The organism is Mycolicibacterium nivoides, from assembly GCF_003855255.1.
Classification (GTDB): Bacteria; Actinomycetota; Actinomycetes; order Mycobacteriales; family Mycobacteriaceae; genus Mycobacterium; species Mycobacterium nivoides.
Window position 1 is genome coordinate 6,276,503 of the sequence record NZ_CP034072.1, and the last position, 57,671, is coordinate 6,334,173.

A 57,671-nucleotide genomic window follows, 5' to 3' on the forward strand; every position below is an offset into this window, starting at 1 on the left:
TGCTCGAACCCGGCACCCATCTTGTGGACACTCACGACGCACACGTCCGCACCGGCGTTCATCGCCCAGGTCGGCAGATCCTCATGGAAGGGCAGGTGCGCGCCCCACGCCTCGTCGACGATCAGGGGCTTACCCCGGGTATGGCAGACCTCGGCGATGCCTTTGATGTCGGCGCAGGTGCCGTACGGACTCGGGCTGACGATCAACGCCGCGGCAGCGTCCGGGTAACGCTGCCAGGCCTGCTCGACCTGCTGAGGTGACGGCGGGTGGGAGAGGTGACGTTCGGCATCCCACTGCGGGGTGATCCAGCGCGGCGCCAGACCTGAGAAGATCAGCCCGGCCACCACCGACTTGTGGCTGTCCCGGCTGAGCAGCAGACTGCCGTCGCACCCGGCGACGGCCATCATCGCAGCCTTGACCGACAGCGAACTGCCGCATGTCGAGAACCAGGCGGACCTCGCCCCCACCGCCTCGGCCATCAGCTCTTCGGCCCGCTTGAGGTAGCCGTTGCTCATCCGCCGATCATCGAGCCCACCGCTGGCCAGGACGTCACTGAAGAACGGCTCACGCCCCAGAACGCGCAGCACCCGCTGGTCGACACCGCGGCCCTGGCGATGCCCCGGCGGCGAGAACCCGTACCGATTTGAAGTGTGGTAATCGTGCAGCGCGTCAAGCAGCGGTGCCGCGTCCTGATTGCCCGTCATGGCGGGTGAGTACCCACATCAAACCGACCCCCACACACGCCGCCGTCATCACGGCGAACGCCGTCGGGAACGAGAACGACGTGGCCAACGCACCGACGGCCAGAGATCCCAGCCCCGTGCCCGCGTCGAAGCCCACGTTCCAGGCGACGCTGACCGCACCGCGGGCATGCTCGCCGGTCGCGGCGAAGGCCTGCACCAGGGTGAGATTCTGCAGCCCGCCGTAGGCGGTGCCGAGCAGCGCGCAACCGAGAATCACCAACCCTCCGCCGACGCCGATACCGACGGCGATCACCGCCAGACCGACCGCGCCGACACCGAGCATCGGGGCGATGAATCCGGCGGGGCCATGGCGATCGGCGACCCCGCCGACCAACCACCGGGCCAACGCGGCCATGCCCGTCATGGCCAACAACGCGCCGAGCGCGGTTGTCGCACCACCCAATAGCGGTGCGAACGTGAGGATCGCCCCGCCCGCCGCTGTGATCACCACGAGTGCGGCGATCGGGCTGACCAGCGGCCCGAAGCTGTCGAGTCGGTTCGAACGCGGTTCGTCCACCAGGGTCGGCGCCGGGCGGGCGAACGCCAGCGGCACCGCCAGCAGAGGAATCGCGGCCAGCACGAACACCGGCCGATACCCGACGTTCTCGGCCAGCCACGGTGCCAGCGGGGTCAACACGAACTGCGGTGCCGCAATGGACAGACCGTAGGCGCCGATCGCCCGGCCGCGGCGCTCCTGCGGGATCAACGCGGCGATGCCCCTGACGCTGCAGACCGTCAGGATGCCGAAGCCCAATCCCCGCAACGCCGCCAGAAGCAGTACCTGCCACAGGGAACCGGTCAGCGAGTGCAGCACGGCCGGTATCCCCAGCAGCACGAGCCCGAGTGCCTGCGTGACACCCCAGCCGGCCCTGCGCAACAGCCGGCCGACCAACAGTTGCGCGATGACCGTGAACAGCATCAGCACGCTGTTGACCGCCCCGGCACCCAGGCTGTCGGCACCGATATGTACCGCCCACATGGGGGCGACCGGCAGCAGCAGGGAGAACCCCGCGAATCCCAATGCGGCACACGCCAGCAACGCGGGCATGCCCGCCACCCGCCACACACTCACCGCTCGAACACCACCACACCGCCGACGACGGTGGCGGCCACCAGATCGGCATCGAGCGCGTCGACCACCCGCTGCGGGGAGCCCGTCAGCAGGCACAGGTCACCGGGCTCGCCGGTCGCGATACGCCGCGGCCGGGCCGGATTCTCCGCGCTGCCCAGAAACAGCGCCAACGCGCGCCGCCCCGATATCCGTTCGACCGGGTTGAGCACCACACCGTACGGGGTGCGACGGTGTACGGCCGCGCGCATCGCGGCCCACGGATCAGGGGCGCCGAACGGCGCATCGGTGGACAATGCCACCGGCACGCCCGCAGACAGCAGAGTTGCCAGCCGCCACAGCTGATCCTGTTCTGCGGCAGGCACATCCAGATGGTACTGATCGCCCCGCTCGGCCACGAAGTTGGGCTGGGTCACCACGGTGATCCCGAGGGCGACGAGGTCGGCGATGCAATCCTGCGGCACCATCGCGGCGTGCTCGATCCGGTCGGCGGGATGACTACCCGCGGCGTGCAGGGCGGCGATCGTGACGACGAGTTGGGCCGAGGTCACGCAATGCACCGCCACCGGTTCACCGGACTGGTGCCGCTGCGAGATCCAGGCCGTCAACGCATCCAGGTCGAGCCCGTCATCGTGCAGGATGCGCTTGCCCGGAGCCAGGTAGTGCGCACGTTGGCACATGGCCGTCGGGCGATCACGGGGCTGCAGGTCGGGCGTCGCATCGGTGACACCGGTGACGCCGTAACCCGCCAGCCGGGCGCTCAATTCCGCGACGGCCGCAGGTCTGCGTTCCAGCGCCTCCGACCAGGTGCGGTCCGCGCTGCGCAGACGCCCGTCGGGATGATCGTCCAGACCCAGCGCTGCGAGGCCGGGAGAATTCACCGTCCACAACACGCCACTGCGGTGTTGCACGCGCACCGGGACATCGGGGGCCAACCGGTCCAGGGCGTCCCGGTCGAGTGGGCCGGCCACCGCCTCGTGGTAACCGACGGCACGGACCCAACCGTCACCGCCCACCACCGCGGAGCTCAATGCCCTGGCCAGCGCGTTCTCATCGGCCACCTCGGCGGGCCCGACGCGGACCGAATCCCCCTCGGCCGCAGCCGAGTACACGTGCAGATGATGATCGTGCAGTCCGGGAATCACGGTGCCGAACGCGGCGTCGAGCACCTGTTCACCGGGCTCGGCGGGCAGTGATTCCGCGACCGCTTCGATGGTGTCGCCGACGCGGATGTCGGCCACCGCGCCGTCCAGCAGGGTCGCGCGACGAATCAGCATGGGGCATCGGTCCGTTCCGCCACCAATCGGCGCACCGCGTCGTTGTCGGATCCGAGTTCCGGGCCGGGCGGCCCGGCAGCGGGCCGTACCGGGGTCACCTCGGTATCTCCGCCGTCGCGGGAGCTGTATCGGGCAGCCACGGCGGCCATCGAGAATTCGATCAGCTCGCCGCCACCGCGTACCCGCGATGCCGCCACGGCAGCCGCGGCATCGAGTCCGGTGAGCGGGTCGGCGATGGCGTCGCCGCTGAATACCGGTGCGCCCTCACGGTATCCGACAAGGCCGCCTGACACCGCGGCGTCGTCGCCGAAAGCCACCCAGCCGGCCTTCTCCCCCGCGGTACCGTGCCCGGCGATGCGCAGCCAGATCCGGCCGGGCCGGGCTGCGACGGTGTCGGGACCCAGCCCGCGCCGGCTCAGCGCGGCGGGTCGTGAGGCCTCGATGACCACATCGGAGACCTGGATCAGCGCGGCCAGGTCCCGGGGATCATCGAAATCGACGGCGTAGGAGAGCTTTCCGCCGTTCATCCAGTCGAAGAACTCCGGCGCTCCGGCCCGGGTCCCGTCCGCACGGCTTCGGCTCTCCACCTTGACCACGGCGGCCCCGGCTCGGGCCAGCAGCTGTCCGCACAGGGGCCCGGCCCACATCGAGGACAGGTCGGCCACCAGCACGCCGGCCATCGAACCGGTCCGGCCAGGCCCGAGAGAGCTCACCACCGGCGGTGCGGGTGCGGTTTCACCCAGCACGGCGACCGGCAATCCCAGCAGGCGACCCCGCTCAGCCACCTCCGCAGCGGAGGTCACCGCCGCCCACGCCTCGATGGCCGGCCAGGGGTCGGGTTCTGCCGAATCGTCCTGCAACAGTGCGGGAACAGCGGCCACATCGTCGGGGCGCGACAACGTCAGCGCGCACCATCCGTCGCCGGTGGCCAGCAGTCGCGTCGCCCCGCCCGCCGAGACCTGCCCCCGGGGCGCGATGTCCAACAGGGCGGCGCGGCCGGTCAGCAGTTCGGTGGCGTCGACCCGCACGCCCGTGAGCGCTGTGAAGTCGTCGGCGACCGTCTGGGCCTGCCGCAGCAGGGCCCTCGGAATCGCCAGCGGTGTCATCAGAACTGCAACGCGCTGAACCGCCAGTCCAGCACCTGGCGGTCGTCGCCACCGTCGGGTCCACCGGCCGCGTACACCAGCGAGCGCAGTTTGAGCACTCCGGCGTCGGCCGATTCCACATGCAGCTCACTGAACAGTGTGTCGCCCTCGTGCACCGGACCGGTGTGATCGCAGGACTCCCAGCCCAGCACGGTGACCAGGTTCGGGAGCAACCGGCCGGCCTGAGCCAGGGCCAGCCCGATGGTGTGCCCGCCGTACACCAGGCGCTGGCCACCGGCGCGCCAATCATGATGGGTGGCAGCGATGTTCAGGGTCAACCGGGCCAGTTCCGGGGCGCTGCTGACCACATCGGCGGTGCTGTGCAGCACCGCGCCGGCCAGCGCCGGGTCGAAATGTGGTCCGGGCACCCGGGTCCGGAAAGCGTCCGCGTCCCAGCCGGCGGTGGGGTTCGGCGCGGTGGCGCCGGCCCCGATCGCCGACAGATCGTCGGCATGCCCGGTGTCGACGTCGTCGCCGGACAGCGGCAGCATCGCGCAGCGGTAGAAGTCGAGAACCTTGCGATCCAACTGGTCGACGGTGGTCATCCGCAGCGCTGCCAGGCCGGTGGCCGCCCGTCCGGGCTTCGTCGAATTCTGTTTGAGACCAACCACTTCGGTCCGGGTGTACAAGGTGTCCCCGATTACCGGGCAGCGGTGGAACGCCAGACCCCGGTAGAACAGGTTTGCCTTGACCCGTTGGGTGACCAATGTGCTCTGGCCGATCGCGACGTCGCACACCAGCGCGGGGTGCGCCAGCGGGCCCGGCTCGCCGGTCACCGCGGTGGCCAGCTCGGCGTCGAGTGCCAGCCGCAACCGGTCACCGAGGATCGCCTGGTGCGTCGCGGCCGCACCGGCGGTCAAGGTCATCGACGGCGCGGTGTCGAATACCTGACCGACCTGCAGGTCATCGAAGTACGGGCCACCAGTCACAACTGGCACTGTAGACCAGCCACCAGAATCCGTTGCGAGCTAAAGCAGTAGATCAGGCGCCTGGCAGGTGCAGCCTGGTGAGTTCGACCAGATGCCGACCGACGTCGTCGAGCGCATCGGTCTTCTGAGCCGCGATCGCCATGATGATCGCACCCTCGACAGCCGCTATCGACATGGTCGCCAGGGAACGGGCTGTGTCCGCATCCACACCCGAGCGAACCAGCCGCTCGGCCAGGATCGCGTGCCAGTCCTGGATCGTTTCGGCGGCGACCTCAGCCGCCTTGGGCGCCTCGCAGCGACCGAAGACCGCCGCGACGATCGGGCAACCGGCCTGCAGCTCCGTCTCCGCCAGTTGCAGTTTCCACTGGTCGATGAATTCCTGCACCGCTTCGGCGGGGTCGCGCCCGTCGTCGGTCGCGCGGATCAACGTCGTCAGCGTCTGCCCGGCCACCCGGGTCGCCTCCGCGACGAGTTCCTCCTTGCCGCCCGGGAAGTTCAGGTAGATGGTCCGCCGGGAGACGCCACTGTCCTCGAGCAGTGCGTTCACGCCGGTGCCGGCGACACCTCTGCGCCGCAACAACCCGGTCACGCTCGTGATCAAGGTGTCTCGTGCTGACATCGCGCTCGCCGCCTCCGTAGTCTTCAGCGCCCCCATCACGTACTAAACCAATCAGTCTACCCGCGTCGGTCAGCGACGACCGCTTCATTGCACTATACCGATCGGTGTACTACCGTCGCGAAAAGCATCCCCCGACGCCATTTCGAGGAGACCGCCATGCCAGACATTCACGACCCGCTGCCGCTTGCCAGTGGCCAGGTCCTGCGCAACCGGCTGATGAAGTCGGCGCTCAGCGAAGGCCTGGGCGACGCCGGCCACGGTCCGGACCATCGGCTGATCGAGCTCTACCGGCGCTGGGGAACGGGCGGTTACGGGCTCGTGATCACCGGAAACGTGATGGTCGACCACGATCATCTGGGCGAACCGGGCAACGTCGTCATCGAAGACGACCGGCACCTCGACGGGCTGTCCCGATGGGCCAAGGCCACCAAGGACGGTGGAGGCCTCATCTGGATGCAGGTGAACCATCCTGGAAGACAAGCCAATCCGCTGGCCACCCGGTCTCAGCCGGTGGCACCGTCACCGATCCGGATGAGCGTTCCCGGATGGCAGGCGCCCCGCGCCCTCACCGACGACGAGATCGAGGCCACCGTCGACCGGTACGCGCGGACAGCGGCGATCGCCGACGCAGCCGGCTTCGACGGAGTCCAGATACACGGTGCGCACGGGTATCTCGTCGCCCAGTTCCTGTCGCCACGGACCAATCAGCGGACCGACCGCTGGGGCGGCGATGCAGAGCGCCGGATGCGCTTCGTGCTCGAGGTGGTGCGGCGGACGCGCGCGGCCGTCAGTCCTGGCTTTGCCGTTGCCATCAAACTCAATTCCGCGGACTTCCAGCGCGGCGGTTTCACCGAGGCAGAGTCGCGCGGCGTCATCGCCGCGCTGAGTGCCGAAGATGTCGACCTGATCGAAATCAGCGGTGGCACCTACGAATCCCCCGCGATGGAAGGCAGGCCCGCTGTCCAATCGGCCTCCACAAAGGCGCGTGAGGCGTACTTCATCGAGTACGCGCTGGCCGCCCGGGAGGTTGCCGGGGACGTTCCGCTGGCCGTGACCGGAGGTTTCCGCACCGAGGGGGCGATGAGTGAGGCCGTCCGGTCGGGAGCCACCGACGTGATCGGGCTGGGCAGACCCACCACCGTCAACCCGGCGGCCGCCGACAGCCTCCTGGTGGCCCGACAGGAGCGTCTCCGAGTTCCGGACATCTCGCCCCGGCTGCCCGCCCGGCTCGCGAACACCGCTCGCGCCAAGACCTTTCTCAGCGCGCTGGAACTGCAGTGGCATGCCACCCAGTTGCACCGGCTGGGCGCGGGCCACGAGCCCGATCCGACGATCGGGCCATTGATCACCGCACTGCGGCTGCTGAAGAGCAATGGACTCGACGCGTTCCGCGCAAGGAGGAGCTCATGACCGGCACTCAACCCGACAAGACCCTGAGCAAGTTCCGCAGGGAGCGGGCGCTCGGACGCTATCTGCTGAACCCCACCATCGCCCTGTTGAGCAAGCTGGGCGTGCGCACCGCCCTGGCTTCCGAATTGGAGACCACCGGCCGCAAGACCGGGCAGTTGCGGAGGGTGCCCGTCTCCGCCCAATTCGACGCCACCGGCGCCTGGGTGATCTGCCAGCACGGAACCCGATCGGGCTGGGGCAGCAATATCGCGGCGAACCCGAACGTCCGTCTGCGCCAAGGGAACCGGTGGCGCACCGGCATCGCACAGTTCCGGCCCGATGACGATGTCGTCGCACGCGGTCGCAAGTTCGGGGCGATCGGCGCGCGTGTCGTCAAGGCCCTGGAGACCACGCCGGTCTCGGTGCGCATCGACTTCAGCGACTGACCACGACCTCGTCCACCAGGCCCCACGTGAGCGCCGTCGCGGCGTCGACAGTGCGCCCGGAGAGCACGAGATAGGCGGTGCGCCAGCGGCCGATGCGACGCGTGATGCTCACCGTGCCGCCCGCCCCGGGAATCAACCCCAGGGCCAACTCCGGCAGGCCGATCGTGGCATCTGGATGGCAGCTGACCCACCCGCAGTAACAGGCCATCTCCAGACCGCTGCCCAGCACCTGGCCGTGCACCTCGGCGCGGCAGCGTCGCCCCAACCGTTCGGTGATCTCAGCGAGCACCAGGGCCGGGCTGTGCCTGGTACGCGCCAGGTGGGCGCTCGCCGGGTCGGCGAACGAGCCGAATTCGGCCAGATCGCCACCGCTGCAGAATGATCGGCCGTTCCCGCCGAGCACCACCTCGTCGACCGACGGATCCAGCCGGGCCACCTCAAGTGCCTCCAGCAACGCGCCCCGGGCATCGGTGGAGAACGCGTTGTGCCGCTGCGGCCGGTTGAACCGGACGTGCAGGGTGTTCCCCTCGCGATGCGCCTGCACCGGCTCGGGTAGCAGCGGCGCGGTCGCCGGACCCCGTTCGGCCAGCCACCGGCCGAACTCGGGTCCCGACTGCAACGTCGAATACGCCAGCGACTCGGTGACCAGCCCGGCCCGGGTCGGCCAGGCCGGATCGAGGGAACGCAGCACATCATCACAGACCGCGGCGGCCTGCGGCCACGTCCGACATCGCTCGGTGAGCTCGTCCAGAGCCTGCTCGACCGAATCCACGGTGACCACCCGCCGGTCCTCGGCGGGACGCTCGGTCAGCGTGAACGTCGCGGCATCCGTCGGGATGTCGACCCCGACACGGATTCCCGCGGGCAGCTCCAGAACGGTCACGAGTACTTGTTTATCAGCCCCTGCTTGTACAGCTTGCCGGTGTCGGTGCGGGGCAACTCGGCCTCGAACGAGATCGTCCGCGGGCACTTGTAGTGCGTCAGTCGCTCACGCAGCCAGCCGAGGAGTTCTTCGGCGAACTCCGGAGTGGCGTCGGCCGGGTCCACGGTCTGCACCACACCCTTGACGCTCTGCCCCATCTCGTCGTCCGGGATGCCGAACACCGCGGCGTCCATCACCTTCGGGTGGACGACGAGCATGTTCTCGGCTTCCTGCGGGTAGATGTTCACCCCGCCCGAGATGATCATGTGGTGGCGCCGGTCGGTGAGGTACAGGTAGCCGTCCTCGTCGACATACCCGATGTCCCCCACCGTCTTCCAACCGTGCGAGTCCCGCGAGGATGCCGTCTTCTCGGCGTCGTTGAGGTACTCGAAATCGGCGCCGCCCTCGAAGAAGATCTCGCCGGCCTGACCGGGTGGGACTTCGTTGCCGTCCTCGTCGAGGATGTGGACGAGACCGTTCATCGGCTTGCCGACCGAACCCGGGTGGGTCAACCAGTCCTCGGCGAAGATCACCGTCGCCCCGATGGCCTCTGAGGAGGCGTAGTACTCGTCGACGATCGGGCCCCACCAGTCGATCATCTGCTTCTTGATCTCGACCGGGCACGGGGCGGCGGCGTGCATCACGCGCCGCAGGCTGGACATATCGTACGAATTCCGCACGTCCTCAGGGAGTTTCAGCATCCGGGTGAACATCACCGGAACGAACTGGCCCTGGGTTACGCCGTACTTCTGGATCGCGTCGAGCGCGCCTTCGGCGTCGAATTTCTCCAGTACCACCGTGGTGATACCGGCGGCGTGGGTCTGCATGGACCACACTGACGGCGCGGTGTGATACAGCGGCGCGGGACTGAGATACACCGAGTCCGGCTGCATCCAGAAACCCACCAACGCCGACATCATGCCAGGGGTCTCCGACGGCGGCACGTGCGGCAGTTCCCGCTTGATGCCCTTGGGCCGACCGGTCGTGCCCGAGGAGTACTGCAGCAGATCCCCGTCCAGCTCGTCGTCGATCGGGGTGGCGGGCAGGTCCGCGACGGCTTCCGGGTAACGCTGCCAGCCGTCGAGCTCACCGTCGGCGATCAGCAGGACCTCCGGCAGGCCGTCGGGGAGTTCCTTGTCCAGACCGCTCAGGATGTCCTTGAGGACGGCGGAGCCGACGATGGCCTTGGCCCCGCTGTTGTCGATGATGTACGCCGCCTCGGCCGCGGTCAGATGCGTGTTGATCGGCACGTAGTACAGGCCACTGCGGCGCGCCGCCCACATCACGGTGTGGATGTGCTCGTTGTTCTCCATGAGGATCGCGACCACGTCGCCCTCTTCCAGACCGTGTCGGCGGAAGTGATGGGCCAGGCGATTCGCGCGAGCTTCGAGCTCACCGAAGGTGACGACGGTGCCCGACGGATGGAGGATGATCGCCGGCTTCTCGGGGTTGGCCTCGGCATGCTCGCGGATCTGCATGAGGGCACTGTAACCGCCGCCACTTGACAGGTGTCAAGTGGCGGGTGCCGCGGGCATTCGAGCAGATCGGCCGGGCCCGGTCCGAATTGGGCACCGCGGGGTAACCCCCCCAGTCAGTCCGCACCGATCCCACGCAGCAGCAACATCAGGCTGGTGCAGGCGTCGTCGAGGGGCTGCAGCGACTTCGCGCTGCGGCACTGGATGATGGCACCCTCCAGCGAGCTGACGATGAAGCTGCCGAGTGAGGCTGCAGTGGCGGCGTCAATACCCTTGGATTCGATCGACTCCGCGATCACCCCGGACCAATCAGCAAACACCGCGGCCGAGGCCTCCCGCACCGTGAGCGCATCCGGCCCGGCTTGGGCGGCCGCCATGATGGGACAGCCCGCGGCGAAAGAGCTGTCGGCGAGGTTCTGCTTCCACCCGGCGACAAAGGCGCCGATGACGTCCTCGGCGGGCAAAGTCTGCGTCAGCTCTTGGATCCTGGCGGTGATGATTCGCCCGGCTGCGAGCGTCGCCTGCTCCATCAGTTCGGTCTTCCCTCCGGGAAAGTGCTGGTAAATCGATCCCCGAGCGGTGTTGCTGCGTTCCAGCAGATCGCTCAGACCCGTGGCGTGCACCCCGTACTCACGCATCAGCTCGATGGCGCTCTGAATGAGACGCTCGCGCGGGCCTGCCACCGCCGCCACCCTCTCCATCACCGAAATAGACCAGTTGGTCCATCCTAGTCGACCATCCATAGACCGATTGGTCTACGATGCCCAAATGCACAATCTGGCGGTCTTCGGCAAACTCAGCAGGGTCTGCGCGAAGCATGCGTGGTTGATTCTCGGGGCGTGGCTGGCCCTGGCCGGCGTACTCAACCTGGCCATCCCCCAGCTGGAACGCACGGTGGCCGAGCACTCCGCGCCGTTCACTCCGGAAAGCCCGACCACCGAGACCCTGCGGCAGATGTCGCGCGACTTCGGCGTCCCCGATACCACCGCAATCGGCAGCATCGTGGTGTCCAGTGACCGAGTCCTCAACCCGGCCGACACCGCGTACTACCGCGACCTGGTGTCGCGATTGGTGGCAGACAAGGACGACGTCGCCTACGTGCTCGATACGTACGGCACGCCGGGGCTCGAGGGAATCGGCCTGAGCCCCGACGGGAAAGCCATCCATCTGATCGTCGCCACCACCGGCGACGTCGGCTCCACCCGCGCGCACCGGTCCACCGAGAACGTCCGCGCCGCGGTCGAGGCGCTCCCCCGGCCATCCGGGCTCGACGTGCATTTCACCGGGGCCGCACCGACCCTGTCGGATCTGTTCTCCGCCATCGACACCTCGCTGGCCATCATCACCGCGGTCTCGGTGGTGCTGATCACGCTGCTGCTGCTCGCTGTCTACCGGTCGCTGATCACCTCGATGATTCCTCTTCTCACCGTGGGTATTTCGCTGGCCGTCGCGCGCCCGGTGATATCCCTGCTGGGCGGTCATGATCTGCTGACCGTCTCGAACTTCACCATCGCCCTGGTCACCGCGATGGTGCTGGGCGCGGGGACCGACTACGGCATCTTCCTACTGGCCAACTATCACGAGGGCAGACGCCGCGGGCTGGTCGTCGACGACGCGGTTGCCCGCTCCGGTGCGCACACCGCAGGTATCGTCATCGCCTCCGCACTGACCATCGCCGGTGCCGGAATGGCGATGATCTTCACCAAGATCGGGATGTTCCGCACCGCGGGACCCCCGATCGCACTGTCGATCGCGATAACCATGGCCGTCAGCCTGACGCTGACCCCCGCGATCATGGCGCTCTGGGGCCGACGCGGATACGCCGAACCCCGCCCCCTCGACGAACGGCGATGGCGCAAGCGCGGCGCCGCCATCATCCGTCGCGCCCCGGCGCTCGTCGCGGCATCCTTGGCGTTCCTCATCGCCATGAGCTCAGTGCTGTTTACCTTCAAACCCAACATCGACGAGAACGCCATGCAACTGCGTGCCACCGACAGCAAGCGCGGATACGAGGCCGTCTACCGCCATTGGGGTGTCAACGAGGCGGCTCCGGAGTTCATCACCATCCGGACCGACCACGACATGCGCAACACCAACGACCTCGCCGCCCTTGACCTGATCGCCATGTCCATCGGCAACGTTCCCGAGGTCGCCTACGTCCGATCGATCACCCGGCCCGAGGGAAAACCTTTGCCCGAGACGGCCATCGGCTCCCAAACCGCGCAGGTCGGCGCCGGTCTGGCCGATGCCCACGAACGGGTCGAAGAGGCCATCCCGCAGCTGAAGCGTCTTGCCTCCGGCGTGACCCAGCTGCACGACGGCTCAGCGGATGCGGCCGCCCGGCTCCCCGAACTCACCGACGGCGCGCGGTCCCTCGTCGATTTGGCGCGCAACCTGCTCGGCACGCTGGAATCGGCCGATCGGGTGGTCGGCAACCTCTCCGGCGGGTCACTGGACGTGGTGACGGCAGTGCGCAGCATCGCCAACGCCACCGATTCCCTGGACCGGGTGGTCGACGACATCGATTCCGCCCGAGAGCGATTGGCGGCTCCCACCGCCGCACTACATGCCGTTTTCGATCCGCTCACCGGACCGGCACCGTCGGCGGCCTGCGCGGCGGACAGCTCATGCCTGCGCGCCAGGCAGGCCTTCGCCGACCTCAACGCGGCCACCGGAGGGCGCGCACAGCTGGCAATCGACGGATTGACGCTCGCCGCGCCACTGGTCCCCGAAGGACCGGTGACCACAGCACTGGACACGCTGCCCGACCTGCGCGCGGCCATCAAGAAACTGCGGGCCATGCTCGATCAACTCGGTACCCGCACCCCCGAACAGACCCGTCAGGAACTGAGCCGGCTGCTGTCCGGAATCAATGAACTCACAACAGGACTGGGCCGTCTCACCTCAGGGCTGGGTCAGGTCAAGACCGGTACCGACACCATGGTCACGCTGACCACCGAACTCAGCGCGGGGCTCTCACGCGCCTCGGACTTCCTGCACCGGATGTCCGCCGACACCAGCACCGGCGCAGGGCGGGGGTTCTATCTTCCCGAGGAGGGCCGTTCCGACCGCCGCCTCACCGCCGGCGAGCAATTGCTGATCTCTCCGGATGGTCGCAGCGCCCGCATGATGGTGGTCTGGGCGGTGAACCCGTACGGTGCCGAGGCGATGGGCGCGGTGCCCGACGTCATCGCCGCGGCGAACAATGCCGCGACGGGAACCGTGCTGGAGCACGCCCAGATCGAGTCAACCGGTCTGGCCTCGCTGTCCCAACGGCATGTCGACCAAACCTGGCGTGATTTCGCACTTTTCGGTGTCGTCGCGGTCGCGGCCGTGCTGCTGGTGCTGATCGTGATGCTGCGCAGCCTGGTGGCCCCGGTCCTGATGATCGCCGCGGTGGTGCTGTCCTTCGGGGCAGCGGCGGGGATGTCCACCCTGATCTGGCAGCATCTGATAGGCATCAGCCTGGACTGGTCGGTGTTCCCGGTGTCGTTCATGGCACTGGTCGCGGTCGGCGCGGACTACAGCATGCTGTTCGCCGCTCGCATCCGCGAGGAATCCCACAGCGGGGTGATCAGCGGCATCATCCGGGGATTCGGTAGCACCGGCAGCGTGATCACCACCGCCGGAGTGGTTTTCGCGATCACCATGTTCGCGTTGACCAGTGGGACGGTGCTCAACCTGGTGCAGATCGGGTCCACGGTCGGCATCGGGCTGCTGCTCGACATCACCGTGGTGCGGACCTACCTGGTTCCCGCCGCGATGAGCCTGCTGGGCGATCGCATGTGGTGGCCGTCCCGCGAAATGGCGCGCACGTAAAGGGTTGCCCTCCAACGCAAACGCGCACCCTCGTGAATCACGAGGGTGCGCGTGATGCTGACGCGTCGCGGCCGCTCAGGACTCTTCGGCCAGGCGGTGCTTGAGGGCGTCGAACTCGTCCTTGATGCCGGTGGGCAGCTTCTCACCGACGAACTCGAACCACTCCTCGATCAGCGGGAGCTCGGCCCGCCACTCCTCGGCGTTGACGGCCAGGGCCTCGTCCACGTCGGCGACGTCGACATCGAGCCCGGACAGGTCCAGGTCGGCGGCGGTCGGGACGATGCCGATCGGGGTGCTCTTGCCGTCGGCCTTGTGCTCGATGCGCTCGATGGCCCACTTCAGCACGCGGCTGTTCTCACCGAAGCCCGGCCACAGGAAACGGCCGTCATCGCCGCGGCGGAACCAGTTGACGAAGAACACCGCGGGCAGCTTCGACTCGTCCGCGTTCTTGCCGACGTCGATCCAATGCTGGAAGTAGTCACCGACGTTGTAGCCCAGGAACGGCAGCATGGCCATCGGGTCGCGGCGCACGGTGCCGACCTTGCCCTCGGCGGCGGCTGTCTGCTCGGAACCAAGGGTGGCGCCGATGAACACACCGTGCTGCCAGTCGCGGGCCTGGGTCACCAGCGGGACCGTGGTCTTGCGGCGGCCGCCGAACAGGATCGCCGAGATCGGCACACCCTGCGGGTCGTCCCACTCCGGCGCCAGTGTCGGGCACTGCGAGATCGGGGTGCAGTAACGCGAGTTCGGGTGCGCGGCCTTGGATTCCGTCTCGCGCAGGAACCAGTCGTTGCCCTTCCAGTCGATCAGATGGTCGGGCTCGCCCTCCAGGCCTTCCCACCACACGTCGTTGTCGTCGGTCTTGGCCACGTTGGTGAAGACGGTGTTGCCGGCGGCGATGGTCTTCATCGCGTTGGGGTTGGAATCCCAGTTGGTGCCGGGCGCGACGCCGAAGAATCCGAACTCGGGGTTGACGGCGTAGAGGCGGCCGTCCTTGCCGAACCGCATCCAGGCGATGTCGTCACCGACGGTTTCGGCCCGCCAGCCGGGGATGGTGGGCTGCAGCATCGCGAGGTTGGTCTTGCCACAGGCCGACGGGAACGCCGCGGCGACGAAGTAGGCCTTGTTCTCCGGGGAGATCAGCTTGACGATCAGCATGTGCTCGGCGAGCCAGCCCTCGTCGTGGGCCATCGCCGAGGCGATGCGAAGCGAGTAGCACTTCTTGCCCAGCAGCGCGTTACCGCCGTAGCCCGAGCCGAAGCTCCAGATCTCGCGGGTCTCCGGGAAGTGGGTGATGTACTTGGTGTCGTTGCACGGCCACGGCACGTCCTTCTGGCCGGGCTCCAGCGGTGCACCGATCGAGTGCAGCGCCTTGACGAAGAAGCCGTCGTCGCCGATCTTGTCGAGCGCGGCCTGACCCATCCGGGTCATGGTGCGCATCGAGACCACGACGTACTCGGAGTCGGTGATCTCCACACCGAGCTTGGGGTCCTCGGCGTCGAGCGGACCCATGCAGAACGGCACCACCCACATGGTGCGGCCGCGCATCGAGCCGCGGTACAGGTCGGTCATGATCCCGCGCATCTTGGCGGGTTCCATCCAGTTGTTCGTGGGGCCGGCGTCGATCTCACGCTCGGAGCAGATGTAGGTGCGCGATTCCACCCGCGCGACGTCCGAGGGGTCCGACAGGGCCAGGTACGAGTTCGGCTGCTTCTCTTCGTTGAGCTTCTGGAAGGTGCCCGCCTCGACCAGGTGAGCGGCCAAGCGGTCGTACTCCTCGGCAGACCCGTCGGCGAAAACCACCCGATCGGGTTGAGTCAGCTCTGCGACCTCCTGGACCCAGGCCAGCAGACCCTGATGTTTCGTCGGTGCGGTGTCCAGACCCGGAATGGTCGCTGAGGTCATCAAAATTCTCCTGCGTAGGTTTGTGGAACCCAAGCCACGTCACGACGCGGTCACGGCTACCCCTTGGGTAGAGGTTAACGCGGGTGACATACCCACGGTGAACCAGTGGTATGTCCGATCACTCACAGGAACGATTCAGATCAACGTTATCAGGTGGTTACTCGCCAGTAGCATCGCTGTTGCCGTACAGATCGGCGCGAACAGCGTTCAACGCCCGCTGTAACGGCGGGATTCGCCGGTCCCTCTGGGCCGCCGCCCGCGCGGTCGCGACGGCATGTTCACGCAGTTCGGCATCCATCGCGGCGGTCTTCTCGGCCGCCGCGGCCGCCTCGGTTTCCTCACGGGCCGCCAGCTCCGCGGTGAGCGCGGACTCCGCGGCCAGCACCCGCGTCGCGACCAGCTCCTCGACCGCCGAACGCAGCGTGGTGGTGATGTCACCGACCCAGCGATCCAGCACCGCCCGGTCGTGCAACAGCCCCCGGGTGCCGACCACCCAGACCGCCAGCAGCAGACCCACCACCGCGCCGACCACCAATCCGGCCACGGCCAGTCGCGGCGCCGCACCCGCCAACACCCTGCTCACCGCCACCGCGACACCCAGCCCGAAGCCCGCCCCCAGAACCAGCATCAGCCGGGTCTCGAGGGTCCGGGATTTCAGTGGCGGTGACGGCAGATCGGGAACCACCGCCGGCTGAGCCGGCAATCGAGCCCCGGCCGGGGCCGAGGGCTCGAGGATCGGCAGCTCGAGTTCCGCCGCGACGCCACGCAGATGCGCGGTGACGCCTTCGTCGACATCGCCGACGACCTCGTGGGCGCGCTGCCGGACGTACTCCTCGAACGTCTCGATCCGGCGCCGGCTCATGCCCGCGACGTCCTCCTGCAGTTCGGTGCGCACCGAATTGCACCGGTTGCGGGCGAAATAGCCCAGCTGGACCCGGGCCTGCTGCAGCTGACTACGCAATGCGATGCTGCGCTCGGTGCGGGTCAGCCTGCGTGCCCTGGCCACCTCGGCGCGACGCTCCCGCAACACGTCCACCCGGGCCTGACGGTCGGCGCCGGACCCGTCGGCCTCATACCGGAGGATGACCGCTTCCAGTCGAGTTTCCCAGGCGCGCAGCCTATTCCGGCGAGCCACGTCGGGATCGGCCAGCTGACCGGTGAGCAGTTCGACGAGCTCGTCGAGCTGAGGCTCGCCGAGGTCGGGCGCGGCCGCCACCCCCACCCAGGGCATGCGTGCGTAGCGCGCGTCGCGCTCACTGAGGATCTCCGCATCGGCGTCGCGCACGTCGCGCCAGTCGCGGTACGCATCGATCTTGGACACCACACCGATCACCAGGTCGGTGTATCGCGACGCCAAATCGACCAGGGCACAATCTGATTCAGTCAGCGGGGACGCCGCCGAAACCACGAACACCACAGCTGCCGGCGCCTCGCCCGCCACCAATTCGGTGGATTCCACGAAGGTGGTCTGGGGCATCCGCTCCCGCAACGCCGCCATCACACTCGTCGATCCGGCCAGCCATGGCCCGGCGACCAGCACCGCGTCGCGAGTTTCCACTCCCGGCGAGTTCAGGCCCGGGTCGATCGCGGCCACCACGGCGTCGGCGTCGGCGATTTTCGCTTCACGCGTGCGCGCCGCTACCGGGTCTCGGGCCGTATCCACGTCGGTCATCCTCGGCTGCCCGCCGCGCCCAGCAGTCGCAGCGACCCCCGCACGATCGCGTCACCGCAACTGCGATGCAGGGCATTCACCGGACCGTCGCGGTAGTGCCGCCAGCGCCGGGCACGGCAGAGATGGGCGTTGCGATCGTCGCCGGGGTCGACGGTCAGTCCTTCGGCCTCGACCACGTCGACCGCCGCGGCCATCACCGCGATCACCGTGGCATCGGCTGAAAGGAAACGTCCCACCGCCGGGCCGCCCACTGCACGCAGCTCGGCCAGGGCCCACCGCACCCGCCGGTACCGGACCGGGGCAGCCGCCGCATCGATCGCCGCCACCACCCGGTCGACCTCGCTGAGCCGACGTAACAACCCCGGCACCGCCTCCAGCTGAGCGCCACGGCTCATCGCCAAGGTGGTGTGGGCGATCCCGAACCGGTCCAGACGCTCCAGCAGCTCCGTGCGCTGCACTCGGTGTGAACCGGCGACGAAGGCATCGGCTGAGGTCAGGTCGGCGGGCTCACCGGCCAGCAGGCACAGCGCGTCGACCAGGTGCGGAGGAAGCGTCCGGGTGGACGCCAAAGCCAGCAGCGCCACCATCGGCACCACCGGAACTCCGGCCGGCTTCTGCAGGCGCGAGGCCCTGCGGTGCGCGGTGGCGACCGGTCCGCCGGGCCCGGACCCGGCCAGATCGGCCTTGTTGAGCACCACGATCGCCGGCCTGCCTTCCCGCGCCAGCTCGGCGAGCACTGCCTCATCCTCAGGTTTGAGCACCTCGGCGATCACCAGCACCGTGACATCACCTGACTCGGCGATCTCGAGACCCGCACCGGCCGGCGCGGAGTTCTCCAAGGCGGCGTCTTCCAGGGCGGCGTCTTCCAGGGCAGCGTTTTCCAGGGCGGCGGCCACCGTGCTCACGCCGACGCCACGACGCCCGCACACACGGACACTGACGGGAGCCGACACCCGTGCACTGATCTCCGCCAACCGCGCATCGCCGTCACGGTCGGCAAAGCGTGTGAGCTCGTCTGCGAAAATCTGGCAGCCTTCCCTGCGTGGTGACGGGCCTACCCCTGCGCCCACGAAAAATCGTGACACGGCCCGCGGGGACGCGCGAACAGAGGTTTGAGCCTTAACAGTAGGAGGCAACTGTTGGGTATCAATCTCTACCACGATGCGGGCACATCGCCGGAGATAAGAGACCATGGACGGATGCACCCGTCCAGGTCCGACATCGATGGGCAGGCGCCGGCAGATGAGGCGGCCGACGTGCCGCCCGCCCAGCCGCACCGTTTTCCCCGGGTGACCAGCTTTCGCACCCGGCGGTCGACGCTGTCGCCGGCCCAGCAACAGACCTGGGACCGGCTGTGGCCCGAGCTCGGAATGCAGGCCCGTGACGAGGTCTCGACACCGGTGGTCGACCTCGACACCACCGCCTGGTTCGGCCGCTCGGCCCCGTTGATCCTGGAGATCGGCTCGGGCACCGGCACCTCCACGCTGGCCATGGCCCAGGCCGAACCCGATCTCGACGTGATCGCGGTCGAGGTCTACCGCAAGGGCCTGGCCCAACTGCTCAGCGCGATCGACCGCACGACACAGACCGAATCCCCCGTCACCAACATCCGCATGATCCGCGGCGACGGCGTCGACGTGCTGGAGCACATGTTCGGGAGCGAGACCCTGACCGGCGTGCGGGTGTTCTTCCCGGATCCCTGGCCCAAGGCCCGCCACCACAAGCGCCGCCTGCTGCAGCCGGCCACGGTTGCCCTGATCGCCGACCGGCTGCGGCCCGGCGGAATTCTGCATGCGGCCACCGACCACGCCGGGTATGCCGAGCACATCGCCGAGGTGGGAGACGCCGAGCCGCTGCTGCGCCGGGTCGAGCTCGGAGCGCATTTGCCGATATCGGTCGAGCGCCCGGTCACCAAGTACGAGCGCAAAGCGCTTGCCGGCCCCGACGTCACCGAGTTGGTCTGGGAGAAACGGCCATGAGTGTGACCGAAGACATGCAAGACGAGACCGCGCAGGCAGAGGCCCGATCCGAGGCGGAGTCCGAGACCTCGATCACTGCGCCCCCGCGGCGGGTGCTGCTCGTGTGGGACGCCCCCAACCTGGACATGGGACTGGGTGCGATCCTCGGCGGCCGCCCGACCGCCGCGCACCGTCCACGGTTCGACGCGCTGGGCCGCTGGCTGCTGGGATACACCTCTGATCTGGCGGCCTCTGGCGGCGTTGCCGGCGACAACACAGACGTTTCGCTGGAGCCCGAGGCCACGGTGTTCACCAACATCGCCCCAGGTAGCGCCGATGTAGTGCGGCCGTGGGTGGAAGCGTTGCGTAACGTGGGCTTCGCCGTCTTCGCCAAGCCGAAGATCGACGATGACAGTGATGTCGACAGTGACATGCTCGAGCACATCGCCCTGCGTCGCAAGGAAGGGCTGGCAGCGGTCCTCGTGGCCTCGGCTGACGGACAAGCGTTCCGCCAGCCGTTGGAAGAAATCGCCCGTGAGGGCACCCCGGTGCAGGTGCTTGGATTTCGCGAACATGCGAGCTGGGCGTTAGCGTCGGATACCTTGGAGTTTGTCGATCTGGAGGACATTCCTGGTGTGTTCCGGGAACCGCTGCCACGGATCGGACTGGACTCGCTGCCCGAGCAGGGAGCATGGCTGCAGCCGTTCCGGCCGCTGTCATCACTACTGACCGCACGTGTGTGACAACTGAAGACCTTCGTCCAGTACAAGCGCGGGTCACCAAAATTTTTAGAGCGAAGTATCAAAGCGTTAGGAGCCTAAGTGTTCGCCTGGTGGGGTCGAACGGTGTACCAGTTCAGGTACATCGTCATCGGTGTCATGGTGGCGCTGTGCCTAGGTGGCGGCGTCTACGGCGCCAGTCTCGGAGAGCACGTCACGCAGAGTGGTTTCTACGACGAGGGCAGCCAGTCGGTGCAGGCGTCGCTGTTGGGCGACGAGGTCTACGGCCGCGACCGCACCAGCCATGTCGTCGCCATCCTGACGCCGCCGGATGACAAGTTGGTCACCGACAAAGCGTGGCAGAAGAAGGTGACCGGGGAACTCGACCAGGTGGTCAAGGATCACCCGGACCAGGTCCAGGCCTGGGTCGGCTGGCTGAAGGCGCCTGACGTCGCCTCGCTCGCCGCGATGAAGACCGAGGACCAGCGTCACACGTTCATCAGCGTTCCCCTCAAGGGTGACGACGACGACGCGATCCTCAAGAACTATCAGGCCGTCGAGCCCGATCTGCAGCAGGTCAACGGCGGCGACATCAAGCTGGCCGGCCTCAACCCGCTGGCCAGTGAGCTGACCGGGACCATCGGCACCGACCAGAAACGCGCCGAGCTCGCGATCGTGCCGCTGGTGGCGGTCGTGCTGTTCTTCGTGTTCGGCGGTGCGGTCGCCGCCGCCCTGCCCGCGATCATCGGTGGCCTGACCATCGGCGGCGCGTTGGGCATTCTGCGGTTCACCGCCGAGTTCGGGCCTGTGCACTTCTTCGCCCAGCCGGTCGTGACGATGATGGGTTTCGGTATCGCCATCGACTACGGCCTGTTCATCGTGAGCCGGTTCCGAGAGGAACTCGCCGAGGGCTATGACACCGAGGCCGCGGTACGAAGATCGGTGATGACCTCGGGCCGGACCGTGGCATTCTCCGCGGTGATCATCGTGGCGTCCTCGTTGCCGCTGCTGCTGATCCCGCTCGGGTTCCTGAAGTCGATCACCTACGCGATCATCGCCTCGGTCATGTTGGCAGCCTTCCTGTCCATCACGGTGCTGCCCGCCGTCCTGGCCATCCTGGGACCCCGGGTCGACGCGCTCGGCGTGACCACACTGCTGAAGGTGCCGTTCCTGGCCAACTGGCCGTTCTCGCGGCGGATCATCGACTGGTTCGCCGAGAAGACCCAGAAGACCAAGACCCGCGAAGAAGTCGAGCAGGGCTTCTGGGGCCGGCTGGTCAACATCGTGATGAAGCGACCCATCGCCTTCGCCACGCCGATCCTGGTCATCATGACGCTGCTGGTCCTCCCGATCGGCTCGCTCACACTCGCAGGTATCAGCGAGAAGTACCTGCCGCCCGACAACGCCGTGCGCCAGTCCCAGGAGCAGTTCGACAAGCTCTTCCCCGGATTCCGCACCGAGCAGATCACCCTGGTGATGAAGCGCGAAGACGGTGAGCCGATCACCGATGCCCAGATCGCCGATATGCGCGCCAAGGCGCTGAACGTGAAGGGCTTCACCGATCCGGACAACAACCCGGACGCCATGTGGAAAGAGCGCGCGGCCACCGACAGCGGGTCCAAGGACAAGTCGGTCCGGGTCATCCAGAACGGCCTGGTCAACCGCGGCGACGCGGCGCAGAACATAGCGGACCTACGAGCCCTGCAGCCCCCGCACGGCATCGAGGTGTTCGTCGGCGGTACCCCGGCCCTGGAGCAGGACTCGATCCACAGCCTGTTCTCCAGGCTCCCGCTGATGGTGACGATCCTGGTCATCACCACCACGGTGCTGATGTTCCTGGCCTTCGGCTCGATCGTGCTGCCGGTCAAGGCCGCGTTGATGAGCGCCCTGACCCTCGGCTCGACGATGGGCATCCTGACCTGGATGTTCGTCGACGGCCACGGCTCAGGACTGCTGAACTACACACCACAGCCGCTGATGGCACCGATGATCGGTCTGATCATCGCGGTGATCTGGGGTCTGTCCACCGACTACGAGGTGTTCCTGGTCTCGCGCATGGTCGAGGCCCGAGAACGCGGGATGTCGACCGCCGAGGCCATCCGCATCGGTACCGCGACCACCGGTCGCCTCATCACCGGTGCCGCCCTGGTCCTGGCAGTGGTGGCAGGCGCGTTCGCCTTCTCCGACCTGGTGATGATGAAGTACCTGGCCTTCGGTCTGCTCATCGCCCTGCTGCTCGACGCCACGGTCATCCGTATGTTCCTGGTGCCGGCGATCATGAAGTTGCTCGGCGACGATTGCTGGTGGGCTCCGCACTGGATGAAACGAATCCAGGAGAAGCTCGGCCTCGGCGAGACCGAACTGCCCGACGAGCGCAAGCGCCCGATGGGGCAGGAGTCCGCAGAGGACCCCCGCGCCCTGGCCGGCGTCGGCGCGCTGCCGGCACCGCGCCCGCACGATCCGACACATCCTGCCGCCGAGCCCCGGCGCCCGCTGATGCCGCGGACCAACGCACCCTCGGCTGCCGGCACAGCGCGGATCACGCCGCCGCAGCCACCGGCCCAGCAGCTTCCGAGTGCCCAGCAAGAACCGGCCACCACGCGGTTCGCGATGGCCCGTAACGCCGTGCGCAACGCGGTGAACACTGCGGTCAACACGGTCAACACCGCGACCGGCAGCACCAACGCCGGCACGGAACGCACGCCGCAGCCCACCGGGCGGCCCGCGGGTGGCCCGGCATCACCCCCGCAGCGTGAAGATCAACCGCAGCAGCGTCCGCCCGCCGGTGGTGGTGAGAATGCGCCGACGACCGCGTTCAGCGCACAGCGCCCGAACCAAGGGCCGGGGCCGAATCCACGCCAGCGTGATCAGGACCCGTCGACCCAGAAGCTCAACCCCCGCGACGACGAACCGCCTCGTCGCGGCGGCGGGATGAGTGCGCAGGATCTGCTGCGCCGCGAAGGCCGGCTCTGATCCTGGGCTAGCGGTCGGGATCGTCCGACGACAGGTCATCGGCACGGGCTTGAATGAGCACGTCGTCCGATTCCTCTTGCCGGGCCTCCTCGGCCTCGGGATCCTCGGCCAGCAGAACCCGGGTCGCGCTGTTGATGAACGCCACTGTGGGAACGGCGAGCAGAGCGCCGACGATGCCGGCCAGGACACCGCCGCCCGCGATGGCCAGCACGACCGCCAGCGGGTGAATCGACACCGCGCGGCCCATCACCAGCGGCTGCAGCACGTGACCCTCGAGTTGCTGCACCGCGATGATCAGCCCGAGCGTGATCAGGGCGTAGACGAACCCCTTGGCCAGCAGCGCCACCACGACCGCCAGGAATCCGGCGACGACCGCACCGACCAGCGGGATGAAGGCGCCCATGAACACCAGCGAGGCCAGCGGCAGCGCCAACGGGATACCCATGATCGCCAAGCCGGTACCGATGCCCACGGCATCGACCAGGGCGACCAGGAACGTCGCCCGCATGTAGCCGCCCAGCGAGTGGAAGCCCGCTCGCCCGGCGTCACGAACCCGGTCACGCACGTGCGTCGGGAACGCCTTGGTGACGAACGCGAAGATGCTGCGCCCACCCTGTAACAGGAAGATCAGAGTGAACAGCACCAGGAGCGCGCCGGTGAGCAGTTCGGTGAGGGTGCCCGCGGTGGACAACGCCCCGGTGGTGAGCTTCTCCTGATTTCGTTGCAGCGCCTCGATCGCGGTGTTGCCGGCCTGGTCGATCTGCTCCTTGCTCAGCTGCAGCGGGCCGTTGATCAGCCAGTTGCGCAGCCCGTCGATGCTTCGGGTCACCTGTTCCACGAGTTGTGGTGCACCCTCGACGAATTGGGAGATGACGAAGCTCAAGATGCCGCCCACCACCGCGAAACTGGCGAGCAACACCAGGGCCACGGCGGCGCCACGAGGGGCACCGCGGCGGTCCATGAAGTCGACGGCGGGCAGCAGCAACGCCGCGACCATGGTGGCCAGCGCCACCGGCACCACGATCACCTCAAGGTGTTTGATCAGCCACAGCAGTGCCACCACGGCCGCCAGAATGACCAACAGCCGCCACGACCAGGCCGCAACCTTGCGGACGAACGGCGTGACGGCCTCATCAGCAACAGGATCCAGTGCCATCTCGGTAGCGTAATGCGGCGCGCCCAGCAACCGGCGATGTCGACACGACCTGCGCGGTTACCCTGTAGGGCGTGTCACAGGACGCGCCGGCCGACACAACCCGGGACAGGGTCGGCTCCACGCGCGGCAAGTACTGGTGGGTGCGGTGGGCGGTCATCGCACTCGCGGTGACAGTGCTGGCCGTCGAGGTGACACTGGTCTGGGATCAGCTGGCGAAGGCATGGCGGAGCCTGCTGACCGCGAACGGATGGTGGGTGCTGGCGGCGGTAGGCGCCGCGATGGCCTCGATGCACAGTTTCGCCCAGATCCAGCGGACGCTGCTGCGATCGGCGGGAGTGCCCGTCAGACAGTGGCGTTCGGAGGCCGCGTTCTACGCCGGTAACGCACTGTCGACCACCATGCCGGGTGGCCCCGTGCTCTCGGCGACGTTCGTGTACCGCCAACAACGCATCTGGGGTGCCTCACCGCTGGTGGCCTCGTGGCAGCTGGTGATGTCGGGGGTGCTGCAGGTCGTGGGCCTGGCGCTGCTGGGCCTCGGCGGCGCGCTTCTGCTCGGGGCCAGCAAGAACCCGCTGTCACTGATCTTCTCGCTCGGCGCGTTCCTGGCGATCATCCTGCTGGCGCAAGCCGTGGCCACCAGGCCCGAGCTGATCGACGGCATCGGGGCCAAGGTGCTGGCGTGGGTCAACTCGCTGCGCGGCAAGCCCACAGACACCGGGCTGGCCAAGTGGCGCGAGATCCTGCAGCAGCTGGAGTCGGTCAGTCTGGGCCGGCGGGACCTCGCGGTGGCGTTCAGCTGGTCGATGTTCAACTGGGTCGCCGACGTGGCCTGCCTGGCGTTCGCCTGCTACGCCGCCGGCGGTCACCCATCGCTGGCCGGGGTCACCGTCGCCTACGCCGCGGCCCGCGCGGTGGGATCGATCCCGTTGATGCCAGGCGGTCTGCTGGTGGTGGAGGCCGTGCTGGTGCCCGGACTGGTCTCCTCCGGAATGACGCTGGCGTCGGCGATCTCGGCGATGCTCATCTACCGCCTGGTCAGCTGGATCTTCATCTCCTCGATCGGGTGGGTGGTGTTCTTCTTCATGTTCCGCACCGAGAAGGACCTCGACCCGGACGAACACACGGCCGGGACGGCGGACACAGACGGTCCCGCCTCCCCGAACCCTGAATCCTGAATCCTGAATCCTGAATCCTGAAAAGCCCTAGGAGACGTCGATGCGAATCCGGTACCCGATCGCAGTGGTCGCGCTGACCTTGGCCGGGTGTTCGTCGGCGCAGAGTCCGCAATCCGAGTCCCCCACGACCACCACCCCGCCACCGGTGGTCACCCCGGTGGTGGGATCGGTTCTGGCAGAACCGGTTCCAGTGGCCGCCACCGATGGCCGCACCCACCTGGCCTACGAGCTGATGCTGACCAACACCTCGCCGAGCGCCGTAACCCTCAACTCGCTGAGCGCCACTACGGCCGACCGCAAGTTGCTCACCTTGTCCGGGGACAGCCTCAAGTACTGGACCAGGGCCGTGGGCAATTCCGCTGTGCCAACCAACGTGCTCGGCCCCGGGCAGAGCGCGTACGTGTGGCTGGACGTCGTCGCCGACGATCCGACGCAGGTGCCCACCGAACTCACCCACGAACTCGGGATCACCGTGGCCAAACCGATGCCGCCACTGGTCCCGCCCACACTGACCGAGCCGGTGGCGCCGGTGGCGGTGCAGACCCGCAAGCCGGTGTCCATCACCCCGCCGCTGACCGGGGACAACTGGGTGGACGCCAACAGCTGCTGCGATATGACGCCGCACCGCATGGCGTTGAATCCGATCAACGGAAAGGTCTGGGCTGCAGAACGATTCGCAATCGACTATGTGCAGCTGGGCGCCGACGGGCGGCTGTTCGCCGGGGACCGGGCCAAGGTCGCGAGCTACCCGTACTTCGGCTCCGAGATCCACGCGGTGGCCGACGGCCCGGTGGTCGCGGTGCTCGACGGACTGAACGAGCAGGTCCCGGGTGTCGCGCCGAACGGCCTCACCCTCGCCCAGTACGGCGGCAACCACATCGTGCAGGACATCGGCGACGGCAACTACGCCTTCTACGCGCACCTGCAACCGAACAGCCTCAAGGTCAAGCCCGGAGACAAGCTCAGCGCCGGGCAGGTCATCGGCGCCTTGGGCAACTCCGGCAACTCCGATGCACCGCACCTGCACTTCCATGTGATGGACGGGCCGGATCCTTTGGCGTCCAATGGCTTACCATTTACCTTCAAATCGTTCCGGCTCGATTCGCGGCTCACCTCGCTGGCCGCCGCCGATGCGCTGTTCGACGGCAAGCCGGCCGCGCGGCAACCGGGCTTCGCCGAGCGCGACCAAACCGACGTCAGCCCACTGGTACTGGATGTGATGACATATGCGACGAGCTAGCGGCGCGGCGTTCCTGGCCGACCTGATCTGCGTGGTCGTGTTCTGCACCATCGGACGGCGCAGCCACGCCGAGGGTCTGACGGTGGCCGGGGTCGCCGAGACCGCGTGGCCGTTTCTCACCGGGACCGTGGTGGGCTGGTTGCTCTCGCGCGGCTGGCAGCGCCCGACATCGTTGGCACCCACCGGCCTCGTGGTGTGGGTCAGCACCGTCGTGGTCGGCATGGTGCTGCGCAGATTCACCTCGGCCGGCGTCGCGGTCAGCTTCGTCATCGTCGCCTCGCTGGTGACCGCGGTGTTGCTGCTGGGCTGGCGCGGGGTGCTGGCAGCCGTGCAGCGTCGTCAATCCGCCTGAGCCCCTTCGCCGGAGGCCGATACCGGCGCGGCCAGCGTCAAAACGGCGCGCAGACCGCCGAGCGGCCCGTCGGACAACGTGATCTCGCCACCGTGCAACACAGCCTGCTGCGCCACCAGGGCCAGGCCCAGCCCGGATCCCCCCGCCATCGCGGTGCTGCCCCGGCGGAACCGGCCCAGAACGGTCCGGTGCTCCTCCACCGGTAGTCCGCGCCCGTTGTCGTCGACGGTGATCACGAGGTGCTCATCGCTGCGGTGGGCGGTCACCACGATCCGGGTGGCCTCACCGTGGACGATGGCGTTGCGCACCAGGTTGTCCACGGCGATGCGCAGCCCGCCCGGCCAGCCCAGTACCAAGCCGACGTCATCGGCAACCTGCACGTCGATCCGGACATGCTCGCTGCCCCGGGCGTTCTCCCTGACCACCCGGTCGAGCAGATCGGCGATGTCGATCAGTTCGCGGTCCTCGGCCTGGGCCAGTTCTCCCGAGGCCAGTTGGCCCAGCGCGGTGATGATGGCCTCCACGCGGCGCTGGGCCCGGGACAGGTCGGCGACCACTTCGTCGCGTTCGGATTCCGGCAGGTTGTGGATCCGCAACGTGTCCAGATCGGCGCGCATCGCGGTGAGCGGGGTGCGCAGTTCGTGCGCGGCATTGGCGGCGAAATCCTGTGCGGCCTGAAGGGAATTGGTGGTGGCGCGCTGCGCGGCGGCCAAGCGGGTGAGCATGCCCGCCATGGCCTCCGACAGGTCCTCGGCCTCCCGCACGCCGCGCACCTTCGGCATCGCCTCGGTGCCGCTGTCCAGTTTCGAGGTCTGCTCGGTGAGCTTGCGCAGCGGCCGGATGGCCGGCCCGGCCAACAGCCAGCCCAGCCCTCCGGCCACCAGAACGGTGGCCACACCGAATCCGGTGTAGAGCGGAATTCTGTTGGGACTCAACAAAATACTGTCCGCACGGATACCGATCGACATCAGCACACCGCCGTGCTGGTCCACGTGGACGGTGCGCACCCGGTAGTCGACCCCGTTCACCTCGACGGTCTCGGTGCCCGGCGGCAGCGCCGGCAACTGGAAGCCCCGCTGGAACACCACCTGCCCGGTCGACCGCGACCGGCCGGTGGTCAGCACCCCGCGAGTGGGATCCTGAAGATGCTCGGGGCTGATGCTGGCGTCGACGATCGAATCGAGCCTGCGGTCCAACTGCGCGGAGTCGTTGTTGGCCAGCGCCACCGAGGTGAGGATGGTGAACACCGCGACCACCGCCGCCGCCGCCAGCGCCGAGGCCACGGCGACCCTGGTGCGCAATGACGCGGAGCGGATGAAGCCGAAGATCCGCACCTACTGCCTGTTCCTCACGGCACCCGTCACGCGGCCCTCACGCATCCTCCCGCAGCACGTAGCCGATGCCCCGGACGGTGTGGATGACGCGCGGCACATCGGGCCGCTCGAGCTTTCGCCGCAGATACGAGATGAACACGTCGGCCACATTCGTGTCCACGTCGAAGTCGTATCCCCAGACCAGCTCGAGCAGCCGCTGCCGGGACAACACCACACCGGTGTTCTCCGCCAGCACGGCCAGCAGGTCGAATTCCCGCTTGGTCAGGTCGACGCGATCGCCGCCGACGAACACCAGCCTGCGGGCGGTGTCGATGGTCAGCGCCCCGACGGTCATGGTGTCCGACGGCCGATCGGCATGACTGGCCCGGCGCAACAGCGCGTTGAGCCGTGCCACGAGCTCGCCGAGGTCGAACGGTTTCGTCAGGTAATCGTCCGCGCCGGCTTCCAGTCCCGCGATGCGGTCGTTGACCGTGTCGCGGGCCGAGAGCACACAGATCGGGATCTCATTGCCCAATGCCCGCAAGGCGGTGACCACAGCGACGCCGTCGAGCTCCGGCATCTGAACGTCGAGAACGAGCGCGTCGTGCGACTCGTTCGACAACAGGCGCAGTGCTTCCTTGCCGGACGCCGCGACCCGGACGTCGAACCCCGAATGCCGCAATCCGCGGGCAACCGAAGTACGCACATCCGGGTCGTCGTCGACCATCAGCACCGTGCGGTTCACGCTCTCGAGCGTCACGTGTCCTTCGCCGCTGGCGGGGGTTGCTTCCACCCGCACTCGGTTAGGGGATGGAAGGAGCCGGAGCTTCGCCGCAGCGGTTCTTCAGGTCTACCAGCGGCTGGCGGATACCGGTCAGCTCCGCCTTCGTCTGCGGGTTCGCTTCCAGGTAGTCGTGCACCTTGGTGCGGACCTCTTCACGCGGCAGACCTTCCAGGCTGGTGAAGAAGTTGTTCACATCGGGATGCGTGAACAGGTACGCCGAGGTCGATGCCGAGACGCCCGAAGCCACGCCGGCCAGATCGGCCGCGCTGCAGTTGGGGGGGTTGTTCGCCGGGTCGTCGGCAAGCGCCGACGGGATGGCGCCGAACAGCATCGCACCGGCTACAGCGCCGGCGCCGGCCACGCCAGCTACCACGCGCCGCGCATTTCGGGCCGAGAGCAACATGGTCAAGCTCCTTCATCGGATGGGGTAGGCCGTAACCCCAATCGGTTATCGGCTCAAGAAAGCTAAGCAGAATCCTTGACGACTTTCCTGCCTTGCGCGCAAACCGGCTCTCCGGTCGGTGAACCCGCAGTTCAGCGGTACCACCTACGACGACGCGACGGCCGCCCGCCTAGCGCGTCGTAGCCGTGGCGGGGCCCGGAAGCGGACCGGAGCCCGCCGTCACCGACGACGGGCGCGACGATTGCGCAGGCACCGCGACACTGGGCACCCCGACGTTCTGCGCCGAGGGCGCCCCGGCCGGCAAACCACTGGTAGGGGTGCCCTGCGATTGGGTGGCCTGCATCAGCCCCATCAGCTGCGGCAGGGTGACCGGCAACTTGCAGCGCGTGCCCAGGCTGGCCAGGGGCTGCTGCAACTGCTGGATGTCCTTGGCGGCCTGAGGGTTGGCATCGAAGTAGGTCTTGAGGGCCGCGATCGACTGCGCTCCACCCTGTTGCTGGCTGATCGTGGTCAGGGCCTGGTTGGTCTGTGGATGCGTGTCCAGATAGTTGCCGATATTGGTGGCCACGCCGCCCGCGGTGCGGGCGACCTCGCTCGCGGCGCACGGATCGGTCGCAGCCGTAGCGGACGGGACCATGAGCGCGGCCACCACGGCGCCGCCGACGCCGGTCACCGCGAGAGCGGCGGCCAGACTGCGGCGCAATCCACCGTTGGTCGGTTGCATGGAGTACTCCTTCAGCGTGGGCCCCGGCGCACACGTCAGCCGGGGTCGTCCTTGGCTATGTCGCCGGACAGGGCGCTTCTGTTAGCAGCTCCGGGCCGGCGGCGTGCGCACAACGCTACGGATATCAGCTGTGAGAAGTCTCAGGGCGATCTCAGAACCGGAAGAGAGCGAGCCACATTACACCGGTAGAGGTACGCTCTCGCTGGTACGAGCCAGGACACGCCCAGCCAGGTTGGGGGGAGAAAGCGGGGAAGTCGCATCCAGCAGTTCATGATGCGCTTGAGCAGCTATCTGCGCAGATTCCGCTGGGCGGTTTTCGCGACTTGGTTGTTGCTTCTGGTGCCCTCGATCTACCTAGCGATCAACCAGTCGTCCAACCTGACCGGCGGCGGGTTCGACGTCGAAGGTTCGCAGTCGCTCCACGTCCAGCGGCAACTCGAGGAACATTTCCCGGACCAGGGCGCGTCCCCGCTTGCCCTCATCGCCGCGCCCCGCGCCGACGCCTCGTTCCAGGACATGAACGCCGCGGTGGTGTGGCTGGAGAAGATCGCGGGCGAGGTGCCCAGCGTCAAGATCGTGCCGAATCCCCAACAGCCGGCCCCGCAGCCCGACCGGCCCTACGTCATCACCCTGCAACTGGACTTCAACAACACGGGCGCGGTCGATGTGGCCAAACAGCTGCGCCAGAAGGTCGGTGTGCACGGCGAAGAGCCCGGTGAGAGCGAGAACGGCAAGGTCAAGTTCTACGTCATCGGTCAGGGTGCACTCGGTGCGGCCGCGACACAGGCCACCAAGCACGACATCGCCGCGGCCGAGAAGTGGAACCTGCCGATCGTCTTGATCGTGCTGCTGGCGGTGTTCGGATCGCTGGCCGCCGCGGCGCTGCCGCTGGTGCTCGGCATCTGCACGGTCGTGGTGACCATGGGCCTGGTCTATCTGCTGTCGATGTACACGCAGATGAGCGTGTTCGTGACGTCGACGGTGTCGATGTTCGGTATCGCCCTGGCCATCGACTACTCCCTGTTCATCCTGATGCGCTACCGCGAGGAGCTGCGCGCCGGCCGTGACCCGGCCGATGCGGTCGACGCCGCGATGGCCACCTCCGGTCTGGCCGTGGCTCTGTCCGGCCTCACCGTGATCGCCTCGGTCACCGGCATCTACATCATCAACACCCCGGTGCTGGTGTCGATGGCCACCGGCGCGATCCTGGCCGTCGCGGTCGCCGTGCTGACCTCGACCACGATGACCCCGGCCGTGCTGGCGACGTTCGGCAATGCGGCGGCCAAACGCTCGTCGTACCTGCACTGGTCCCGCCGCGCCGAGGCGACCCAGTCGCGGTTCTGGACCCGGTGGACCGGCGCGGTGATGCGACGGCCGTGGGCCTCGGCCGTCGCCGCGACGATCCTGTTGCTGACCCTGGCCGCACCGGCGTTCGGCATGGTGCTGGGCAACAGCATGCAGCGCCAGTTCGAGCCGACCCACGAGATCCGCGGCGGGGTCAACGCCGCCGCCGACGCGCTGGGTCCCGGAGCGCTGGGCCCGGTGCGAGTGCTGGTGACCTTCCCCGACGGCAACGCTGACGGCGCCAAGGGCACCGCCACGATCGACGCGGTGCGCCAGGAGATAACCCGGGCACCCAACGTGCAGACCGTGCAGCCGCCGGTGTTCGCCGACAACAACACCAGCGCGCTGCTGTCGGCCGTGCTGTCGGTGGACCCCGAGGACCTGGCCGCGCGCGAGTCCATCGACTGGATGCGGGACAAACTGCCCCAGGCTGCGGGGCCGAATGCGCGCGTGGATGTGGGCGGTCCGACCGCGCTGATCAAGGACTTCGACGATCGGGTGTCCAGCACCCAGCCGCTGGTGTTCCTGTTCGTCGCGTTGATCGCCTTCGTGATGCTGCTGGTGTCGATCCGATCGGTGTTCCTGGCACTCAAGGGTGTCCTGATGACCGTGCTGTCGGTGGCCGCGGCATACGGCAGCCTCGTGGTGGTCTTCCAGTGGGGTTGGTTCGAGGGGCTGGGATTCGAGAAGATCAGCTCGCTCGACAGCACCGTTCCGCCGCTCGTGCTGGCGATGACCTTCGGCCTGTCGATGGACTACGAGATCTTTCTGCTCACCCGGATTCGGGAACGGTTCCTGCAGACCAACAGCACCCGCGACGCGGTCGCCTACGGCGTCAGCACGAGCGCACGCACCATCACCAGCGCCGCGCTGATCATGATCGCGGTGTTCATCGGTTTCGCTTTTGCCGGCATGCCGCTGGTGGCCCAGCTGGGTGTGGCGTGCGCGGTGGCCATCGCGGTCGACGCCACCGTCGTCCGGCTCATCCTGGTGCCCGCCCTGATGGCCATGTTCGACGAGTGGAACTGGTGGCTGCCGCACTGGCTGGACCGGCTGCTGCCCGAGGTGGATTTCGAAAAGCCTTTGCCGAAGGTCGAAGTCAACGATCTGGTGATCATTCCCGACGACATCTCCGCAATGGGTCCGAGCGGATCGGACCTGCGCATGATGGTGCGCACTGCCGCACGAATGAAAACCCTTGCTCCGCAAACGATCATCGTCACCGACCCGCTGGCTTTCAGCGGCTGCAGCAAGCCTTCCTCCCGGTTGGCGGCGCGGCGGCCCGGTGGCCCGAAGCGCTGCCCGGGAGTGCATCCGGTGACGATGTGGCGGGGCAGACTCTCGGTAGCCGTGGACGCCCTGGAGACCGAGGCCGACGCACAGCGCACGCCCATGGAACGCCTGGGTCCGGTGGAGACCACGAATGTTCAACTGCCGACCGGTGATCGGCTGCAGATCCCGACCGGCGCCGAAACTCTGCGGCTCAAAAGTTATCTGATCATGTGCCGGAACAGCACCAAGGACTATGAAGAGTTTGCTGATCTTGTCGATTCGGTAGAAACCGAGACTGCAGCTCTGGTGTTGTCGGGCATGGACCGGTATTACTGTGGGCAGAACCCGAAGAGCAGATGGGTGGCCACGCAGCTGGTGCGGCGGCTGGCCGACCCGCAGCCGTCCGATGAACACGACTTCGTGATGTCGGACCCGGATGCAGCTGCCGAATGGGAGAAGGTCAGGCAGCGCTGCCTGTCAGTTGCGGTAGCAATGCTGGAGGAGGCGAAGTGACGTTGGCCCCCGACGTCCGGGAATCGAGGGATGCGCGGATGGCGCGCCGCGACGAGGTTCAGCCGGTTCAATCGTCTCCGCGACGTCCCCCGAGTCAGCGCACCCAGCCGCCCCAGGCGCAACGCACCTCGGCCCAGCGGACCACAACCGCACAACGGACGGCGGCCACCCCGCGCGCCGCCACCCCGCGGACTACGACGCCGCCCAGTTCAGCGCAACGCAGTTCCGCACAACGCCCCCAGAACGCGCCCGCCCAGGTACAACGGACACAGGAGCAACGCGCTCCCGTGCAGGACACCAAGGCACAGCGCACACAGGGGCAGGGCACGCAGACACCACGCACACCGGTACAGCGCTCGCAGCAACCGGCGCAGCCGCGACAATCACGTCCGGCGAAGGCCGCACCGCCGCAGCGCCAACCCGCATTCGACGACCGGCCGGTCGAGTACTGGCCGACCGCCGCCATTCGCGCGGCATTGGAGACCGACGACATGGCGGTCTGGCAGCGCATCGTCGCTGCGATCAAGCGTGATCCTTACGGCCGCACCGCCCGCCAGGTCGAGGAAGTGCTGCAGACCGCGCGCCCCTACGGGGTGTCCAAGGCGCTGTCGGAGGTTCTGGTGCGCACCCGTGAGCACCTGGAGGCCACCGAGCGGGCCGAGGTGGCTCGCCAGATCCAGGCCATGCTGCGCCGGTCCGAGCTGCAGGCACCCGAGTTCGCTTCGCGCGTCGGGGTGTCCAACGAATCCTTCGCCGACTATCTGGAGGGCACCACCAGCCCGCCGGCCTCACTGCTGCTGCGCATGCAACGGCTCTCCGACCGGTTCGCCAAGCTCTCCGCACAGCGTTCCGCCAAATAGCCAGGATTCTCCCGGTCCATGACGTCCCAGTCGGCCGCGACGGTGCAACGCGTCCTGCGTGATACCCGGTCGGTCGCCATCGTCGGCGCCTCGGCCAACCCCGCGCGGGCCAGCCACGAGGTCTGGAAGTATCTGAAGGCGGCCACCGACTACACGCTGTACCTGGTGAACCCGACGATCACCGAGGTCGACGGCACCCCCGTCTACCCCAGCCTGGCCGCGCTTCCCGAGGTACCGGATCTCGTCGACGTGTTCCGTCGCCGCGAAGAACTTCCGCACGTGCTCGCCGACACCATCGCGGTCGGAGCCAAGACGTTGTGGCTGCAACTGGGGTTGCGCGACGAGCAGGTGGCCCGCGACGGAGCCGCGGCAGGCCTCACGGTCATCCAGGACCTCTGCCTGAAGGTCGAGTACGCCCGCTTCGCCTAGCGCTGCCAGCCACGCAGCAGCAGTAGGGCGGCGATCCGCTGGGTTGGCGTGTCCAGCCGCCCCTGCAGAATCCGGTCGGCTTTTTTCATGCGTAGCCGGACGGTGTTCGGATGTACGTTCAGCGCCGCTGCGGTGGCGTTGACGTCACCCCAGTTCTCCAGCCAGGTGCGCAGCGTGATGGTCAGTTCAGTCCCGTCCGTGCGGTCGAAGTCGCGCACCCGCTGCAGTTCGCTGTGTGCCACGGACTGCACGGCGGTCGTAGCGCGGCTCAGAACAATGGTGTCCCAAACCTGCTCGTGCGTCGCAGATCTCAGGTCGAGGCGCAACGCGGCGGCAAGAGTCTCGTCCGCTTCCACGCGGGCGGCCGGCAACCCCGCGTGGCCCGGACTCAATCTGCTCGCGCCGACCGCCCCAGGCGATGCGGATCCGACGATCCCGCACAGCCAGGGCCAGCCGCCCGGCCCCGCGCGTTGCCCGACCACCGCGTAGACGACATCACCGATGTCGACGAGCACCGGATCCTCCCACGACTTCTTTCGCAGGAAGGTACGCCACAGAGCCAGGTCTTCTCGAGCATCTGCCATCGAGAGTCTTTGCAACGCAACGACTCTGACCGGTTCAGACAGCAGCGGCACATCTTGACCGGCGTCGCTGGCCGTTCCGGTCAGCGCCGCACGTAGTTGACCCGCCGTATACCTGCCGGTCAACTCGAGTTCGGCGCAGAACCGTACGAGGTGCAAAGCGACCGCGGTACTCGCCGCCGAGAGTCTCGCCACGAGATCCGGGTCGAGGCGTCCATCGAAAATCGCCCAGATCGAGCCGACGAGTTGTCCACCGACGCGCAACGGGATGACGAGACGCTGCGCAAAACCGGGCTCTTCAGCGGGCACCAGAAACGGACGGCCCTCCCGGGCCAGTCGTTTCAAGACCCCGCTGGCCCGCAGTCGCTTCAGGACATCGGTGGGCACGGCTCGGCCCATGATGGTGGAGGTGCGGGCTATGTCGGCGGTCTGCGTCGTTGCCGAGTAGGCGATCACGCGGCTTCGGGCATCTTCGATGGTGACCGAAGAATTCAAGATCGTCGCGACCACTTCGGCCAAGGCGAACAGCCCCTGCTGCGCCGACGCCGCCCCGGCCACCGCCGACTGCCCCTCAAGCAGCAGGCCCCGCGCGAACCAGATGAAGTGCGACCACTCCATTTGCGGGTTCAGGCCCGCCAATGTGACACCTCGCGCGGCGCTGTGGGTGCAGACGTCGGGCGGAACCGGCTGCGGCAGCACCACCGCAGCAGCTCCGGCGGACGCCGCCACGTCGATGATCTCCATCTGCACCGGCTCGTCGGTGGCGCCGATGGCGGCGATGAGCGAACCAGCGCCGGGCGGCTGGCGGTCGCCCCACAGATGCACGGCGGATACCGCCCGTGGATCTCCCTCCACCAGCGTCGTTACCACCCCTGCGCCCAGCGCTTCGCAAAGGTCTACACCTTGGAGCATGAGCGGATTGTAGAGACCGCACAGTCGCGCGAGGGCACGGTGTCAGTTCCGAACAGGGGTGGATCCTGTTGCAGGCCACAGTATTGAATCCGTGAACTCACGCAACAGTGTCCCGCGGAAGCAAGTGGCCGTGATCGGCGCCGGCATGGTGGGGTTGTGCACCGCCTGGTACCTCCAGGAGTACGACATCGAAGTCACGGTCTTCGACCGAGATGACGTCGCAGCAGGCTCGAGCTGGGGCAATGCCGGATGGCTGACGCCGAGCATCGCCACTCCCCTGCCGGAACCGGCCGTACTGAAGTACGGCCTCGGCGCCCTGCTGAGCCACTCGTCGCCGGTGTATGTCCCGCCGACCGCCAACCCGACGCTGTTGCGTTTCCTTGCACAATTCGCACGCAACAGCACCGCGAAGCGGTGGCGGAAGGCGATGCAGGCCCTCATCCCACTCAACAACGAGGCGCTCGCCGCCTTCGCCGAGATGGAGCTGGATCTCGCTGAAAAATCTGCTCCTGCAGCACCTTTCATCGCCGCATACCGCACCTCCGCTGATCGGGAGGTGCTGCTCGAAGAGATAAACCACATCCGGGCTGCAGGCCAGTCCGTCAACTTCGAGCTGCTCGACGGAGCCGAGGCGCGCGCGCAGGAACCCGCACTCTCGTCGGAGATCAATGCCGCGATCAGGATTCTCGATGAGCGGTTCCTCAACCCCGCCGCCTTCGTTCACTCCGTCGCCGACGCCGTGGTGGCCCGCGGCGGAAAGATCGTGCGGGATACGGACGTGGACCGCATCGGCCAGGGCGCCGGCCCGGTCCGCATCGCCGGCCGCTCCTTCGACGCCGTGGTGCTCGCGACCGGGGCCAGGCTCAACCGCCTCGCCCGGCCATTTGGTGTCAAACGGCTGGTCCAGGCCGGACGCGGATACAGCTTCACCGTCAAGGTCGACCATTTGCCGATCGGACCGGTGTACTTCCCCGCCCAGCGCGTCGCATGCACACCCGTCGGCGATCGCCTTCGCATCGCCGGAATGATGGAATTCCGCGACGTAGAAGCCCCACTGGACCCTCGGCGCATCCGAGTACTGCGCGACGCGGCATCGGGTCTGCTTGCCGGGGCCCACCTCGACCAGCGTGAGGATGAATGGGTGGGCGCCCGCCCGTGTACCGCTGACGGACTGCCGCTGATCGGACAATCGACCGATCCGCGAGTGTTCATCGCCGGCGGCCACGGCATGTGGGGCATCACGCTGGGCCCCGTCACCGGAAAGCTCCTTGCTCTACAGATCGCCACCGGCCAGACCTCGCCAGCGTTGCGCGCTGTCGACCCCCTTCGATGAACGGACGTGGATTCCTATGACTGAACTGAAAACGATCTCCTCACCCGAGGCCCCGAAAGCAGTAGGCCCCTACGTTCAGGCCGTCGCGCACGCGGGCATCCTCTACTGTTCCGGCTCACTGCCGCTGAACCCGGCCACCGGAACGATCGAGGCCGCCGACATCGCCGCCGAAGTGCGCCAGAGCCTGGCCAACCTCGCGGCGGTGTGCGCCGAAGCCGGCACCAACCTCGGCCGTACCCTGCGCACCACGATCTACACGACCCGGCTGAGCTCGTTCGCCGACATCAATGCCGCATACGCAGAGTTCTTCGACGTGCGGTCCCCGGCTCGGACCACCATCGAAGTGGCGGCGCTGCCCCTGGGCGCCACGGTCGAGATCGACGCGATCGTCGCACTGAGCTGACCCGTAGGAGCCGGCTTTGTGCCGGCTCCTACCGGGAGTGCAGCGGGGTCACATTGTCGACGAGCCAGCGGCCGTCGGTCTTGCTGAGGGCGACCCGCAGGGCCATCACCGCATTGTCGGTCGGTTTGCCCGGCGCGCTCTGAGTTCCGCGCAGGACCACGGCCACACTGGCCACCTGCGGGCCCAGCGCCTCCACCCCGGCGGAGATGGTGGCTGCGGTGGCCGAGACGTTCTTGCTGGCCAATTCCTTTGCCACGTTGGCGAATTCGTTCTTGAACTGCTCGGCCTGCTTCGGTGACATCATCCCGGTTGCGCGGTCGATCGAGGCGGTCGGGCTCTGCGGGCTGAACGTGGCGGTGGCCTCCGAGACGCTGCTGGCGATCCGCACCACCTCGTCACGGTCGTTGTTGAAGGTGCGGTCGGGCACGGTCCAGCGCAGGTAACCGACCGTCACCGCGGCCACCAGGGCGGCCGCGGCAACGCCGGCGACCGCGAGCCGCAGCCCGGGCGCATCGTCGTCGGTGCCCAGCGTGACGCCGTCGCGACGGGCCAGCACGATGTTGACGATGACGCCCTGCACGATCAGCAGGCACAGCACCGAGCACAGCGAGACCCACCACAGCGGCCAGGACAGCGCCAGGCCGATGTACAGCACCGCCGCGATCGCGGCCAGCGGGGCCGCGATGTCGAAAGCCAGCACGCGCAACCGGTTTCTCATCGGATCGGCTCCAACCGCGAGACCATCAGGGTGCCGTCGACATCGGAGACATCCAACCGCAGCGTCCAGCGCACGGTCTGGGGCTTGTCGCTGCCGGCGTTCTCGCTGACCGAGGTGGCCACCACCAGCACCGTGTCGGTGCGCGAAACCATTCCGGCCAGGTCCGTCTTGGGTGCGGGCACCGGACGGCCGTCCGGGCCTGGCGGTGGGTGGTACAGCGATTCGATGGCCACCGAGTCGATCTGCCCGGTGGTGCGGGCCTGCAGTCGCTGCACCAGATCGCGGTAGGGCTGCACGGCAGCGTCGAAGTCGGAATTGAGCTGGCCCACGGTGCCCTCGCGGAGCTTCTGCATACCGGCTTCGACCGAGTCCTTGTTGATGTTGATCAGGACGTTGGTCCAGTCGGCGGCGGTCCGCAGCACCCGGGTCTGGTACGCGCGCTCGTCGGACTCGCTGCGGTGCGCGGACCACACCATGGTGGCCAGGACCACAGCCACGACCGCGATGAGGCCCGCGACCGCCGATGCGAAGCCGAAGCCGGTGATGACGCCATTGGGGTGATCGGCTGTGCTGTCCTTGCTGTCCTTGCTCGGCGCCTCGGGCATGGCCGTGAGGGTACCGGCAGCGCAACCCACCCAGCGCACCCGCGGCCTTCTGGAAGAATGTCGGGGTGACGGTAGAAGCGATCAAGTCGGGTATCGACCTGAGCCATGTCGACCCGCAGGCCCGCCCGCAAGACGACCTCTTCGGCCACGTCAATGGCCGATGGTTGACCGACTACGAGATTCCCGCCGACCGCGCCACCGACGGTGCCTTCCGGCTGCTGCACGACCGTGCCGAGGAGCAGATCCGCGATCTGATCGTCGGAGCCGCTTCGGCGGCGACATCGGACGGAGCAGCGGCCTCCGGTGATTCCGCGGCCGGCACCGATGAGCAGCGCATCGGCGATCTGTACGCCAGCTTCATGGACGAGCAGACCATCGCCACGCGTGGCCTGGCCCCGCTGCTGGCCGAGCTCGCCCTGATCGACGGCGCTGCCGACAGCGATGCGCTGGCCTCGGTGCTGGGCGGCCTGGAGCGCACCGGCGTGTCCGGCGGGGCCGGTGTGTACGTGGACACCGATTCCAAGGATTCGACGCGCTACCTGCTGCACATGAGCCAGTCCGGCCTCGGGCTGCCCGACGAGTCTTACTACCGCGACGAGCAACACGCCGAGATCCTGGCCGCTTACCCGGCGCACATCGCCCGCATGTTCACGCTTGTCTACGGCGGAGAGCAGGGCGAGACGGCGGCCCGGATCGTGGCGCTGGAATCCAAGCTGGCCGCCGCGCACTGGGATGTGGTCAAGCGCCGCGACGCCGACCTGACCTACAACCTGCGCAAGTTCGCCGACCTGTCCGCCGATGCCCCCGGATTCGACTGGACCGGCTGGCTCGGCGCGCTCGGCACCACCCCCGAGAAGGTCTCCGAGCTGGTGCTGCGGCAGCCCGACTTCGTGACGGCGTTCGCCGCGCTGTGGGCGAGCGAAGATCTGGAGGACTGGAAGGCCTGGACCCGCTGGCGCGTCATCCATTCGCGCGCCGGGTTGCTGACCGAAGATCTGGTGGCAGAGAACTTCGACTTCTACGGCCGCACCTTGAGCGGAACCGAGCAGAACCGCGACCGCTGGAAGCGCGGCGTCTCCCTGGTGGAGGGCCTGATGGGTGATGCCCTCGGCAAGCTCTACGTCCAGCAGTACTTCCCGCCCGAGGCCAAGGCCCGGATGGACGAGTTGGTGGCCAATCTGCGCGAGGCGTACCGGGTCAGCATCAACGAGCTGGACTGGATGACTCCGGAGACCCGGGCCAAGGCGCTGGTGAAGCTCGACAAGTTCACCCCGAAGATCGGCTATCCGGCCCGCTGGCGGGACTACTCGGCGTTGGTGGTCGAGCGTGACGACCTGTACGGCAACTACCGCCGGGGCCACGTGGTGAACTCCGACCGCGAGCTGGCCAAGTTGGGCGGGCCGGTGGACCGCGACGAATGGTTCATGACACCGCAGACGGTCAATGCCTACTACAACCCGGGGATGAACGAAATCGTCTTTCCCGCAGCCATTCTGCAGCCGCCGTTCTTCGATGCCGATGCCGACGACGCGGCCAATTACGGCGGTATCGGCGCGGTGATCGGGCACGAGATCGGCCACGGTTTCGACGACCAGGGCGCCAAGTACGACGGTGACGGCAACCTGGTCGACTGGTGGACCGATGCCGACCGTGCTGAATTCGGGGTCCGCACAAAGGCTTTGATCGATCAGTACGAACAGTTCAGCCCGCGCGGGCTGGACGGCTCGCACCACGTCAACGGGGCGTTCACGGTCGGGGAGAACATCGGGGACCTCGGCGGGTTGTCCATCGCGCTGCTGGCCTATCAGCTGTCACTGAAGGGTAAGGAAGCGCCGGTGATCGACGGGCTGACCGGCGTGCAGCGCGTCTACTTCGGCTGGGCGCAGGTCTGGCGGACCAAATCCCGTGACGCCGAGGCGATCCGGCGCCTGGCGGTGGATCCTCACTCGCCGCCGGAGTTCCGCTGCAACGGCGTCATCCGCAACATCGACTCGTTCTACGAAGCGTTCGAGGTGGCTGATTCCGATGAGCTGTATCTGGAGCCGGCCCAACGGGTCCGGATCTGGAACTAGGGCCGGTGGGCCTGTTCACCCGGAAGATCGGGAGCGGCTTTGGTTGACGATGTTCGTCACGACGAGGGTTCTGACGCCGACTGGTTCTGGGACGTCATAGCGGCGGCCTCGCGGAGCCGCGATCACCTTCGTGAAATTCTCGGACGCCTACCGAAGGACGCCGTCTACAAGTTCCAAGATCTTTTCTTGGACTTCGCCGCCGAGCTCCAAGACGAGCCATACCGGTCCAGCCTCGGGCCCGACGAGTCTGAAGATGGTCTAGAAGACGCAGCACACTGGGTGGTCAGCCAAGGGCGGGTGAGATATGAAGCGGTCCTCGCAGAGCCAAGCCGGATGCCCTCACACGTCGACGTCGGTGATCCAGCCAACCTTGGTGGGCTCGCCTACGAGGTCTACTTTCACCGGTTCGGGGAGCCGCTGGACTTGATCTAGCCCCGATGCCGAAAACCCCGCAGCGAGCTGCGGGGTTTTCGGTATCGAGGTTCGACTAGAACATCTGCCAGTCGGACGCGCCGTCGGGCGTGTTGTACCAGCCGCCACCGGTGTTCTTGATGACCACCGGGTCGCCGCTGCCGAAGTTGTCGTAGAACCACTTGGCGTTCTCGGCGCTGAGGTTGATGCAACCGTGGCTGACGTTGCTCCGGCCCTGCTGGGCGACCGACCACGGGGCGCTGTGGACGAAGACGCCGCTGTTGTCGATGCGGACGGCGTCCTTCACCTTGAGCTTGTAGCCCTCCTTGGAGTCCACCGGCACACCGTAGGTGGAGGAATCCATGACGATGTCGGGGAACTTCTCCAGCACGTAGTAGGTGCCGTTCTTGGTCTCATGCTTGCCGTCGGGCTTGCCCATCGACACCGGGAAGGTCTTCTCCAGCTTCCCGTTGCGCATGATCTCCATCTGGTGGGACTTGTCGTCGACCGTCGCCACCAGGTAGTCGCCGACCCGGAAGCTCGACTTGGTGCCGGCCGCGTCGATGTTCACCACGGTGTTGGACGGCCAGAAGTCCTGCGGGCGCCAGCGCAGCTGCGTGTCGGTGACCCAGTAGAAGCGGCCCGCCACCGGCGGGTTCGAGGTGATCCGAATGGCGTCCTGGGCCATCTGCCGGTTGGCGATCGGCCGCTGGAAGTTGATGTAGATGGGCTTGGCAACCCCGACCATCGACCCGTTGACCGGGTTGAACGACGGCGGCAGGAACGGTGCTTCACCGGTGAACGGCTGGGAGCTCTGCCCGGGCGCGTCGCCCTCCGTGAACGGGATGGTCGGGGAACCGTAGTTGATGATCGGCGCGGGTGTCGCCGGGGCGGCGGCGGCCGGAGCCGCCGGGTCGGCCGGCAGCGGGGGGATGTACGCGCCCGGCGGGGGGCCCGGGACCACAGGATCGACGGGTGCCGGCGGCGCCTCGGGGTCTGCGTAGGCGGATGGGGCGAGCACCATTCCACCGATCACTCCGGCGGCCATGAATGCCGTGATCAGTGCATGTTTTGCCGATTTCGGCATGAGTAACCTCCAGACAGCACAACTCGATCCAGTGTCTCACAACGCGATGACCAGCTACTGCCGCGAGAAGCCCTCATTCCCCGACAGCGACCGATTCCACGGCGCTGAACTGCGGTGTTTATCGACTGTGAGCGTGCTCGCGTTACTTCTCAGCGGAGGTGCAGGAAACCGTGAAGACGCCGCGGGACAGCGCGACGCCGCCCATCGCGACAATGATCAGCGCCGCGGCGGCGCCGACGGTCGGGGCGGCGCCACCGTGGTCGTAGATAGCGCCACCGATCAGCGCACCGCCCATGATCCCGACCTGGAAGGCCGCGACGTACCGGCCGGAGGCGCCGTCGGGGTCTTCCGGGGAGGTACGCATCGCCGAGGCCTGCAGCATCGGCGGCAACGCCGTGGACGCCGCGCCCCAGACCACCACCGCCACCGCGCCGAGCACCACCGCAGCCCGTCCGGACCACGATTCGACGGCCAGCACCGACAGGACCAGAAGCGCCGCCGCCAGCACCGCCAGGCAACCCAGCACCGAGGCCTTGGGCCACAGGTCCAGCGGACGGGCCATGGCGGCCATCCCACCCAGGCCGGCAATCCCGTACGCGGCCAGCAGCCAGGCCAGATGCGGACCGTGTATCCCGACCACGTCCCGGTTGATCACCACGATGAAGGTGTAGGCGATGAAGTGCCCGGTGACACCGATCAGCGTCAGCACCGACAGGGTGAACAGGCGGCGATTACGCCGGTGCCCGCGCGGCACCCCGGCGGCCCGGGCGGCACCGGATGCCGGCACGAGCGGCGGCAGCAGCGTCCGGGCGGCCAGCGCCACCACGGCCGCGGCCACGGCGATGACCGCCACGGCATTCCGCCAGCCCCACACCTCGCTGAGTGCCGCGGCGAGCGGATTGCCCACCACCAGGGCCAGGCCCGTGCCCACATAGACCGCGGCGGTGGCCCGGCCGGCGTGGCTGGCCGGGACCAGCCGGGCCCCGATCGGCGCGATCACCGACCACATCAGCCCGTGAGCCAGCGCGCACAGCACCCGGCCGCCGGCCAGCACCGCGAAGTTCGGCGCGAGCGCCGAGATCACCTGGGAGACCGTCAGGCACACCAGCGTCGCGACCAGGGTCCGGCGTCGCGGCCAACGTGCCGTCAGCCGCACCAGCGCGACCGTGGTGAGCGCGGCGACCAGGGCGTAGCTGGCCATCAGGGTGGCGACCAGGCCCTCGCTGACCTGAAGATCCGTGGCGATCGCCGGCAGTGCACCGACCGGGAGGATCTCGGCGGTGACGTAGACGAACGCCGCCGCCGCGAGCACGGCGAGTTGCGTGGCAACGCGCGGTGTCCACGGGTTGACGTGGGCGGAGAGCGATTCGCCGGTGACGCTGGAGGTCATGCTGGAATGCCACGGTAATGCCATAACGTTGCCGTGCGTGGTTGCCGACCCGAGAGGATGCGTAATGGTTGCAGTGCCCGATGGCTACGAGGATCTGTTGACGCGGCCGTTGTTCGGCCATCTGGCCACCACCCGACCCGACGGCACCGTGCAGGTGAATCCGATGTGGTTCGAGTGGGACGGCACGCATCTGCGGTTCACCCACACCACCAAGCGCCAGAAGTACCGCAACGTGACGGCGCACCCCGAGGTGGCGATGTCGATCCACGATCCGGACAACCCGTACCGCTACCTGGAGGTGCGCGGCGTGGTGGATGAGATCGTGCCGGATCCCACCGCTGCGTTCTTCCTGTCGCTCAACGACCGCTACAGCGGATCGCTGAACGAGGTACCGGCGGACGCCCCTGACCGGGTGATCCTGGCGGTGCGCCCGACGCTGTTCAGCAAGCACTAGTACTCGCCCACCGGCTCCGGCCGCCACTGCGTTACGAACGCGGGCGCACAATCGATTCTGTGATTGTCGCGTTCAGCATCAGCCCGACGGGCGGGGATGAAACCGGAAGTGTCAGCGCCGCGGTGGCCGAAGCGGTGCGGGTGGTGCGGGCTTCGGGCCTGCCCAACGAGACCAACGCCATGTTCACCAACATCGAGGGTGAATGGGACGAGGTGATGGCCGTGGTGAAGCAGGCCGTGGAGGTTGTGTCGGCGGTGTCCCCGAGGGTCAGCCTGGTGTTGAAGGCCGACATCCGTCCGGGCTATACCGGGCAGCTCACCGCGAAGGTCGAGCGGATCGAGCAGGCGCTGAGCGACTAGGAGCGGACCAGGCGGGCGATGGCGGCTGACGCTTCGGCCAGCTTGGCCTCGGCCTGATCCCCGCCTTCGGAGACGGCCTGCGTCACACAATGTCCCAGGTGTTCGTCGAGCAGGCCGAGCGCCACGGACTGCAGCGCACTGTTGACGGCGCTGATCTGGGTCAGGACGTCGATGCAGTACTTGTCCTCTTCGATCATCTTGGCGATGCCCCGGACCTGACCCTCGATCCGGCGCAGCCGTTTGGCGTAGTTCTCCTTCTGCGCCGAGTAGCCATGTGCACCCGAGTTTTCAGCCACGTCCATGGCTCTAGTATACGGGTACCCCACCGGGGTATGCATATCTAATTTGGCCGGGCGAAATGGTGCGACCGGGCCGCCACTGGGGCCGATACGCTCGACGCGATGTCACAGCCCCCCCCTGGCCCGGTCCGTACGGTGAGCCGCCGGTCTACCCGCCGCCGGGCTGGCCCGTGCAACCACAACCCCAGCCGCTGCCTGCGGGCAAGCGGTCTGCCCTCGGCACCACGGTCACGGTGATCAGCGTCGTCCTCACGATCGCGCTGTGGATTGCGGCCGTGCTAGGCGCCGCCGCTGCCGCGTGGCTGTCGCTGTTCTTCGGGATGTCGACCGACACCTGCCACGCGACCTGCGGACCGACCCCGTATGACGACCGGGTCTATCCGACGACGTTCGGCTGGATCGGCGGCGGGTTGGGCGCCGGGCTCGTCGGGAGCATCGTCATGGTGTTCTTCACGCGCCGCTGGCTGTGGGTGTGGCCCGTGCTGTCGATCGTGTGCACCGTCGTGGGGTTCCTCAGTGGGCTAGACCTCACCATCAAGTCCACGGAGTGGACCGGCTGACCTGCGCGGCGAGCCCGCCCCCCATTCGAGGTATACCCCCCTTGGGTATGAGAAAGAATTTGGGCGGCTAACTAACCGAGGGGCATACTTACCTGCATGTCTGCCGATCAGCCCGATATCAAGCCCCGCAGCCGCGACGTCACCGACGGCCTGGAGAAGACCGCAGCCCGCGGAATGCTCCGCGCGGTAGGGATGGGTGACGACGACTGGGTCAAGCCGCAGATCGGCGTCGGGTCGTCGTGGAACGAGATCACCCCGTGCAACATGTCGCTGCAGCGGCTCGCCAAAGACGTCAAGAACGGTGTGCACGAGGCCGGCGGGTACCCGCTGGAGTTCGGCACCATCTCGGTGTCCGACGGCATCTCGATGGGCCACGAAGGCATGCACTTCTCGCTGGTCTCCCGCGAGGTGATCGCCGACAGCGTCGAGACCGTGGTGCAGGCCGAGCGCCTGGACGGCACCGTGCTGCTGGCCGGTTGCGACAAGTCGATCCCGGGCATGCTCATGGCGGCTGCCCGGCTGGACCTGGCGAGCGTCTTCTTCTACAACGGCTCGATCATGCCGGGCATCGCCAAGCTCACCGACGGCACCGAGAAGGAAGTCACGATCATCGACGCCTTCGAGGCGGTCGGGGCGTGCGTGCGCGGGCTGATGTCGCGGGAGGACGTCGACATCATCGAGCGCGCGATCTGTCCGGGCGAGGGCGCCTGCGGCGGCATGTACACCGCCAACACCATGGCGTCGGCTGCCGAGGCGCTGGGCATGTCGCTGCCGGGCAGCGCGTCGCCGGTGGCCGTGGACAAGCGGCGCGGCGAATACGCCCGCAAGTCCGGCGAGGCGGTCGTCGAGATGCTGCGCCGCGGCATCACCGCGCGCGACATCCTCACCAAGGAAGCCTTCGAGAACGCCATCGCCGTCGTGATGGCGTTCGGCGGGTCCACCAACGCGGTGCTGCACCTGCTGGCGATCGCCCGCGAGGCCGAGGTCGAGCTGACGCTGGCCGACTTCACCCGCATCGGGGCCAAGGTCCCGCACCTGGCCGACGTCAAGCCTTTCGGCCGCCACGTGATGAAGGATGTCGACGAGATCGGCGGTGTGCCGGTGGTGATGCGTGCCCTGCTGGACGCCGGTCTGCTGCATGGTGATTGCCTGACCGTCACCGGTAAGACCATGGCCGAGAACCTCGCTCACATCGCGCCGCCCGACCCGGACGGCAAGGTGCTGCGGGCGATGAACAACCCTATCCATCCGACCGGCGGCATCACGATCCTGCACGGCACATTGGCTCCCGAGGGTGCCGTGGTGAAGTCGGCGGGCTTCGAATCCGACGTGTTCGAGGGCACCGCAAGGGTTTTCGAGCGTGAGCGGGCCGCCCTGGATGCACTGGAGGACGGCACCATCACCCACGGCGACGTCGTGGTCATCCGTTACGAGGGGCCCAAGGGTGGCCCGGGCATGCGCGAGATGCTGGCCATCACCGGCGCCATCAAGGGTGCCGGGCTGGGCAAGGACGTCCTGCTGATGACGGACGGCCGGTTCTCCGGCGGGACGACAGGTCTGTGTGTCGGGCACATCGCCCCGGAGGCCGTGGACGGGGGACCGATCGCGTTCGTGCGCGACGGTGACCGGATCCGCCTCGACGTGGCGAACGGAACGCTGGACGTCCTCGTCGACGAGGCCGAGTTCGAGGCCCGGAAAGTCGGTTTCGAACCACTGCCCCCGCGTTACAAGACCGGCGTGCTGGCCAAGTACACCAAGCTGGTCCAGTCCGCCGCCGTCGGCGCTGTCTGCAACTAGGAGAACAGGCCGGTAGAGTGACGTCGGGCGTGCAGGAACGCCCGACGTCCGCTCGAAGGGGCCAAGCCTCCCTGCACACTGAGTTGCCTTGTGACCGACCTCTTCTCAGCCCGATTGCGGACACGGGCGTGTGAGAGGAGGCCGTCATGGCCAGCCGTCTGCCGACCAACCCTTCGATCGACCATCTGCGTGCGGAAGCCCGCAAGCTGCAGCGCGCCGATCGCACCCCACTGCATCAAGCCCAGTTCGCCGTCGCCCGCGACTACGGTTTCAGCAGCTGGCCCAGGCTCGTGCACTACCTCCGCGACGCGGCCGAGCTCAGCGTCGATCCCGGCGCGCTCGACGAGGACGCCCTGGATGCCGCGGACCGGTTCTGCTCGTGGGCATCGTTGCGCTACAACGAAACCGATGCACCGCCGCGCTGGGACGCCGCCGCAACCCTGCTCACCGCCGAACCCGACGTGGTCGACCGGCACATCTGGGCCGCCGCGTCGGCCGCGGACCCTGCGGCGCTGGCCCGTCATCTGACGAGCCGGCCGGCACTGGCGAACACCGGTGGCGGGCCGTTCGGCTGGGTTCCGCTGATGTACCTGTGCTATTCGCGAGTTCCATTGGGCCACAGCTCCGAGGAGGTCCTCGCGGCGACGAACCTGCTGCTCGACGCCGGCGCCGACCCGAATGCCGGCTACCTCTGGTGCGGGCTGTCGACGCCCTTCACGGTGCTGACCGGGGTCTTCGGCGAAGGTGAACAGGGCCCGCGGCGTCAGCCCCGGCATCCGTTCGCACCCGAACTGGCCTCATTGCTGTTGACGAGAGGCGCGCATCCGGCCGACCAGCAGACGCTGTACAACCGGATGTTTCGCGCGGACGATTCACACCTGGAGCTGCTGTTCGAGCACGGCCTGGCCGACGCCGGGCCGAGCCCGTGGGAGCTGCGCCTCGGTGAGGCGATGGAATCCCGCGACGAGATGTGGCGGCGCCAGGTCGACTGGGCTGCCGAGCACGGCTTCACCGGTCGGCTCGATCTGCTTGCCCGGCACGGAATCGACGTAGCCGGAGTGGATGTGGTCGCTCCGGTGTTCCCGGACGACCCGAACGCGCTGGACGACGAGGGCGCCACGGCCCTGCACCAGGCAGCCTGGGCCGGTGACCACGAGCTGATCCGGCGTCTCCTCGACGCCGGGGCCGACACGACCATGACCGACCGACGCTTCGGCTCGACTCCTCTGGCCTGGGCCGAGCACGCCTACCAGACCGAGGCTGCGGACCTGCTGCGCCGCCACGTCATACGGCCCCCTTCGGGCCGCGACGGATGATGGCGGCGAGCTGCTCGCGTGAGCTCGCGCCCACCCGCTGACAGGCCCGGTAGAGGTGCCCTTCGACGCTGCGCACCGACATCACCAGCCGCTCGGCGATCTGCTTGTTGCTCAGGCCCGCGACGACCAGTTCGACGATCTCGCGCTGCCTGCCGGTCAGCGGCTGACCGGCCGGGTTACGCATCGCCGGGGTACACAGCCCGCCGCATTCGTCGGCATTCTCCTGGGCGACGGCAGCCGCATAGGCACTGCGTTTGCCCTGACCATGGCGACCGAACGCGACCGCGGCCTGCGCGGTGGCGTCGATGGCCGTGGCCCGGTCACCGATGGCACGGTAACCGTCTGCGGCGGCGAGCAATCCGGCGCCGTCGTCGGCCGCCAGCGCCTCGATGTGGCGGGCGACCGTCTCGGCCAGCGGCAGTTTCAGCGTGTCCGCGAGTTCCCGTGCGCGCGCAGCCCCGGCGGTGTCACCCCACTGTGCGGCCGTCTGCAGACACAGCAGTTCGTGCGTCGGCTGTTCACGCCGCGCCGCATCCCGGCCCGCTTCGCGCACCACGTCGATGGCGTCGGTCAGCGAGCCACCGGCAGCCAGCGTCCACCCGGTGGCCACCGCCATCGCGGTACCCATGAACACGTAGTCCTCGGGCACCGGCTGCCCGACCCCGGCCAGAGCTTCGGTTGCCGCGGCCGCGTGGCCGAGCTTGGCGTACGTCTCGGCCAGCGCGAAGCAGCTGGCCATACGCAAACCGGTTGTTATCTCATGTGTTTCGGCACCGGCATAGGCCTCATGCAAGTGTTTGACGGCAGCAGCCAGATCGGCCCGGACCAGTTCGGCGTGGCCGAGTAGATGAGCGAGGTTGGCGTACACCAGACCAGGGACGTCGCGCGCCGACTCGTCCAACCGGGCCGCCATCGCCGTCACATCATCGATGCGGCCGGTCAGCCGGCAGGCGCGGCCGTGAACGGCGCCGAACCAGAATCTCGTGGGCGAGGACTCGAAAGATGTGTTGGCCCTTTCGATGGCCTGCTCGGCGACGGTGTTGATGTCATCGACGTGCCCCAGTGCACCGAAGGCCATCATCAACGCGATCGAGGCCATCATCGCGTGGAAATCGGGCAACCCACCGGAATCCAGGGCGGTCCTGGCTTTCTCCTCGGCACTCGCACAGTGGCCGAGTACCGCGTCGACACAGGCCTGGATGGCCAGGCGCTCCATCCGCTGTTCATCGGATTCCGCTGCGCCGGAGAGCTTTTCCAAGATCATGCGGGCATCGATCGGTCTGCTGAGCATCCAGGCCAGGTTGGCCGCCCGAACGGTCGCCCAATGGTGGCTGTCCGGCGCACCGTCGGCGCTGATCTCCCGCAAGACGACCTCGGCCTCGTCGCCCCGGCTCAGCAGGAGCAGGGTCATGGCCCGCATCGGTGCCGCCTCCGGTGCACCGCATTCCCCTGCGGCAGCGGCGAATCGGTTCGCGGCGTCGGGATCGAGCAGGACCGCGGCGCACCGCGCCGCCGTCAGATACAGCTCCGGATCCGGAGGCAGGTCGGAGTGCAGCGCCAGCAGCGCCCGGCGCACCGTCGCGCGCATGTCCCCGTCGGGCTCGGACGCCAGCCGCCGCGCGAGCCTTCCACGGATTCTCGACAGGTGCATCTCACCGGCGGTGGCCCTGCGCAATTCGCCGTACAGCGGATGCGCAAGGGTGGCCACCAGACCACGTCCGGCACGCTCGACCGTGACCAGATGCATCTGCTCGGCGGCCTCCAGATCGGCCTGGTCCACCAGGTCGACCAGGACGTCGACGCTCAGCGGCTCGCACTGCGAGAGCGTGTCCAGCACCAGCGCCATACCGGGTTCGAGTTCGCCCAGCCGCCGCCCGACCATATCGGTGATGCTCTGCGATACGGCCACATCGCCGTCCCACATCCACACCCCGGCGGATTTGTGCATCCGCCCGGCGGCGATCTGGTCCTTCACCAACTGCAGCAGGTACAGCGCGTTGCCTCCGGTGAGTTTCCAGAACCGGCGTGTGCTGCGGCTGTCGACGGGGCCGGCGACCGCCGATTCGATCAGGGTGGCGGCCGCGGTGGCGGACAGCGGCTCCAGGTCGATCCGGTCGAGCAGGCTGTCCTTCCACAGGGCGGTCACCGCGTCGGGCTCCGGGCCGCCGGAACGCGCGGTGACGACTAGACGCACCCCCTGCGTCTGCGCCAACTGGTGTACGACGTGCGCGGACAGCGGGTCGAGCAGGTGGGCGTCGTCGATGCCGATGACGACCTTGCCCATGCGCTGCTGGGCGACGAAGGAATCGATCACGCGCCGCACATCCGGCAGCGGATCGCACATGCCCTGGCTGATCGACCCGGTGAACGCTCCGAGGGGAATGGCGCGTGCGGATTCGGTTCCGACGAACCAATTGGTCCGGTGCCCGGACGACGCGGCATGGCTGAGGGCCTCCCGGGCCAACCGGGTCTTGCCGACGCCGGCACTGCCGACGATCACCACACCGTGATGGGTTCCCGGCCCACCAAGGGAGCGACGGATCACCGCCAGTTCGTCTTCCCGCCCCGCCAGCTTCATCTCAGCAGTTCGTACCCGCCATCGCCGTCATGGAAGTCCTGCGATTGCCCAGGATATGGTGCAGAACCCGCACCGGGGCGCAAATTGACGCATCGTTCGATACGAGGGTCGGCCCTGGCACGCAGACTCCCCTCCCAGCCGGGGTCCGGCTGGCCTACCAGCTGCGCCTACCGGCCCTTCGGCCTGCTAGGCGTGCCGCGCTTCAGAATTGCGCACCCGCATTCCGAAGTACATCGCGTTGAAACCCAGCACCATCACGAGCGCACCGCTGATCACGTGCGACCAGATCATGCCTGCGGTCGGTCCACTGACGAACACCCACGGCGAGATGATCAGCCACACACCGAAGATCGGCAGTGTCCAGGTCATGCCGTGCGCGCGGTCCAGCGCGAAGCTGAAACACATTGACAGGAACGCGATCGCCCCTCCGACGATCAGATCGTTGACCGTCAGCCTGTTGAAGGCGTCGAAGCCGACGATCCAGGGTGACAGCGCGACATACATCGCCGTCAGCAACGTCAGGCCGAAGGTGACCTGCGCGGCCATCGACTCTGCGACACGGTCATAGCCCGCCCGTAGGGCCATGATGTCCGGGTGTAGGTCGATTGATGAATGGACTGTACTCATTTCTTGTCCTTTCCGTTACACGGCAAGGCGTTTGGGCCCTACCGCACCCATCCATCGCCTTTCAGATTACGCCGTAATCGGCCTGGTGGCGGCGGCTGCCGACCGCCCCGGACGGCCGGCAAGTACAGTCTTCTCAATGCGCTGGCGCAGCAACGCCCGAACGGACGACCCCACCGGCGCGCGGCAGCAACTCGGCTGGTTCGCAACGCTGTTCGCGATGGCGTTGGTCTTCCACTACTCCGACAGCCAGCCGCTTGCGGTGGTGCCGGCGTTGCTGGCCGGACTGCCCGCCCTGCTGTTTCCCGGCTCGGTGGCCGCCGCCGCCCTGGCCGTCGCGGCCGGCGCCACGGTGGCCGTTCTGAACCTGCCCGCGGCGTCGAACCATCTGGTGCTGAGCCTGCTGGTCGCCGTCGCCCTCGGCACCGCCGCCTTGTGGGCCCTGGCCGTCCGGAACCGGCCGGGGGTGCCGGACAGTTTCGTCCAGCGCTGGCTGGATGCCGCGCGCAGCCCGGTCGGTTTCGTGTTGCTGGTGGTCTACCTGTTCACGGTGTTCGACAAGTTGAACACCGCCTACCTCGCCCCGGAAACCTCCTGCGGCAGCGACTTGTTCGGTCAGCTCATCTGGCTCAACGGTTTCGACGAGGTGGTACCGGGCCCTGCCGTCGGACAGTTCGTCGCCATCGTCGCGGTGGTTATCGAGGCCGCCATTCTCGCGTTGCTGGCGGTGCCGCGGCTGCGCTTCTGGGGCGTGCTTCTCGGTGTGGGGTTCCATTCGATCCTGGCGTTGGCCTCGTTCTACGACTTCGCCACCGTCGTCTTCGCGGTGTACGTGCTGTTGGTCCCGACCGAGGTGTTCGCGACCCTGGCACCCCGAACCACCGCGCTGCGCCGGGTGGCGCTCACGGGTTTCGCGGCCCATGTGCTGCTGAGCGTGGTGTCGAGTTCGGCCGATTCGCCGGCCAGCCCGATCGGCCTGCCGTGGCACACCCTGCTCGTACTCACGTGGGCCGTGGCCGTGATCCCGTTCATGGTCGCGCTGCTGCGTGGCTACCGCGCCGCGGAGTCGGCCGGCGTCCGCGCCCCGAACTGGCACCTGCGCCCCCTGGTGCTGCTCGTCGCGCCGCTGCTGGCACTCGCCAACGGGGTCACGCCCTACGTGGGGCTCAAGACCGTCGCGAACTTCTCGATGTTCAGCAACCTGCACACCGAGGAGGGCACAACCAACCACCTGCTTCCCGGCGTCACCGCCTTGGAGCTGGCGGATTACCCACGCGACACCGTCACCGTGGTCGGACTGGAGTTGCCCGAGCAACCGGGCGACATGGCCGCCCTCAGCCGGCAGACCCGCTGGATGAACGAAGATCCTCCGGTCCGCATCCCCTGGCTCGAGCTGCGGCGCACCGTGCTGCTCTGGAAGGACGCGGGAATCACCGGCGTCCGTATCGCCTACCTGCACAGCGGGCCGCCGCAGGTGGTGAACGACGCGACGAACGACCCGGTCCTCGCGGCGCCGCTGCCGTGGTGGCAACGCCATCTGCTCGCCTTCCGCGCCGTCGACTCCGGTTCGGGCGCCGACATCTGCCGCTGGTGACGCAGAATCGCGGAATGGACATCGCAGATCGGCTGAAACTCGATGTACCCGTGGTCCAGGCGGGCATGGGCGGCGGCATCGCGGGTGCGCCACTGGCCGCAGCGGTGTCAGCGGCAGGCGGACTGGGCACATTGGGGCTCCTGCCGCCCGGTCAGCTCAAGTCAGCGATCGCGACGGTGCGCGACCGGGCGCCCGGCCGTGCGGTCGCGGTCAATCTGTTGATGCCGTTCATCGGTCGTCGTCATATCGAGATCTGCCTGGAATCGGACATCGACATCGCGGTGATGGCATTCGAGATCGATCGGGCGTTGATCCAACGCCTCTCAGGCGAAGGCATATTCGTCATGGTGATGGTCGGCACCGAAGACCAGGCCGCCGAGGCGCTGGCCTACGGAGCCGACGGATTGATCGCACAGGGCCGTGAGGCCGGAGGACATCTGGTCGGCACCGTGGCGCAGGCCGATTTCTTGCCGAAGGCATTGGCATTGGCGGGTTCCCGCCCGGTCTTCGCCGCGGGTGGCATCGCCACGGCAGCCGATACCCGCGCTGTTCTCGATGCCGGCGCCGCGGGTGCGGTGGCGGGCACGCGGTTCCTGCTCACCCACGAATCCGGCGCCCATCCGGCGTACCGACAGCGAATCATCGACGCGGACAGCACGATCGAGACGACGGTGTTCGGTCTGGCCTGGCCGGCACGGCATCGGGTTCTCCCGAACGCCACGACCCGGCGCTGGTGCCGCCCCGACGGGAGCGCACGCCGGCTGCCGGCGGCGATCAACAAGTTCAGCGCGCCACTTTCCAGGATTCCCGACCGCGGGGATGGTGCACTGCTGCACCTGCAACATCCGGCGCTGCCGTTCCTCACCCCAATCACACTTACCGCAGACATGCCGGCGCACTGGGCGGAACGGGCCGCGCTGTACGCCGGCGACACCGCGTTGCGATTGGACCGGGTCACGTCGGCCGCACAGGCTGTCGCCGATCTCGCCCCGTAGAGGCCTGCCACCTCAAAGCTCGGTGAAGTTCCATGGCCGCCTGCCAGCCACCCCGCTCGGGCAGAGTTTCGTAGTCGGTCGCGACAGGCCGGTCCCCCACCGTCCACGAAAGCACCAGCCCACAACCGACGAGGTCTCCGTCCAGCGGCGTCGTTCCCGCCATCCGCGATGCCCACTCCTCGACGACCTGCGTGCGCCGTGCCTTCCAGCCGCACACCTCACACACATCGGCAGAATCCTCACTCCACGGCCTCAGCTCGTGCTCCGGGGCCGACGTCTCAAGCAGAACTGCCGGGAGGACGCTGCGCCATGCTCCGGGCGCGGACCACATCGAGGCGGTGAAGGCCTCCGCAGCCGCGGGCACGTCCCACTGAGCAGCTGCCGCACGCAGGCGACCCCAGCATGAGTGGTGACTGACCTCATCCGGGGACCCGTTTGCGGATCACGCGCCAGGCAGCGAGCAGCTCGCGCACCGCGATGAACCAACGGCCCCGGAGATTAACAGAATTGGGAGACACGCCTAAGTCATCGAAACCGAACGCTAGGGCGCCAATTTCAGGCGACGCCCACCCGTTGCGGATCTCGGTAGATCTCAGCCTGCGCCGCGATCACATCGGGGGTGGGTAGCGGCTCGGCACTGTCCACGTACACCCCGCCGGCCCGCAGGGTGTCGTCGACCAGCAGCCAGATCCACCGGACCAGGTCGGCCACCAGCCGGTCCTGCCCGGTCGAGCCGGGCTGATCCAGCCACCGGCCGGTCGTCGATTCGACCAGCCCGACGATGGCGAACGCCAACGGCTGCGGATCGGTGTCCACACCAAAAGCGTTGAGGTACACGGTGAACAGCGTGCCGAGCTGGGTACCGATGGTCAGCCTGATGTCGGCGATGGCGTCGGGCGCCGAGCCGTCTTCACCGAGCGAGCACCGGGCCAGGTAGCGGTACAGGTTGCGGTGCTCGACGAGGAACCCCACGTGGGCGCCGACGCTGGCCTCGATGATCTGGGCCATCGAACCGTGCGGTGTCCACAGCGGCGCGAGTTCGGTGTTGAGCATCTCGGCGGCGCGCTGCGCGATCGCGCGCTGCAGGTCGGCGGCGCCGGAGAAGTGCCGGTAGAGCTTGGTGCGGGTGACCCCGACGTGAGCGGCGATCTGCTCGGTCGAGGTCTGCGGACCGTGTTCGGCGATCGCGGCCAGTGCGGCGTCGACGAACTCCACCCGCCGGCGTTCCCGCTGGCCCGCCCATCGCCCGGTTGTGCCGCTCTCCACGGATACACCCTAGCCAATCTAGTGGTACATGACGTACCATTCCTTCAACTGGTACGTCATGTACCACTAGATTTCGAAGGGAACGACGCAGATGGACGCGCTAATCGCACTTCGCAGAGCGACAGGCCTGCCGGCTGTCGCCGAACCCTTGGCGCCGGCCGAGGACTACGGCTTCTTCGGCTCCACCCTGCTGGACGTCCCGGCCAGGAACACCGTGACCTACACCCCCGCCGAGGGCAGGGCGAAATGGGACCGGACGACTCCGTTCGAGCAGTACGCTGCCATCGTGGCCAAACGAGAGGTGGGCGACGGCCCCACACCGTATGCCCACAATCACCACGACGCACTGGTGCAATTCGACAAGAGCGCGAGCTGACATGACTGAAACGCAGATCGACGAGGCCCTCGAGGAACTCGTCGAGGGTGAAAAGACCTGGGCTTCCCTGTCATTGGCGGCCCGGCGCGGCTTGCTCGACGAGGTGCGCGCACTGACCGCGCGCCACGCCGCCGAGTGGGTGGACGCTGCCGTCGGGATCAAACAGCTCGACCCCTCCTCACCGCTGGTCGGCGAGGAATGGATGTCCGGTCCGTACTCACTGGCAGCCGGGCTGGCCGCACTGTCGGAGAGCATGGCCAAGCTGGAAGCCGGCCGCAGCCCGCTCGACGGCGCCGCGTTCGGCTACGCCCCGGGCGGCCGGACCACGGTAAAGGCCCTGCCGCTCAACACCTTCGACCAGCTGCTGCTGTCCGGGTTCAGCGCCGAGGTGTGGCTGCAACCCGGTATCGAGAAGGCCGAGGCGATTCGGTCGGCCGGTCTGGCCCAACGCGACCCGTCCCGCACCAACGGCGTGGGCGCGGTTCTGGGTGCGGGCAACATCTTCTCGATCGCCCCGCTGGACACCATCTACGAGCTGTACGCCAACAACCGTGTCGTGGCGCTCAAGCTGAATCCGATCACCGATCCCCTGTTGCCGGTGCTGACCAAGGTGCTGGCCCCGTTCATCGCCATCGGCGCGGTGCGCATCCTGACCGGCGGAGCCGAGGCCGGCACATATCTGGTGCGCCACAAGCTCGTCGACCACGTGCACATGACCGGTAGCGCGCTGACCTACGACGCCATCGTGTTCGGTACCGGTGAAGAGGGCGCCCGGCGCAAGGCCGCCGACGAGCCGGTGCTCGACAAGGAGATGACCGCCGAGCTCGGCGGGGTGTCGCCGACCATCGTGCTGCCCGGCACCTGGAGCAAGGCCGACATCGAGTTCCAGGCCAATCACGTTGCCACACAACGGCTGCACAACAACGGCTACAACTGCGTGGCCGCGCAGGTGGTTGTGCTGCCCAAGCGCTGGGCGCAGCGCGACGAGTTCGTCGCCGCCATCCGCAAGGCTGTCAACGACGCTCCGGCGCGGGCCGCCTACTACCCCGGCTCCGACGTCAGGGTCGCCGGCGCGGACACGTCGTATCCGGACGCACAGCACTTGGGCTCGAGGGGTGCCCGGGTCCTGGTGGTGGATCCGGATGACCGGGAAGCGTTGTTGCGCACCGAATACTTCGGACCGGTGCTCGGCGTGATCGATCTCGACGTCCCGGATGACCAGTTCGCCGAAGAGGCTGTGCGCATCGCCAACGACGAGTTCGTCGGCACCCTCGGGGTGAACATCATCGCCCACCCGAGCACCATCGCGGGCCTCG

At 67.8% G+C, this 57,671-nt stretch carries 51 protein-coding genes (1 of these 51 cut by a window edge); 25 read left to right on the plus strand and 26 right to left on the minus strand.

Annotation, left to right across the window (positions count from 1 at the left end; translation table 11 throughout):
* The 6 genes from EH231_RS30585 to EH231_RS30610 form a co-directional block, all read right to left on the minus strand.
* Positions 1–704, minus strand: a 704-nt coding sequence (locus EH231_RS30585; protein WP_478354270.1) for an aminotransferase class I/II-fold pyridoxal phosphate-dependent enzyme, incomplete at its 3' end; no start/stop codon positions are given.
* Complete coding sequence (locus tag EH231_RS30590) at positions 670–1,815, minus strand: MFS transporter (protein ID WP_338134345.1); 1,146 nt, start codon at positions 1,813–1,815, stop codon at positions 670–672. The genes EH231_RS30590 and EH231_RS30585, both read right to left, overlap by 35 nt.
* Positions 1,812–3,089, minus strand: a complete 1,278-nt coding sequence (locus EH231_RS30595) for an amidohydrolase family protein (protein WP_124713943.1) — start codon at positions 3,087–3,089, stop codon at positions 1,812–1,814. The genes EH231_RS30590 and EH231_RS30595 overlap by 4 nt, the downstream gene beginning before the upstream one ends.
* Positions 3,083–4,195, minus strand: a complete 1,113-nt coding sequence (locus EH231_RS30600) for a CoA transferase (RefSeq protein WP_124713944.1) — start codon at positions 4,193–4,195, stop codon at positions 3,083–3,085. The genes EH231_RS30595 and EH231_RS30600 overlap by 7 nt, the downstream gene beginning before the upstream one ends.
* Entirely contained in the window at positions 4,195–5,100 is a 906-nt protein-coding gene (locus tag EH231_RS30605) for a hotdog family protein (RefSeq protein WP_241178211.1), read from the minus strand. The genes EH231_RS30600 and EH231_RS30605 overlap by 1 nt, the downstream gene beginning before the upstream one ends.
* A gap of 115 nt (positions 5,101–5,215) precedes the next feature.
* On the minus strand, positions 5,216–5,782 hold the full coding sequence (locus tag EH231_RS30610; RefSeq protein WP_124713946.1) for a TetR/AcrR family transcriptional regulator: 567 nt from the start codon (positions 5,780–5,782) through the stop codon (positions 5,216–5,218).
* Positions 5,783–5,938: 156 nt separating this feature from the next.
* Here EH231_RS30610 and EH231_RS30615 point away from each other — a divergent pair, with 156 nt between their 5' ends.
* On the plus strand, positions 5,939–7,192 hold the full coding sequence (locus EH231_RS30615; RefSeq protein WP_124713947.1) for an NADH:flavin oxidoreductase/NADH oxidase family protein: 1,254 nt from the start codon (positions 5,939–5,941) through the stop codon (positions 7,190–7,192).
* Positions 7,189–7,617 (plus strand): nitroreductase/quinone reductase family protein, encoded by a 429-nt coding sequence (locus EH231_RS30620; protein ID WP_164481089.1) that lies wholly within the window; start codon positions 7,189–7,191, stop codon positions 7,615–7,617. The genes EH231_RS30615 and EH231_RS30620 overlap by 4 nt, the downstream gene beginning before the upstream one ends.
* Here EH231_RS30620 and EH231_RS30625 read toward each other — a convergent pair.
* The 3 genes from EH231_RS30625 to EH231_RS30635 form a co-directional block, all read right to left on the minus strand.
* Positions 7,607–8,491: an enoyl-CoA hydratase/isomerase family protein gene (locus EH231_RS30625; protein WP_090433793.1), complete on the minus strand. Its 885-nt coding sequence runs from the start codon at positions 8,489–8,491 to the stop codon at positions 7,607–7,609. The two genes, EH231_RS30620 and EH231_RS30625, sit on opposite strands and share 11 nt — an antisense overlap.
* Positions 8,492–8,496: 5 nt before the next feature.
* Positions 8,497–10,017: a fatty-acid--CoA ligase FadD4 gene (fadD4, locus tag EH231_RS30630; RefSeq protein WP_090433516.1), complete on the minus strand. Its 1,521-nt coding sequence runs from the start codon at positions 10,015–10,017 to the stop codon at positions 8,497–8,499.
* Positions 10,018–10,130: 113 nt separating this feature from the next.
* Positions 10,131–10,697, minus strand: a complete 567-nt coding sequence (locus EH231_RS30635) for a TetR/AcrR family transcriptional regulator (RefSeq protein WP_164481090.1) — start codon at positions 10,695–10,697, stop codon at positions 10,131–10,133.
* 85 nt (positions 10,698–10,782) lie between these two features.
* Between EH231_RS30635 and EH231_RS30640 the strand changes: the two genes are divergently transcribed.
* On the plus strand, positions 10,783–13,833 hold the full coding sequence (locus EH231_RS30640; protein ID WP_124713948.1) for an MMPL family transporter: 3,051 nt from the start codon (positions 10,783–10,785) through the stop codon (positions 13,831–13,833).
* Between the two features lie 75 nt (positions 13,834–13,908).
* Here the strand turns inward: EH231_RS30640 and EH231_RS30645 are convergent, their stop codons facing one another.
* From EH231_RS30645 to EH231_RS30655, 3 genes are all read right to left on the minus strand, one after another.
* On the minus strand, positions 13,909–15,738 hold the full coding sequence (locus EH231_RS30645; protein WP_090433509.1) for a phosphoenolpyruvate carboxykinase (GTP): 1,830 nt from the start codon (positions 15,736–15,738) through the stop codon (positions 13,909–13,911).
* Positions 15,739–15,895: 157 nt separating this feature from the next.
* Positions 15,896–17,410 carry a hypothetical protein gene (locus EH231_RS30650; protein ID WP_090433507.1) on the minus strand — a complete coding sequence of 505 codons (1,515 nt, stop codon included), beginning with the start codon at positions 17,408–17,410 and terminating at the stop codon, positions 15,896–15,898.
* The gene (locus tag EH231_RS30655; RefSeq protein ID WP_338134346.1) at positions 17,407–18,315 is read right to left on the minus strand and encodes a P-loop NTPase family protein; all 909 of its coding nucleotides are present in this window, start codon (positions 18,313–18,315) and stop codon (positions 17,407–17,409) included. Before EH231_RS30655 ends, EH231_RS30650 begins: the two co-directional genes overlap by 4 nt.
* A 276-nt stretch (positions 18,316–18,591) precedes the next feature.
* Here EH231_RS30655 and trmB point away from each other — a divergent pair, with 276 nt between their 5' ends.
* The 3 genes from trmB to mmpL3 all read left to right on the plus strand — a co-directional run bounded on the left by trmB (position 18,592) and on the right by mmpL3 (position 23,060).
* Positions 18,592–19,389 (plus strand): tRNA (guanosine(46)-N7)-methyltransferase TrmB, encoded by a 798-nt coding sequence (trmB, locus tag EH231_RS30660; protein ID WP_164481278.1) that lies wholly within the window; start codon positions 18,592–18,594, stop codon positions 19,387–19,389.
* Entirely contained in the window at positions 19,386–20,111 is a 726-nt protein-coding gene (locus EH231_RS30665) for an NYN domain-containing protein (RefSeq protein ID WP_124713950.1), read from the plus strand. Before trmB ends, EH231_RS30665 begins: the two co-directional genes overlap by 4 nt.
* Before the next feature lie 78 nt (positions 20,112–20,189).
* Positions 20,190–23,060, plus strand: a complete 2,871-nt coding sequence (gene mmpL3 / locus EH231_RS30670) for a trehalose monomycolate exporter MmpL3 (RefSeq protein ID WP_124713951.1) — start codon at positions 20,190–20,192, stop codon at positions 23,058–23,060.
* 7 nt (positions 23,061–23,067) lie between these two features.
* Here mmpL3 and EH231_RS30675 read toward each other — a convergent pair whose 3' ends face one another.
* Positions 23,068–24,216 (minus strand): AI-2E family transporter, encoded by a 1,149-nt coding sequence (locus tag EH231_RS30675; protein WP_090433498.1) that lies wholly within the window; start codon positions 24,214–24,216, stop codon positions 23,068–23,070.
* A gap of 71 nt (positions 24,217–24,287) precedes the next feature.
* On the opposite strand from EH231_RS30675, the gene EH231_RS30680 reads away from it, so the two are divergent.
* Genes EH231_RS30680 through EH231_RS30690 form a run of 3 tightly spaced genes read left to right on the plus strand, consistent with a single transcriptional unit; the run spans position 24,288 to position 26,983 of the window.
* Positions 24,288–25,391 carry a lysylphosphatidylglycerol synthase transmembrane domain-containing protein gene (locus tag EH231_RS30680; protein WP_090433496.1) on the plus strand — a complete coding sequence of 368 codons (1,104 nt, stop codon included), beginning with the start codon at positions 24,288–24,290 and terminating at the stop codon, positions 25,389–25,391.
* A 40-nt stretch (positions 25,392–25,431) separates the two neighbouring features.
* On the plus strand, positions 25,432–26,631 hold the full coding sequence (locus tag EH231_RS30685) for a M23 family metallopeptidase (protein WP_090433495.1): 1,200 nt from the start codon (positions 25,432–25,434) through the stop codon (positions 26,629–26,631).
* Positions 26,618–26,983, plus strand: a complete 366-nt coding sequence (locus tag EH231_RS30690) for a DUF3054 domain-containing protein (RefSeq protein WP_090433493.1) — start codon at positions 26,618–26,620, stop codon at positions 26,981–26,983. Before EH231_RS30685 ends, EH231_RS30690 begins: the two co-directional genes overlap by 14 nt.
* Here the strand turns inward: EH231_RS30690 and EH231_RS30695 are convergent.
* The 4 genes from EH231_RS30695 to EH231_RS30710 all read right to left on the minus strand — a co-directional run bounded on the left by EH231_RS30695 (position 26,971) and on the right by EH231_RS30710 (position 30,207).
* The gene (locus EH231_RS30695) at positions 26,971–28,317 is read right to left on the minus strand and encodes a HAMP domain-containing sensor histidine kinase (RefSeq protein WP_124713952.1); all 1,347 of its coding nucleotides are present in this window, start codon (positions 28,315–28,317) and stop codon (positions 26,971–26,973) included. The genes EH231_RS30690 and EH231_RS30695 overlap by 13 nt on opposite strands.
* A 37-nt stretch (positions 28,318–28,354) precedes the next feature.
* Positions 28,355–29,023 carry a response regulator transcription factor gene (locus EH231_RS30700; protein ID WP_162563172.1) on the minus strand — a complete coding sequence of 223 codons (669 nt, stop codon included), beginning with the start codon at positions 29,021–29,023 and terminating at the stop codon, positions 28,355–28,357.
* Between the two features lie 76 nt (positions 29,024–29,099).
* A complete protein-coding gene (locus tag EH231_RS30705) occupies positions 29,100–29,483 on the minus strand; it encodes a heme-binding protein (RefSeq protein WP_164481091.1) in 384 nt (127 codons plus the stop codon).
* A gap of 169 nt (positions 29,484–29,652) precedes the next feature.
* On the minus strand, positions 29,653–30,207 hold the full coding sequence (locus tag EH231_RS30710; protein WP_124713953.1) for a hemophore: 555 nt from the start codon (positions 30,205–30,207) through the stop codon (positions 29,653–29,655).
* A gap of 270 nt (positions 30,208–30,477) precedes the next feature.
* On the opposite strand from EH231_RS30710, the gene EH231_RS30715 reads away from it, so the two are divergent.
* From EH231_RS30715 to EH231_RS30725, 3 genes are all read left to right on the plus strand, one after another.
* The gene (locus EH231_RS30715; protein WP_090433487.1) at positions 30,478–33,336 is read left to right on the plus strand and encodes an MMPL family transporter; all 2,859 of its coding nucleotides are present in this window, start codon (positions 30,478–30,480) and stop codon (positions 33,334–33,336) included.
* 287 nt (positions 33,337–33,623) lie between these two features.
* On the plus strand, positions 33,624–34,196 hold the full coding sequence (locus EH231_RS34145; protein ID WP_090433486.1) for a single stranded DNA-binding domain-containing protein: 573 nt from the start codon (positions 33,624–33,626) through the stop codon (positions 34,194–34,196).
* Between the two features lie 18 nt (positions 34,197–34,214).
* The gene (locus EH231_RS30725) at positions 34,215–34,625 is read left to right on the plus strand and encodes a CoA-binding protein (protein WP_124713954.1); all 411 of its coding nucleotides are present in this window, start codon (positions 34,215–34,217) and stop codon (positions 34,623–34,625) included.
* On the opposite strand, the gene EH231_RS30730 is transcribed toward EH231_RS30725, so the two are convergent.
* Complete coding sequence (locus EH231_RS30730; protein ID WP_090433483.1) at positions 34,622–36,118, minus strand: PucR family transcriptional regulator; 1,497 nt, start codon at positions 36,116–36,118, stop codon at positions 34,622–34,624. The genes EH231_RS30725 and EH231_RS30730 overlap by 4 nt on opposite strands.
* Positions 36,119–36,200: 82 nt before the next feature.
* On the opposite strand from EH231_RS30730, the gene EH231_RS30735 reads away from it, so the two are divergent.
* Positions 36,201–37,451, plus strand: a complete 1,251-nt coding sequence (locus EH231_RS30735; protein ID WP_124714432.1) for an NAD(P)/FAD-dependent oxidoreductase — start codon at positions 36,201–36,203, stop codon at positions 37,449–37,451.
* Between the two features lie 16 nt (positions 37,452–37,467).
* Positions 37,468–37,854 (plus strand): Rid family detoxifying hydrolase, encoded by a 387-nt coding sequence (locus EH231_RS30740; protein WP_090433481.1) that lies wholly within the window; start codon positions 37,468–37,470, stop codon positions 37,852–37,854.
* A 28-nt stretch (positions 37,855–37,882) separates the two neighbouring features.
* Here EH231_RS30740 and EH231_RS30745 read toward each other — a convergent pair whose 3' ends face one another.
* Both EH231_RS30745 and EH231_RS30750 read right to left on the minus strand, forming a co-directional pair.
* Positions 37,883–38,572 (minus strand): hypothetical protein, encoded by a 690-nt coding sequence (locus EH231_RS30745; RefSeq protein ID WP_124713955.1) that lies wholly within the window; start codon positions 38,570–38,572, stop codon positions 37,883–37,885.
* Positions 38,569–39,177, minus strand: a complete 609-nt coding sequence (locus tag EH231_RS30750; RefSeq protein WP_090433787.1) for a hypothetical protein — start codon at positions 39,175–39,177, stop codon at positions 38,569–38,571. The genes EH231_RS30745 and EH231_RS30750 overlap by 4 nt, the downstream gene beginning before the upstream one ends.
* Before the next feature lie 65 nt (positions 39,178–39,242).
* On the opposite strand from EH231_RS30750, the gene EH231_RS30755 reads away from it, so the two are divergent.
* Together EH231_RS30755 and EH231_RS30760 are read left to right on the plus strand one after the other, a co-directional pair.
* Positions 39,243–41,249: a M13 family metallopeptidase gene (locus EH231_RS30755; protein ID WP_124713956.1), complete on the plus strand. Its 2,007-nt coding sequence runs from the start codon at positions 39,243–39,245 to the stop codon at positions 41,247–41,249.
* Between the two features lie 39 nt (positions 41,250–41,288).
* Positions 41,289–41,681: a DUF4240 domain-containing protein gene (locus tag EH231_RS30760; protein WP_124713957.1), complete on the plus strand. Its 393-nt coding sequence runs from the start codon at positions 41,289–41,291 to the stop codon at positions 41,679–41,681.
* 55 nt (positions 41,682–41,736) lie between these two features.
* Here EH231_RS30760 and EH231_RS30765 read toward each other — a convergent pair whose 3' ends face one another.
* Together EH231_RS30765 and EH231_RS30770 are read right to left on the minus strand one after the other, a co-directional pair.
* Entirely contained in the window at positions 41,737–42,747 is a 1,011-nt protein-coding gene (locus tag EH231_RS30765; RefSeq protein WP_090433474.1) for a L,D-transpeptidase, read from the minus strand.
* A 142-nt stretch (positions 42,748–42,889) separates the two neighbouring features.
* Positions 42,890–44,137, minus strand: a complete 1,248-nt coding sequence (locus tag EH231_RS30770) for an MFS transporter (protein WP_124713958.1) — start codon at positions 44,135–44,137, stop codon at positions 42,890–42,892.
* A 64-nt stretch (positions 44,138–44,201) separates the two neighbouring features.
* Between EH231_RS30770 and EH231_RS30775 the strand changes: the two genes are divergently transcribed.
* Complete coding sequence (locus EH231_RS30775; protein ID WP_090433470.1) at positions 44,202–44,591, plus strand: PPOX class F420-dependent oxidoreductase; 390 nt, start codon at positions 44,202–44,204, stop codon at positions 44,589–44,591.
* A gap of 59 nt (positions 44,592–44,650) precedes the next feature.
* On the plus strand, positions 44,651–44,950 hold the full coding sequence (locus EH231_RS30780; RefSeq protein WP_090433468.1) for an MTH1187 family thiamine-binding protein: 300 nt from the start codon (positions 44,651–44,653) through the stop codon (positions 44,948–44,950).
* Here EH231_RS30780 and ricR read toward each other — a convergent pair.
* Positions 44,947–45,252, minus strand: a complete 306-nt coding sequence (ricR, locus tag EH231_RS30785) for a copper-sensing transcriptional repressor RicR (protein ID WP_090433466.1) — start codon at positions 45,250–45,252, stop codon at positions 44,947–44,949. The genes EH231_RS30780 and ricR overlap by 4 nt on opposite strands.
* A 167-nt stretch (positions 45,253–45,419) precedes the next feature.
* On the opposite strand from ricR, the gene EH231_RS30790 reads away from it, so the two are divergent.
* From EH231_RS30790 to EH231_RS30800, 3 genes are all read left to right on the plus strand, one after another.
* Positions 45,420–45,809 carry a hypothetical protein gene (locus EH231_RS30790; RefSeq protein ID WP_124713959.1) on the plus strand — a complete coding sequence of 130 codons (390 nt, stop codon included), beginning with the start codon at positions 45,420–45,422 and terminating at the stop codon, positions 45,807–45,809.
* A gap of 96 nt (positions 45,810–45,905) precedes the next feature.
* Positions 45,906–47,606, plus strand: a complete 1,701-nt coding sequence (ilvD, locus tag EH231_RS30795) for a dihydroxy-acid dehydratase (RefSeq protein ID WP_090433462.1) — start codon at positions 45,906–45,908, stop codon at positions 47,604–47,606.
* 146 nt (positions 47,607–47,752) lie between these two features.
* Positions 47,753–48,922 (plus strand): ankyrin repeat domain-containing protein, encoded by a 1,170-nt coding sequence (locus EH231_RS30800; RefSeq protein WP_124713960.1) that lies wholly within the window; start codon positions 47,753–47,755, stop codon positions 48,920–48,922.
* Here the strand turns inward: EH231_RS30800 and EH231_RS30805 are convergent.
* Both EH231_RS30805 and EH231_RS30810 read right to left on the minus strand, forming a co-directional pair.
* Positions 48,891–51,500, minus strand: coding sequence for a LuxR C-terminal-related transcriptional regulator (locus EH231_RS30805; RefSeq protein WP_124713961.1), 2,610 nt, complete (start codon positions 51,498–51,500; stop codon positions 48,891–48,893). The two genes, EH231_RS30800 and EH231_RS30805, sit on opposite strands and share 32 nt — an antisense overlap.
* Before the next feature lie 186 nt (positions 51,501–51,686).
* Positions 51,687–52,127, minus strand: coding sequence for an SPW repeat protein (locus EH231_RS30810; RefSeq protein WP_090433456.1), 441 nt, complete (start codon positions 52,125–52,127; stop codon positions 51,687–51,689).
* A 136-nt stretch (positions 52,128–52,263) separates the two neighbouring features.
* Here EH231_RS30810 and EH231_RS30815 point away from each other — a divergent pair, with 136 nt between their 5' ends.
* Together EH231_RS30815 and EH231_RS30820 are read left to right on the plus strand one after the other, a co-directional pair.
* The gene (locus EH231_RS30815; protein WP_124713962.1) at positions 52,264–53,718 is read left to right on the plus strand and encodes a hypothetical protein; all 1,455 of its coding nucleotides are present in this window, start codon (positions 52,264–52,266) and stop codon (positions 53,716–53,718) included.
* 14 nt (positions 53,719–53,732) lie between these two features.
* Complete coding sequence (locus tag EH231_RS30820; protein WP_124713963.1) at positions 53,733–54,713, plus strand: NAD(P)H-dependent flavin oxidoreductase; 981 nt, start codon at positions 53,733–53,735, stop codon at positions 54,711–54,713.
* Between the two features lie 555 nt (positions 54,714–55,268).
* Here the strand turns inward: EH231_RS30820 and EH231_RS30825 are convergent.
* Positions 55,269–55,979, minus strand: a complete 711-nt coding sequence (locus EH231_RS30825; RefSeq protein ID WP_090433448.1) for a TetR/AcrR family transcriptional regulator — start codon at positions 55,977–55,979, stop codon at positions 55,269–55,271.
* A gap of 91 nt (positions 55,980–56,070) precedes the next feature.
* Here EH231_RS30825 and EH231_RS34150 point away from each other — a divergent pair, with 91 nt between their 5' ends.
* Together EH231_RS34150 and EH231_RS30835 are read left to right on the plus strand one after the other, a co-directional pair.
* Positions 56,071–56,355, plus strand: coding sequence for a hypothetical protein (locus EH231_RS34150; protein ID WP_206429621.1), 285 nt, complete (start codon positions 56,071–56,073; stop codon positions 56,353–56,355).
* Position 56,356: 1 nt separating this feature from the next.
* Positions 56,357–57,671: the 5' portion of an aldehyde dehydrogenase family protein gene (locus tag EH231_RS30835; protein ID WP_090433444.1), read on the plus strand. The gene runs 377 nt beyond the window's last position; 1,315 of the gene's 1,692 nt are visible here — the first part of the coding sequence; it begins with the start codon at positions 56,357–56,359; the stop codon falls past the right edge of the window.

Excerpts from the sequence above, each read along its gene's own strand:
- EH231_RS30750 (WP_090433787.1), bottom strand. The coding sequence starts at position 39,177 with ATGCCCGAGGCGCCGAGCAAGGACAGCAAGGACAGCACAGCCGATCAC.
- EH231_RS30765 (WP_090433474.1), bottom strand. The coding sequence starts at position 42,747 with ATGCCGAAATCGGCAAAACATGCACTGATCACGGCATTCATGGCCGCC.
- EH231_RS30815 (WP_124713962.1), top strand. The coding sequence starts at position 52,264 with ATGCGCTGGCGCAGCAACGCCCGAACGGACGACCCCACCGGCGCGCGG.
- EH231_RS30800 (WP_124713960.1), top strand. The coding sequence starts at position 47,753 with ATGGCCAGCCGTCTGCCGACCAACCCTTCGATCGACCATCTGCGTGCG.
- EH231_RS30820 (WP_124713963.1), top strand. The coding sequence starts at position 53,733 with ATGGACATCGCAGATCGGCTGAAACTCGATGTACCCGTGGTCCAGGCG.
- fadD4 (WP_090433516.1), bottom strand. The coding sequence starts at position 10,017 with ATGCAGATCCGCGAGCATGCCGAGGCCAACCCCGAGAAGCCGGCGATC.
- EH231_RS30725 (WP_124713954.1), top strand. The coding sequence starts at position 34,215 with ATGACGTCCCAGTCGGCCGCGACGGTGCAACGCGTCCTGCGTGATACC.
- EH231_RS30595 (WP_124713943.1), bottom strand. The coding sequence starts at position 3,089 with ATGCTGATTCGTCGCGCGACCCTGCTGGACGGCGCGGTGGCCGACATC.
- EH231_RS30600 (WP_124713944.1), bottom strand. The coding sequence starts at position 4,195 with ATGACACCGCTGGCGATTCCGAGGGCCCTGCTGCGGCAGGCCCAGACG.
- EH231_RS30620 (WP_164481089.1), top strand. The coding sequence starts at position 7,189 with ATGACCGGCACTCAACCCGACAAGACCCTGAGCAAGTTCCGCAGGGAG.
- EH231_RS30700 (WP_162563172.1), bottom strand. The coding sequence starts at position 29,023 with ATGGTCGACGACGACCCGGATGTGCGTACTTCGGTTGCCCGCGGATTG.
- EH231_RS30615 (WP_124713947.1), top strand. The coding sequence starts at position 5,939 with ATGCCAGACATTCACGACCCGCTGCCGCTTGCCAGTGGCCAGGTCCTG.
- ilvD (WP_090433462.1), top strand. The coding sequence starts at position 45,906 with ATGTCTGCCGATCAGCCCGATATCAAGCCCCGCAGCCGCGACGTCACC.
- EH231_RS30745 (WP_124713955.1), bottom strand. The coding sequence starts at position 38,572 with ATGAGAAACCGGTTGCGCGTGCTGGCTTTCGACATCGCGGCCCCGCTG.
- EH231_RS30690 (WP_090433493.1), top strand. The coding sequence starts at position 26,618 with ATGCGACGAGCTAGCGGCGCGGCGTTCCTGGCCGACCTGATCTGCGTG.
- EH231_RS30730 (WP_090433483.1), bottom strand. The coding sequence starts at position 36,118 with ATGCTCCAAGGTGTAGACCTTTGCGAAGCGCTGGGCGCAGGGGTGGTA.
- EH231_RS30610 (WP_124713946.1), bottom strand. The coding sequence starts at position 5,782 with ATGTCAGCACGAGACACCTTGATCACGAGCGTGACCGGGTTGTTGCGG.
- EH231_RS30710 (WP_124713953.1), bottom strand. The coding sequence starts at position 30,207 with ATGCAACCGACCAACGGTGGATTGCGCCGCAGTCTGGCCGCCGCTCTC.
- EH231_RS30640 (WP_124713948.1), top strand. The coding sequence starts at position 10,783 with ATGCACAATCTGGCGGTCTTCGGCAAACTCAGCAGGGTCTGCGCGAAG.
- EH231_RS34150 (WP_206429621.1), top strand. The coding sequence starts at position 56,071 with ATGGACGCGCTAATCGCACTTCGCAGAGCGACAGGCCTGCCGGCTGTC.
- EH231_RS30685 (WP_090433495.1), top strand. The coding sequence starts at position 25,432 with ATGCGAATCCGGTACCCGATCGCAGTGGTCGCGCTGACCTTGGCCGGG.
- EH231_RS30650 (WP_090433507.1), bottom strand. The coding sequence starts at position 17,410 with ATGACCGACGTGGATACGGCCCGAGACCCGGTAGCGGCGCGCACGCGT.
- EH231_RS30770 (WP_124713958.1), bottom strand. The coding sequence starts at position 44,137 with ATGACCTCCAGCGTCACCGGCGAATCGCTCTCCGCCCACGTCAACCCG.
- EH231_RS30645 (WP_090433509.1), bottom strand. The coding sequence starts at position 15,738 with ATGACCTCAGCGACCATTCCGGGTCTGGACACCGCACCGACGAAACAT.
- EH231_RS30715 (WP_090433487.1), top strand. The coding sequence starts at position 30,478 with ATGATGCGCTTGAGCAGCTATCTGCGCAGATTCCGCTGGGCGGTTTTC.
- EH231_RS30775 (WP_090433470.1), top strand. The coding sequence starts at position 44,202 with ATGGTTGCAGTGCCCGATGGCTACGAGGATCTGTTGACGCGGCCGTTG.
- EH231_RS30740 (WP_090433481.1), top strand. The coding sequence starts at position 37,468 with ATGACTGAACTGAAAACGATCTCCTCACCCGAGGCCCCGAAAGCAGTA.
- ricR (WP_090433466.1), bottom strand. The coding sequence starts at position 45,252 with ATGGACGTGGCTGAAAACTCGGGTGCACATGGCTACTCGGCGCAGAAG.
- EH231_RS30675 (WP_090433498.1), bottom strand. The coding sequence starts at position 24,216 with ATGGCACTGGATCCTGTTGCTGATGAGGCCGTCACGCCGTTCGTCCGC.
- EH231_RS30705 (WP_164481091.1), bottom strand. The coding sequence starts at position 29,483 with ATGTTGCTCTCGGCCCGAAATGCGCGGCGCGTGGTAGCTGGCGTGGCC.
- EH231_RS30805 (WP_124713961.1), bottom strand. The coding sequence starts at position 51,500 with ATGAAGCTGGCGGGGCGGGAAGACGAACTGGCGGTGATCCGTCGCTCC.
- EH231_RS30605 (WP_241178211.1), bottom strand. The coding sequence starts at position 5,100 with ATGACCTTGACCGCCGGTGCGGCCGCGACGCACCAGGCGATCCTCGGT.
- EH231_RS30810 (WP_090433456.1), bottom strand. The coding sequence starts at position 52,127 with ATGAGTACAGTCCATTCATCAATCGACCTACACCCGGACATCATGGCC.
- EH231_RS30665 (WP_124713950.1), top strand. The coding sequence starts at position 19,386 with ATGAGTGTGACCGAAGACATGCAAGACGAGACCGCGCAGGCAGAGGCC.